Consider the following 56,450-nt stretch of genomic DNA (forward strand, 5'->3'; position numbering starts at 1 on the left):
GTGGTCACACCCGTTCCCATGCCGAACACGGAAGTTAAGCACTTGAACGCCGAAAGTAGTTGGGGGCTTCCCCCTGTGAGGATAGGACGTTGCCAGGCAATTCTTTTTATTTATTCCGCAATAGCTCAGTGGTAGAGCAACCGGCTGTTAACCGGTAGGTCGTAGGTTCAAATCCTACTTGCGGAGCCAATGGCCCGTTGGTCAAGCGGTTAAGACACCGCCCTTTCACGGCGGTATCACGGGTTCGATTCCCGTACGGGTCACCATTTTTATTTTTTTGCCGGTGTAGCTCAGCTGGTAGAGCAACTGACTTGTAATCAGTAGGTCGCGGGTTCGACTCCTGTTGCCGGCACTGTTTTTTTAATTGTATAGTTCCTAGACAAACTGGGGGGGTAGCGAAGTGGCTAAACGCGGCGGACTGTAAATCCGCTCCCTCGGGTTCGGCGGTTCGAATCCGCCCCCCCCCACCATGTCGAGCCATTAGCTCAGTTGGTAGAGCATCTGACTTTTAATCAGAGGGTCGCAGGTTCGAATCCTGCATGGCTCATATTTTGCGGAAGTAGTTCAGTGGTAGAATACGACCTTGCCAAGGTCGGGGTCGCGGGTTCGAATCCCGTCTTCCGCTTTTTATGTTTTTGGGGCCTTAGCTCAGCTGGGAGAGCGCCTGCCTTGCACGCAGGAGGTCAGCGGTTCGATCCCGCTAGGCTCCACCAAATTTTGCTTAAAGATCTTAAGCGAGTTTCGTTCGTCTTAAGTTTTTTTATACTTGAAATGCCTGCAATTCATGTACGTACGCGAAAGCACTGTGAGAAACTCTCACAGTGCTTTTTTGTCGTCTGATCTTGTATAATCATGCGTCATCGTGTTGAGTTGAACCACCGTATTGTTACCGCTTACAATTAAGGCAACTTACTAAGTAAAGGGGAACACGTCGATGAACATTGCATATATCAGCGTACCGTATCGTTATGGTCAAGGAAAACCGGGGACAGAGCAAGGACCAGCTGCTGTTGAACAAGCAGGACTACTCGAAACATTGGCAGTACACGGACAAGAAGCAGTTCGCTATGGGGAAGCGGCTGTTTTGCCTGAAGATGCTGTCCGGGAAGAAGATCCGCAGCTGAAACGTCTGGAAGGCGTTGTCCATACGACAAACGATTTGCACTTACTTGTACGTGAGGCGCTGACAGAGCAACGTTTTCCGTTACTCGTCGGAGGGGATCACAGCATGGCAATCGGAACGATCGCCGGTCTGCGGCAAGTCGTACCGCGTCTCGGTGTCATCTGGTTTGATGCACACGGGGACTTGAATACACCTGAGACTTCTCCATCTGGTAACATTCATGGAATGCCGCTTGCTGTCGCGTTAGGGGAAGGACATCAGCGGTTAACGGAGATCGGCGGCAGTGAGGTCAAACTGCAACCGGAACACCTCGTCTTTATCGGTTTACGCGATGTGGATGCAGGAGAACAGGAATTGATTGACCGTCTTGGTATTCGTGTCTATGATATGGAAGCGATTCGGACACGCGGGATGGATGCCATCATGGAAGAAGCAGTTGCCTATTTAAAAGAAACCACGGATGCGTTTTATCTCAGTTTCGACATGGACGGGCTCGATCCAAGCCTTGTCGAAGGAACCGGGACACGGGTCGCAGACGGAATTATGCTCGACGATGCGCAGACGGTCCTACGTCATTGTGCAGAGCAGGACGAGTTCATCGCGGCAGAATTCGTAGAAGTGAATCCATTGCTCGAAGAAGGAAACGGGACAGCGATTCTTGCAAATGAGTTGATTGGAAACTTGCTCCAGTATATGCGGACCCATCGTTTAGTAAAATAATGGATAGAACTTGAACTCTTTTCGTCAGGGTTCAAGTTTTTTTTGTTACAATTCAAATTGAGATGAAACATTTGTTGGTCGACTCCGTATAAGAGATTGACCGCATAGAGCGGGGGGTATTTAAAGTGGAAGAAACAACACTACGCTTGATTGAGCGAGTGAAGCAGGGAGACCGTGATGCATTCGCGGCACTTGTTGATCTATATAAAGAAGGGGCTTTTTTAGTCGCCTTCCGTGTCTTACGGGATCGAATGGAAGCAGAAGATGCTACACAAGAAGCCTTCATCCGCGTCTTTACAAAAATTGAATCGTATAATGCCCAGTGGAAGTTCCGGACTTGGTTATATCGGATCGTGACGAATGTTTCGATTGACCGGCTCCGTAAGAAACGTCCGGATTATTCCCTTGACGCTGAGATGTCAGGGACTGAAGGACTAACGTTGTATTCCCAGCTCGAAAGCAAGGATCAGTTGCCGGAGGATCAAGTCATTGATTCGGAACAACGACAAGATGTGGGAGAGGCGATCGCCGGCTTGCCGGAAAAATACCGGGTTCCACTTGTTTTGAAATACATTGAAGATCTTTCACTCAAAGAAATCAGTGAGATGATTGATTTACCCGTCGCTACAGTTAAAACCAGAATTCATCGGGGACGCGAAGCGCTGAAAAAGCATTTCGGCAAACGATGAGATGAGAAGGAGGCACTCACCATGACACGAGAAAAAGTGTATGAACGGATACAGGATTATTTAGACCAAAACCAACCTCCAGAAGACTTCAAACGACTTGAAGCGGAGTTACGGGAAGCGAATGCGATGGACGAGTTCGAAGAGTATCGGCTCCTCGATGCAGAGTTACGCGCGCTTTCAGCACCCAAGCTTTCGGCGGATTTTACATCCCGCGTGCTGGCACAATTGCCCGAACAGGTGGACCAACCGAATGTGACTCCGCTTAGGAAAACATCCCGTTTTGGCGGGAAAATGAAGCAGTACCCGTTGCTTGCTGCAGCTTCGATTTTCATGTTACTGTCTGTCGGCAGTCTTGGCGGCTACCTGACACAGGAAGAACATGACTTATCGTATACGAATGTACCGGGAATCGTGGCAGAGAACGGCGAAGTCGTTGTACCGGAAGGCGTTACCGTCAACCAGGATCTTTATGTCGAAGGCGGAAATGTCCGGATTGAAGGCAAGGTCAACGGAGACGTGATGACCGTCGACGGAAAAGCATATACCGCGAGTGCCGGGAACGTCACAGGCGAAATCAAACAAATTGATCAACTCTTTGAACGTGTCTGGTACGGAATTAAACGAATCTTTGAATGAGTCAAGTGGGACGAGTCTAACTCGTCCCTTTGTGCTATAATGAAAGCTGTTTAAATCAGATGAGATAGGGGGCACGGTTGGTGAATTACTTCAACTGGCAACCACTTCAATTTCAATTGTTGAAACTGGGAGAAAACGTACATTGGTACGATTATATTAATGATGTGATTGATATCGCGGTCGTGACATTCGTCATTTACCGTCTGATGATCATTGTCAAAGGCACAAAGGCAGTTCAATTGATCAAAGGGATTTCGGTCATTTTGATCAGCTGGTTCTTAAGCGGATTCTTCGGACTGAAGACGTTACAATTTCTGCTGAACCAAATCATCACGTACGGTCTGCTCGGGATTATCATCATTTTCCAGCCAGAATTACGCCGGGGGCTGGAACATCTCGGTCGAACGAGTAAATTCTTTTCGCGGAGCGCCATCAGTGACGAAGATGAACAAGTCCGGATCGTCGATGCGCTCGTGACATCTGCTCAATACATGTCCAAACGCCGGATTGGAGCACTCGTTACGATTGAGCGGGAAACGGGTCTCAGTGAATATGTTGAGACGGGCATTCCGCTCGGATCACAAATTACGAGCCAGTTATTGATCAATCTTTTTATTCCGAATACACCACTGCATGATGGAGCGGTCATCGTCCAACAAGGGAAACTGGCAGCTGCTGCTTGTTACCTGCCGCTTTCTGAGAGTGCACATATCTCAAAGGATCTCGGGACGCGTCACCGGGCAGCAATCGGTGTCAGCGAAGTGACGGACAGCGTCACACTGGTTGTATCGGAAGAAACAGGTGGTGTTTCCCTTGCCATCAATGGTCGTTTGTACCGGGAGCTTGATGAAGCATCACTCCGGGCGAAGTTACTGGAGACGATTGTCAAAGCCGAACCGACGAATACTTCCTTCTTGAATTGGATGGGGGCGAAAAAATAATGTTCGAAAAATGGTTCAATGAACGCTGGTTTCTCCGCATCGTTGCGGTTTTGCTTGCCGTCATGCTCTACCTGATGGTGGCAGGAACCAATTCGACCGTCAAAAGTGATGCGGCGAGCCTGTTACCGATTGCCGGTCAAGGCTCAGCAAAGTTTGACGTACCGGTATCAGTCAATTATGATGAAACGCAGTGGGTCGCCTATAATATTCCAAAAACCATCGAGACGACGGTTAAAGGACCATCGAGCAGTTTGACGATGCTTCGGCTCGTTAAAGACTTTGGTCTGTCGATTGACTTGACGGGGCTGGATCCAGGGTATCACCGCGTACGACTATCTGCCGACGGGTTTGGTAAAGATGTCGAAGTGACACCAAAACAGGAAACGATTGAAGTGTTCCTTGATAAAAAAGTCACGAAAGAAGTTCCTGTTCAAGTGGCGTTGCTGAACAAAAATAAAATCGCAGAAGGTTATGTTGTCGGTGAAGCACAGCCGACCCGTCAAACGGTCTCCGTGACCGGCGGGGCAGAAAAACTTCAGGCGATCACAGCAATCCAAGTTCCGATCGATGTGACGGGCCGGGCTGAGACGTTTACGGAGTCCTTTAACGTCAAGGCAACGGATGCGAACGGAAATGCCATCAGTGCTACTTATGATCCGGAACAACTGGAAGTCACAGTTCCAGTCTATAAAGAAAGTAAAACCGTTCCGATTAACGTCGAAACCAAAGATACTGTCAAGAAAGGCTACAAAGTCGTCAAGATTGTTCCCGTTACGACAGAAGCCCGATTGTATGGAACAAAAGAAGAGTTGTCGCGGATCGGTTCCGTTTCGACGGAACCCGTTTCCTTAAAAGGATTAACGAAGACGGTCGATCGGACGATCAAACTGATTGAGCCTGACAACGTGACAGCAATGGAACCAACTTCGATTACAGTCAGCATCGTCGTCGAGAAGGAAAATGCCAAAGCGACGACAGAAACTGTCGAGGATCGGGCCGAAAAAACAATTTCCGGTGTCACGGTAACGCTAAACGGATTTGATGAGTCGAAGTATACGATTGATTACGAACAAACGATTGATCTCGTCGTCCGTGGAAGTGAAGCGGATCTTGCATCGATTGATGCAACAGATATTAAAGCGGTCATTGATGTGACCGGCTTAAAAGAAGGTACACACGGCTTACCGATTTCTTATCAGACGTCAAAAGCGTTTGACGTTCTTCGTCCGGATCATATGGATATCACGCTCAAAGCGATTCCCCGGACATCGGTTCAAGCCAATTAAATCAACTTTGTGAAATGAGGAAATAGTATATGGGTAAGTATTTTGGAACTGACGGCGTTCGCGGCGTCGCAAACGTAGAATTGACACCTGAACTGGCATATCGTCTCGGTCGGACAGGCGGGTATGTCTTAACGAAACACGAAAGCACACGTCCGAAAGTATTAATCGGGCGCGATACACGTGTCTCTGGACAAATGCTTGAAAATGCCTTGATTGCCGGACTCCTGTCAATCGGAGCGGAAGTCATGCGTCTTGGTGTCATCTCGACACCGGGTGTCGCATACTTGACGAAGACGATGGATGCGACAGCAGGCGTCATGATTTCGGCGTCACATAATCCGGTCGAAGACAACGGAATCAAATTCTTCGGTTCAGACGGCTTCAAGCTCGATGATGCAACAGAACTTGAAATCGAAGGCTTGCTGGACGAAGCGGAAGATACGTTGCCGCGTCCGTCCGGTAAAGAGCTTGGATTCGTCCACGATTACTATGAAGGCGCACAAAAGTACCTTCACATGTTACGTCAGACATCAGATGAAGATTTCTCTGGTATCCATGTCGCCATCGACGGCGCGCACGGTGCAACATCAAGCCTCGCACCACGTCTGTTCGGTGATCTCGAAGCGGAAGTCTCGACAATCGGAACGACACCAAACGGTTTGAACATCAACGAAGGTGTCGGCTCGACGCACCCTGAACATTTAGCTGACTTCGTCCTTGAAAAAGGCGCAGACGTCGGTCTGTCATTTGACGGCGACGGCGACCGCTTAATCGCGATCGACGAGAACGGTAAAATCGTCGACGGCGATAAAATCATGTTCATCTGTGGGAAATACCTCAACGAGATCGGCCGCTTAAAAGACAACACGATCGTCGCGACCGTCATGAGTAACCTCGGTTTCCACAAGACGGTTGAAGAACACGGTATGACGGCTTTACAGACAGCAGTCGGTGACCGGTATGTCGTTGAAGAAATGCGTAAAAACAACTATACACTCGGCGGCGAACAGTCGGGTCATATCATCTTCATGGATTACTCCACAACAGGCGACGGCATGCTGTCAGGCGTCCAGCTCTTACAAATCATGAAGGCGACAGGCAAAAAGTTGTCGGAACTTGCAGCCGAAATGCCGATCTTCCCGCAACGTCTCGTCAATATCCGTGTTTCGGATAAAAACGGTGCAATGAACGGTCCGGCTGTTCAAGCCATTATTGCGGAAGTCGAAGCGGAAATGGCCGGCAACGGTCGGATCCTCGTCCGCGCATCAGGAACAGAACCACTTGTCCGTGTCATGGCGGAAGCGCCGACGCAAGAAGCGTGTGACATGTACGTTGAGCGGATTGCGAACGTTGTCCGTGAAAATTACGCATTACAAGAAAACTGAGTAAATCGGAGGGGCGGATGAATATCCGCTCCTTTTTTTGTTGGACGGATTGTCAGGGGGGCTCTGTCGAAATGCTTGTTTTCCCGCGCTTTTCTCAGGCGGAACGCAAGCTAGCTGTCGTCTCTCGACAACCGGGTCTTGCCTGTTCCTGGTGGTCCTGTAGAAGTCGCATGAAAAATGCATTCCTGTTTCACATGATAAAGAAGCATCATCAAACGGACACAAGACAAAAAGCAAAAGTAGAGCAAAAAATAAATAAAGAGTTTTTTACAAAATCTAGGTATTAGAGGTATCGTTTAGAAAAATATCGGGAATAGTTACAAATACGTTACCTTTCTTGCTTTTTCTAAATAAAGTTCGTATGATTGTAAAGTCGGACAGAAACGGGGTCGGACAGAAATGAAAGCGCCAGGGCTGACTATGTGATAGGCAGCTGACGAGGTGGAGGTTTATCGAATCATTCGGCGGATGCCTCCCGGTACCATGTCAGTACCGAAAACCCATCTGAAATCGTTTAAGTGATTAGACGGACAAACAGATGCGTCATGACAACTCTCGACAAGAGCCGTTTCCTCTTCAGGGAAATACTTGTAAATGGGAGAGAATGTATTATGTGCGGTATCGTAGGTATGATCGGACAGGTTAACACAAAGGAAATTTTATTAAAGGGACTCGAAAAACTCGAGTACCGCGGTTATGATTCGGCTGGTCTTGCGTTCGTCAACGACGGCGTTCAAGTCCATAAAGAAGTCGGCCGGATTGCTGCGCTACGCGAAGTTGTTCCTGCAGAAGCAGACGGTCTTGTTGGAATTGGTCACACACGTTGGGCGACACACGGTGTCCCAAGTGTACCGAATGCCCACCCACACCAAAGTGCTTCATCACGTTTCACACTCGTGCATAACGGTGTCATCGAAAACGATGAGCAGTTAAAAGCAGAACTCAATGTTGATTTACTCAGCGACACGGATACAGAAGTTATCGTGCAGATGATCGAAAAGAACTTTGCCGCAACAGGTGACGTGACAGAAGCATTCCGTCAAACACTTCGTGTGCTTCACGGTTCGTATGCACTCGCTTTAATCGATGCCGAGAACCCGGATGTCTTGTACGTCGCAAAAAATAAATCACCACTTCTTGTAGGTCTCGGTGACGGTACGTTCAACGTTGTTGCGTCTGACGCAATGGCTATGCTTCAAGTAACGGATCAATTCGTTGAGTTGCATGACGGCGAAATGATCATCTTGACGCGTGACAGTGTCACAATCCAAGATTTAGACGGAAACGTCAAAGAGCGTGACGCGTATACAGCGGAAATCGATGCATCAGATATCGAAAAAGGCACGTACGCGCACTATATGCTCAAAGAAATGGACGAGCAGCCGGCTGTTATCCGGAATATCGTTCAGAAATACCAAAACGAGTCAGGTGAAATCACACTCGATCAGTCAGTCCGTGATTTAGTCCTCGGACGTGATCGTGTCTACATCATCGGTTGCGGAACAAGCTACCATGCAGGATTGATCGGAAAACAATTGATCGAACAAATCGCGGGTATCCCGACAGAAGTCCACATTTCGTCTGAGTTCGGCTACAACATGCCGCTCTTGACTGAGAAACCACTGTTCCTCTTCCTTTCACAATCAGGTGAAACAGCGGACAGCCGTGCAGTTCTCGTCGAAGCGAAAAAACTCGGTCACCCGGCACTGACAATTACGAACGTTGCAGGATCAACGTTATCGCGTGAAGCAAACGCAACGCTCTTGTTGCATGCAGGTCCTGAAATCGCCGTGGCGTCAACAAAAGCGTATACAGCACAAATCGCTGTTCTCGCAGTCCTTGCGTTTGACCTTGCTCAAGCAAAAGGTGTCGACGTGAACTTCGATCTCATGAAAGAACTCGGAAAAATCTCAAGCGCAATGGAGTCCGTCATGTCACAAAAAGAACGGTTCCAGGAAATCGCTTCAGAATACTTGTCTGAATCACGCAATGCGTTCTTCATCGGTCGTGGTCAAGATGCGTATGTCGGAATGGAAGGGGCTCTCAAGCTCAAAGAAATTTCGTACATCCAAGCAGAAGGTTATGCCGGTGGCGAATTGAAACACGGTCCAATCGCTTTGATCGAAGACAACACACCGGTCATCGCCCTCGTGACACAACCACACGTTCACCTCAACAACCGAGGCAACGTCAAGGAAGTCGTCGCACGTGGCGCGAACGCGTGTGTCATCGCAGCAGAAGGTCTCGAATTGCCGACGGATGCATTCGTCATCCCGGCAGTCGAGCCGCTCCTGTCACCACTCTTGTCTGTCTTACCGCTTCAGTTGATCTCGTACTATGCGGCACTTGGCCGTGATTGCGACGTCGACAAGCCACGTAACTTGGCGAAATCGGTAACGGTCGAGTAATTAAATAATTTTTAACCCTTTCAGATCCGAATATCTGAAAGGGTATTTTTTATATGGAACATTTTTTTAACGAAGGAGAAGATGAATAATGTTTAATTTCTGTCTACATACTAAGAAATCAGTATGGGTTCAGGCTTTTCCCGAGTCCTATGCGAAAGACGTTGAGACCGTAATACGGCTTCTACCGCTAAGGTTTTCCAAGCCGGTAAGCTGGGGGACGATTGATGTCACGTTTTTCGAGGAACCATTGATTCTTCCGTCCCGACTGTACTTAAATGAAGTAAAAGAAGAAAAAATTCAAAACCTAACTGATCGTCAACGGTGGATACTGTACTGCATGTACACCCGTCACCATGACGGATACATCCGTGAAAAGTATGTTCGTCGGCTGGAACAGGAACAAGCAAAAACGGACTGGGTACTGCTTTATTTAATTGAACTGACGGGAGAATATGTCTACGAGATTCTCGAACGGATTGAACCGATGTTACAGACTTGGTCCGAAGAACAGCTGAAAACTTTTGCCGCAGCAAACGACCGTTATCTGCAACGAATTGAACGACGCATCATCAGCTATTGGGATATATATCAAAGGACGACCTATCCGGTGTTATGGGATTCGACCTATGTCGGCTTTCGGATTGCTCAGTTCTACCGCACGTATCGTGCTAATTCTTGAAAAAAACTTCCGGTTTGCGGTAGGCTGAACACGTAATCCAGATCAGAAGGGGGATAAACAGATGAGAATTTTAGTAGTTGGGGCAAGTGGAACAATCGGTCAAGCGGTCGTCACGCAATTAGGGGAGCGGCATGAGATTATTCAGGCCGGACGAACAGGTTTGGATGTTCAAGTCGACATCACGTCGGAAGCCAGCATACGTTCAATGTACGAAGCGGTCGGTCCGGTCGATGCCGTCGTCAGTGCGACCGGCGGGGCACACTTTGGACCATTGACGGATTTGACACCGGCGTTAAACCAGATCGGAATCGACAGTAAGTTGAAGGGGCAGGTCAATCTCGTCCTGCTTGGTTTGGAGACGGTTCGGGACGGGGGCAGCTTTACGTTGACGACCGGTATCATGATGGACGATCCGATTCGGCAAGGCGCGTCCGCTGCTCTTGCGAACGGCGGGGTCAAAGCGTTTGTTCATGCCGCGGCGATTGAGATGCCACGGAGGATTCGAATCAACAGTGTCAGTCCAAACGTGTTGATTGAGTCACTCGAGAAGTATGGACCATTTTTCCGTGGTTTCGAAGCGGTTCCGGCATCGCGTGTCGCGACAGCATTTGAGAAAAGCATCGAAGGGTCACAGACCGGGCAAAACTACGAAGTCTATTGAATGAAACAAGACCGTTCACTTGAATCAAGTGGACGGTCTTGTTTTTCAGCTCATCAAAGATTGCAAATAAAAAATATTTATCAGGACCAGTGAAATCAAGAAGCAGATAAAGAGATTATTAAAAAAGACATGTCGTGTCATCTCACGGTTCATGATCATCTTGTCGAGAAACAGATTCACAGCCAAGACGATGATGAATGTCAGAAAAAAGAGCGATAACAATTCCATACATCACATCCTTTCCGTCGTCTTATTCAACGCATCAAGCCGATCAAAAGTTTCGTAAAGACTTGAAATTTCTTATGAAAAACAGGATTTTCCAGTAGGGAAGGGAAAGAAGAAAGTAAAGAAACCAAAAGGAGGTACATTCAGATGCGACAAGCGGTACTCGTCATCGATTTTCAACAGGATCTTGTCGAAGGGACACCCGAAGAGTCCGGTGTTTATGCGAAGGAATCTGTCATCGGAGTCATCAATCAAGTGGTGCAAGAAGCGCGCGATCATGATCATACGATTGTCTTCATCCGGGATCTTGATGTCGCGAATGGAGAAGGAGCCGGCTTTGCGGTGCACTCCTCGATTCAGATTCCGGATCAGGCGGTCACGTTCGACAAAGCCGCAACCAATTCGTTTCATGGCACGCCATTGCTCAGTCATTTGAAAGAGCAACAGGTCGGACATGTCGTCATCCTCGGCTGTAAGACGGAGCACTGTATCGATACGGCTGTCCGCAGTGCAACCGTCAACGGATTTGATGTGACACTCGTTGCTGACGGACATACGACGAACGGTTCCGATGTCTTATCGGCAGAGCAGATGATTGCCCATCACAATCAAGTCTTGCACGGACACTACAATGTCGAACATTTTGCGGTTGTCCGTCTCTCGACGGAGAAGTTGTTTGAACCTATCCACGATCACTATAGAACGTAAAAGGAGCGACCTCATGATTGAACTACGAAAAATGGAAGAAACGGATTATCCCGCCTACGCGACACTCGTCACCGATGAGCGGGTCATGCGCTATATCACAGAACATCCCTTAATCGAAACAGAAGCCAAACGACGGTTCGCGTCGATCATCGAGCAACAGCGGCATGACCGTCTCGGATCATACCTCGTCTATCAGGACGGAACATGGATTGGCATCGGTCATGTCACGCGGGATACACGGCAACCGTTTGAAGCGGAACTCGGCTACATGTTATTGCCGGAACAGTGGGGTCACGGTTACGGATCATTGCTCGCCAAACGGTTGCTCGAACTGGCAACGGAACACGAATTGACCGTCATCACGGCAACGATTGATCCGAATCATCTCGCGTCGCGAAAGATTTTGACGAATCTTGGATTTCACTCGACGTATGTTGGACCGATTGACGGGCTGCCTGGTGAAATTCTCGAAAAACGATTGGGGGAATCCTCATGACGCGGGAAGAGTGGATTCAATCGTTTGATCTCGACGTCGCGGATATCTTTTCCGTCACCGATTCATACAGTTCAGATGTCGACCGGTTAGTACTGAGCGACGGTCGGACCGTCTTTTTGAAACGGCCTTATACCGCTGACAAGTGGTATCGGGAACACGGATGGTTGACGTATTTAGCCGATCGTGTCGCCGTGCCGAAGATTCTTATGGAGGCGCGACCAACCAAACAGACGACGGGTGCGTTTGTACTCGAAGCACTTGCCGGTTCGACGATCGAAACAGTGACACCGGCACTGGCTTCGCAAATCGGACAGTTGCATGCAACACTCCACACGTGTACAAGCGATACTTACGGCGATTTTGCCGAGGATGGCTTCAGCGCGTTTACCTCACAGGACTGGCGTGTCTTCCGAAATGCGAAGATGACCTCATTTGAGCCGGCGATTCAACAGGTGTTGTCACCTGCCCTCTATCAAGCCGCCTTTACAGAATTGAAGCGGCGTGAACGTGAGTTACCGGAGCCCTCTCGACCTGTCGCCGTCCATTTGGACTTCCGGCTGGGTAACTTGCTCGCAGACGGGGGGAACCTCACTGGATTGATTGACTTTGAAACCTCACGTTTCGGAGCGACGGAGATCGACTTCACGAAACTCGATCGCGATGTCTTCCAGAGCGAATCCGGGTTACTTGACGCCTATCAACAAGGGTACGGACAAGTCAGGACACCGGAGCCGATTGAAGTCTACTTGCCGTATTATCGTCTGTTTGAAGCGCTGACGGGAATCGGTTGGTGTGTCCAGCGCGGACTGGAGCATCACCAACAGTTTTTCAATCACAACCATGCCCGTTTGTTGGTGGAACTGGAACGGACGAGCATATTCGAAGAACGTTAAAAGGCGTGGTTTGACAAGCGAACCGCTATACTTGTGGAAATGAAGCAAGTAGAGGGGGAATTTGGATGGAACAACAAAAACGGATTGGGATTATTGGTGGTGGGCTCGCCGGAATTTTTGCGGCACGTCAATTGGTGACGGAAGGTTATGCGGTCGAGGTCATCGAAAAAAGCCAAAGTGTCGGGGGACGGATGGCGACGAGACGGATCGACCAGGGAACAGCGGATCATGGGGCTGTCTTCTTTACGGTCCGGACGGACGAGTTAGCGCAGGAAGTCGACGAATGGCTGGAACAGGGACTAATCCGAAAATGGTTCGGGGATGACTTTCCCCGCTATATTGCGGTCAACGGGATGAATCAGCTGGTCCAATCGATTGCCCGTGGAATTCCGGTGCATCTAAATGAACAGGTCGAACGGATTGTGTCGGATGCACCCGGACTTCAAACCATCGCCTCTGAAGAAACACGGACGTATGATGCCATCCTGCTGACGGCACCGGTGCCACAAGCCTATGACTTACTGGAAGCATCTCCGTTGACGTTAGTTGAATCCGATCACGCCCGTCTCGGGAAAGTGACGTTTGAGCCGACGTTCGTCGGGTTGTTCGAGATTCAGGAAACACTCGAAATTGGTGAGGTCGGTCTACTTGACGAAGGTCTCGCAACCGGGATGTTGAAAATCGTCAACAATGCGCAAAAAGAAGTGTCGGCGACCCCGCTTCTGAGTGTCTATATGGCTGGGGACTGGAGTGAATCGTGGTATGACAAAGGGGAAGACGCGACGCTTGCGGAAATCGAACGGTTGTTGCAGGAGCAGCTCGGACCGGTCACGATTATCTCCCGCCAACTCAAACGTTGGCGGTATGCGCAGGCGCGCGACGTCTTCCGTACGCCTTATCTGAAGCTCGATCAACATCCGCTCTGGCTTGCGGGAGATGCCTTTCTCGATCCGAAAGATACGTCCGGACGGACACGGGTCGAGAGTGCCGTCATTTCCGGTCTGCGTGTTGCAGCGGCAATGGATGCGCACTTCAAAGCGGTCGTAACAGAACAATAAGCCGTGAAAAAGGGTGATTTCCAACAACGGAAGTCGCCCTTTTAAGTATCACGATTTGGATTCGGGTGGAAAATGGCGGTTGCTCCAAGTTGCCATCTGATCGAGGATCGGAAGAAAGCTGTATCCGGTGTCGGTTAAGGAATATTCGACTTTCGGCGGGACTTCCCGGTAGACTTTCCGGTCGATCATTTCGTCCGCTTCCAGTTCCCGTAATTGTCGTGTCAAAATGCCTTTTGAAATCCCCGGCAACAGGTGTTCGAGTTCGTGAAATCGTTTTGTTCCGGTACTGAGATGCCAAAGCAACACGATTTTCCACTTGCCGGCGATGATGTTCTGGGCTCGGGTAACAGGGCACGCCGTCCGCTGGGAAAGAGGGGAGTCAGTTGTCGAAGCTTGATTCATCGGGAATTCCTCCTATAGTTCGGTTTGTATGACCTGGTATCGAAAAAGTGCCTACTTCCTCATAGTGTATCACCTGTAATACAATTGGATACAGGTAGAAACTTATTAAAAAAGGAGCTTACGTCTATGAAATTAATGGTAACCGGGGCAACTGGAAAATTAGGAACCAAAATTGTAGAGCACCTCTTAACGAAAATTGCAGCAGAAGATCTGATTGTCAGCGTCCGCGATCCGAAAAAAGCATCGGATTTAGCATCGCGCGGTGTTGAAGTGCGTCATGGTGATTTTGATAAACCGGATACGCTGCAAGAAACGTTTGCGGGCGTCGACCGGCTCTTGCTCATCTCGACCGACGGCGAAGAAACGACGCGGATCCGTCAACATACGGCGGCTGTCCGGGCAGCTGAAGCAGCTGGAGTCGGCTTGATTGCCTATACGAGTATCGCCAACGCGGAAGCGAGTCAAAATTTCCTGGCCCGCACGCATCAGGTGACGGAACAGTTAATCCGCGATACGGGAATTCCGTTTTTGTTCTTCCGGAATAACTGGTACTTGGAGAACGAACAGTCGACGATCGAGGCGGTCCAAGCCGGACAAGACTGGTTGACGAGTGCCGGGAACGGTACAGTTGGTTGGGCGCTCCAGGAAGATTATGCCGAAGCGATCGCGACGGTCTTGGTTGATCCGAAGCCGACAAAATCAATTTATGAACTGTCAGGTCCTCTCCATACGCAACAAGAGATTGCAGAAGCACTCGGGCAAGTCCTCGGTCGCCCGGTGCATGTGAATCAGGTCGATGCTGTGACCTACACGGCAATCATGCAGCAAGCGGGAGTCCCGGAATTTTTACTGCCGATGTTACAGGCGATTCAAGAAGGGATTGCGGCTGGAACGCTGGCGGTTGAGAGTCAGGATTTTGAACACATTCTCGGTCGGCCACCGGTTTCATTGGAAGACGGCTTACGACAACTTGTTCAAAGATAAGTTCACCTGAACGTTTCTTTCTGAGGTACTTTGGGTAAATATCCCTTATGTACTTAAGTCGAGGGGGATTATCATGGACATCAAAAAATACCGTGTGACACCGGGTGAATCAATTCAGCTATCAGACTATCCGACGTCGGATGAAAACCGGATTGCAGAAGACGAGTTACTGGATCAGCACATTCCCAAAAGTGTCGAGGAATTAAAAGAATTGCATTGGCGTCTGCATGCCCAAGAAAAAAACGGAGTTCTCGTGATTTTACAGGCGATTGATGCCGGCGGAAAAGATGAAGCCATCAGTTACATCTTCTCGAATCTCAACGCCCAAGGGTTACGGACGCTTTCCGTCAAAAAACCTTCCGACACGGAGCAAAAGCATGACTATCTCTGGCGGATTCACGAAGGTTTGCCGGAAAAAGGCGAAGTCGGTATTTTGAACCGGTCGTATTACGAGGAAGTCATCGCACCACGGATTCATGACCTGCTCGAAGAAGAGGAAGTACCGGACGATCAAGATGTTTGGAAGATGCGTTACCGCCAAATCAATGATTTTGAACGGTATCTCGTCGAGAACGGTTTCCGCGTCGTCAAGTTTCTGTTTAACGTCTCAAAAGACGAGCAGAAAAAACGATTGCTTGAACGGATCAAAGATCCGAAGAAAAACTTTGAATTTTCGTTCAGTGATGTCGAAGAACGGGAGCATTGGGATGAGTATCAGGATATCTTTGCCGAGCTCGTTTCGCACACGTCAACGGAACACGCGCCGTGGCATGTCCTGCCGGCCGATGACGAATGGTTCACCCGTTACATCGTGACGGAAGTCATGAATGACGTCCTGCGTGAAATCGATCCGCAGTATCCGAAGCTGACGGACGAGGATCAGGAAAAACTCGATGAAGCGATTAAAAAGTTAGAAAATGAATAAGTGTGTGAACTGACGCAGCAGTCAGTTTTCAGATGACAACGGGAGACAGACTTTAACATCTGTCTCCTTTGTTGTGCGGAAAAACGGCTTTCTTTTGCAGAATCGCTGTTATAATCAAAGGGAAGAATCGATCAAATACTGGAGGAATCAGCATGAATGAATACCCGAACTGTCCGAACTGCGGCTCAGCGTATACATACGAAGACGGCAATGTATTGGTGTGCCCGGAATGTGCCCATGAATGGACGGCCGCCGATATGGCAGCGGCAGAAGAAGCCAACGTCATCCGAGATGCGAACGGTAATGTACTGAGCGACGGTGATACGATCACGGTCATCAAGGACTTAAAAGTGAAGGGCACGTCGCTTGTCGTCAAACAAGGGACACGCGTTAAAGGGATCCGTCTCGTCGACGGGGATCATGACATCGATTGCAAGATTGATGGACTCGGTGCGATGAAGTTGAAGTCGAAGTTCGTGAAGAAAATTTAACCTGTACCGCCTGTCTGACGACGAGGCGGTTTTTTCATGGGAAAAGATATAAGTTTCCTTTCAGGACAAATGTCCTTTATCATTCAGGGAGGCTTCGTTTAAATGGAAGTATGAAAATCAAGAAGAGGAGGGACAATGATGCGTGGCATTCTTTTTGCAATCAGCGGCGGTTTTTTTCTGACACTCCAAAGTGTCGCCAATGCACGAATCAGTAACAGCATCGGGACGTGGCAAGCAGCGACCTTGACTCAGATGACCGGTTTTGTCGTCGCCTTATTGATTACCCTGATCCTGCGTGACCGGACGTTCCGGCAGATGAAAGAGGTTAAGCTACTTTATTTATCCGGAGGAGCATTGGCCGCTGCCGTCTTATTCAGTAATATGACAGCCGTTCATTTGATGGGTGTGACGTTGACGATTTCTTTATTCCTGATTGCCCAGCTCGGCTTGGCATTGGTGATTGATTGGAACGGATGGTTCGGAATGATCAAGCGGCGGTTGCAGCTGCCGCAAGTAATCGGCATTTTAATGATGATCGGCGGCGTGCTGATCTTGAAATGGTAAGGGGGAAAGAACGTGGAACAAGCACAACTGGATGAGTACTTGGCGCGGTTTCAATTGACGGAAGTGTTTGCCGGCGGGTTGCGGGAGCATTTACAACCGGTTGCTTTTCAAGCCGGAGACTGGCTGTGTCGTCAAGGCGACGCGGCGGACCGGATGTACTTGTTGCTCGAGGGGAAGCTGAAGATTACCCATATGTCAGCGACCGGAAAACGGCTCGTCTTATCGTTTAAACATCCGTTTGATCTGGTCGGCGACATCGAATACGTCCGCCGGACCCCGTTGATGAATACGGTCGAAGCAGTCACACCGGTCAAAGCGGTCAGCATTTCCTATGCGGCACTGGAACAAAACGGAGCCGATAATCCGGCACTGCTCCGCTTTTTACTCGAGACGATTACGATGAAGTTTGAGCTGAAGTCGCATTCGATGAGCTTTAACCTGCTGTATCCGGTCGAAGTCCGACTCGCCAGTTACCTCTTGTCGATGACACCGGAAACACCGACGTTACCGGTCAGTGATCTCGTCGATGCGGCGGATTTAATCGGCACGAGTTACCGTCACCTGAACCGTGTCCTGCGACAGTTCAGTCAGGACGGCTTGATTGAACGGACAAACCGGACGATTACGATCGTGGACCGGGACGGCTTGACGGAACGGGTCGGCGAAAGTATCTATGAGTGAGGAGGAAAGAAGATGACACTTGGAATAGTTCTGGCTTTATTCGGCGGAATGATGGTCTGTATTCAGAATACCTTTAATGCCAAGGTCAAGGAACGGGTCGGCGCATGGGCGACGACGACGCTTGTCCTCGGACTCGGGTTTCTGGCCTCGCTGACGATCGGACTGCTTGTTGAAGGCGGCGGTCTTTTCTCAATGAGTGGGATGGAACCATGGTTTTGGTTCAGCGGCATCATCGGAGTCGGCGTCGTTTTGTGCGTAACGCAAGGGGTGCAACAGCTCGGACCGAGTTATGCGATTTCAATCGTCATGGTCTCGCAAATCCTGTTTGCCTTGCTGTGGGATACGCTCGGGTGGTTTGGTCTCGATCAAGTGGCATTTACGTGGACGAAAGCCGTCGGCGTTGTCCTAATTGGCGGCGGTGTTTTATTATTCCAACTCGGCGGCAAGTTAACCGAACGACGGATGTTACGAAAAGGAGCCTGACAGATGAACTACACGACATTGTTATTTGATATCGATCATACATTACTTGATTTTGATGCGACGGAACGCGCGGCCTTGCGGCAACTGTTTGAAGAGGAACAGCTCGAAGGGACGTCCGAACGGGAAGCCCGTTACCGGACAATCAACCGTTCCTTATGGCAGGCACTTGAACGGGGAGAGGTAACACGGCAGGAAGTGATTACGTCACGTTTTGTGGCGTTTTTTGCCGAGCAGGGCCGGACGGTCGACGGCAGTCGAATGGATACGCGTTACCGTGCGTACTTGAGTCAAGGGACGGAATTGATTGCAGGAGCGATCGAGTTGCTCGACGCGCTCAAAGGGAAGTATCAGCTGTATGTCGTGACGAACGGTGTTGCGGCGACGCAACATGCACGACTTAAAGGATCTGGTCTGGCGCCTTATTTTGACGGGATTTTTGTCTCGGAAGAAACCGGCTATCAAAAACCGATGCCGGCCTTTTTTGATTACGTGTTTGACCGGATCCCGGACGCGACGCGCGATCAGACGTTGATCATCGGCGACTCGTTGACGGCAGATATTCAGGGCGGCATCTTGGCAGGAATTGCGACATGTTGGTTTAATCCCGGTCATATCGCGGCATCGGCAGAACTGACGCCGACCTATACGATTGAGCGACTTGATCAGCTTGTGACCGTACTTGAAACAAAGGAGGAAGTCCGATGAGAGTAGCGTTGATCGGTGCCGGGTTCCATGCCCGGACGAACTTATTCCCGGCAATGAAGGAAGCCGATTTTGAGATTGTTGCGGTGACGACACGCCGTCTTGAAAGTGCTGAACGGGCGTTACGTGACATCGGCAGTACCGGCCGCGCCTATATAGACTACACGCAGATGCTTGCAGAGGAACAGATGGATGCAGTCCTCATTTGTCTTCAACCGGCGGATCAAGTCGAGGTCGTCCGGTCGTGTCTGGCAACAGGCTGTGCCGTCCACGTCGAAAAACCGCTCGGCTTATCGGTTGGACAGGCGGAAGAGCTGGCTGAACTCGTCACGGATCAGGTGACAAGCGTCGGCTTCATGAAACGGTATGCACCGGTTTATACGAAACTGAAGCAAGTGCTGGTCCAAAACACATACGGTGATCTTCGTTCGTTCGAATTACGGTTTGCATGTGATGCGTCCGGCTTCTGTCACGACCGAGCCGACTTTCTATCCCTCGCCGCGATTCATCAACTCGATTTGATCCGCTTCTTGGCGGGCGAGGTCGAGCAAATCACCGGTGTGTCGCTTGAAGCAGACGGTGAGTTGCACCTGCAGCTGTCACTTCGGATGACAAGCGGCGCAGTCGGACAGGTGACCTTGATTAACTCTCCGCTCTATACAAGAGAAGTCGAGGAGCTGACGCTGCGCTTTGAACGGGCCGTGTGCCAAGTCGAGGAAATTGAGCATTTGATCATCGAGGAAAAACAAGCACCGACATCCTGGCAGGAGCTCGAAGAACGGCAGATGTATTACCGGTCCCCGATGTCGACGATGTCCGGTGGGATGAAAGATTTGTATTTGCGCGGATTCGTCGGCGAGATGAAACATTTTCAAGCAGCGGTTCAAGGCGATGTCGTATCCCACTCCGATTTTCGGGACAACGTCAAAACGATGCGATTGATTCAAGATATTCTCGATACCGTCCAATAATAGGTAAAAGATCACGAAAGGGGGCGATCATGGTGAACATGACGCAAACAAAACAGGAAACGGGGCGCGACGCGTAACCCGCTTTTCTTAAAAAAACGGGGGAATGGATATGCAGATTGAATTGCGCCCAGTCACGAACGAGAACTGGGAAGCCTGCTGTGCGCTTGAATTGACGGCGGAACAACAGGGATTTTTAGAACCGAACGTCTACTCGATTGCGCAGGCTGGTTTTGAGCCGACGCTCGTCATGCGGGCGATTTATGCAGCGGATGAGTTGGTCGGATTTTTGATGTACAATTCGGAACGGGAAGAACTGGACGGCTACTGGATTTACCGACTGATGGTCGACCAACGCCACCAAGGGGCAGGAGTCGGCCGGGAAGCGATGCGGTTGTTGCTCGGAGAGATGCAACAGCTTCCGGAAGCGACGTGCATCGTCGTCGGTTACCGTCCGGACAATCAAGCAGCACACCGTCTGTATGCACGACTCGGATTTATCGATCACGGTGACCGGTTCGGAAAAGAGATGGCAGTCCGGTACACGTTTTAAGGAGTAAGACCTTAGCCTCGCTAAGGTCTTTTTTGATGGAATGGATATTTCTTGAAACTTTTTGGACGACCGAGTGCTCTAATCAGTAAAAGGAGGGAACGGAATTGGACTTACGAACGGAGCACACGGAGCTTGTCCGGCGTGCCATCAAACAGGACGAGGAAGCATTTGAACAATTGATTCTTCTACATAGTGAACAGCTCTACCGGACGGCCTACGTCTATGTGAAAAACGAGCAGGATGCGCTCGACGTCGTCCAGGAAACGGTCTACAAAGCCTTCATTTCCATCGGACAGGTCAAAGAACCCAAATATTTCGTGACCTGGTTGACGAAAATTCTGATTCGGAACTGTTACCGTGTCCTGAACCAACAGACCGTGGTAGCGGATCTCATTGAACAGATTCCGGTGAAGGAATCTTCGCGGGAAGAACATCTGGACTTGATTGACGCCTTGTCGCACCTGCGAAAAGAATACCGGGATGTTTTGGTACTCTTTTATTTTCACGATGTCCCGATGAAGGAGATTGCTTCTTTTATCGGTATCACCCTGAATACGGTCAAGACGTATCTCAAACGGGGACGGGAAGAATTGAAGAAACAGTTGGGAGGGCTTGATTATGTCGAAGCACAATCTTCAAAATGACTATAACCAGATTCCTGTACCACAGGCCGCCTTACAGGAGCGGATTCGCCAAGGAATGGAGCAGGGAAAGCGGGATCAACAAATCAAACGACCGAAACGTCTGCGACGTCTGGTTGTCTCGACGGGACTGGCGGCATCACTGTTGATCACATCGACATTCGTCGTTCCATCCTTTGCGACGGCGATGGCAAAAGTTCCATTACTCGGTCAGATGTACCGACCGTTCCTCGAACAGGAAAACACCGGTACCGCAATTAGTCAGAAGCAACTCGCAACGAAAATCGATCAAGTCGCAAGTGACAACGGGATCGACATCCAAGTCATCGATGCCTACTACGACGGAGCAACAATCGGTATGAATCTGACAGCGACCGGCGTCCCGGATGTGAAAGCGGAAGCGCGGTCAGGATTATATGAACTGTTCAAAGGGGATAAACGGTTTGCCGGGACAGAGACGAAAGAAGTGGTTCAGTTCAAGCAGGTGAACGGTATTTGGCAAGGACGAATTGAATACACGCTCGGTGAAACCAAATTGCAAGATACGCTCCAGATTCCGATCGTGTTGACGGACGTATTTGGCGTCAATGGAAACTGGGCGTTTAACGTACCGGTTAAGCGGCTTCCTGTCAAAGAACAAGTCTATGGCACAACGGTCAAAAATCCAACCTATCAAACGGAAGTCACATTGGATAAGTTGATTCAGGGCAAAGGCAGCACCTCGTTCGACTATATAACACGCTCGCCGAAAAAAGAACGTGCCCGTGTCGAGCTGACGTTGCTTGATTCATCCGGCAAGGAAATCATCCGCAACTGGACATGGTCGACTCAGTCCGTTAAACGGACGAAAACTGGAACGGAGGCCATCGAGCAGTCACGGTTAATCCTCGGGAACTATGTGATTCCAAAAGGGAGCTATCTGTTGCAGCCTTCTTTACGAATTGATCTAGAGACACAACCGATTCCGTTAACCAAGCCGTTGCCGTACCGCCAACAGTCGGAAACGCACCCGCTCAAGATGACAATCACATCGATTGAGACAACATCCGAGCAAGTCGTCGTTGAATTTTCGACGAATTCCCGTGAGTCTCGATTTGGTATGAAGCTTGATATCCGTAACTCCATGCGGTTGCTTGAAGGAACAGAACCGCCGGACGGTCGGGAAATCAAACCAAAAGTCACCGTGCTCGATGCGGATAAACAAATGTTCCGGTCGACATTCCGCCTGCCGGAACCATCCGAGCACACACGTGAAGAATATTATCTCGAAACCGGCTACAGCAATACCCTCGTCAATACACCACTTGAGTTACAACCGATTACGTTTACGGTCGACTAACAGGAAAACCAGACCGGATGTCGAACTCCAAACGGATAGCGATTGAATAAGGAGTGGAAAAGTATGAATATACGGGCAATGACCGCAACCGATTATCCGGAGGTCGGTCGGATTTACAAACAGGGGATAAAGACGCAGAATGCGACGTTTCGAACGGAAGTAGCATCGTTTGATTACTGGAATGCCCATCATCACCTGCACAGCCGGCTGGTGGCGGAAGAAGACGGGAAGGTGCTCGGTTGGGTCGCCATCAGTCCGTTTTCATCGATTCCCGCCTATCGAGGAGTAGCGGAAGTCAGTCTTTATATTGACGAAGATGCACGCGGCAAAGGAATCGGCACCGCATTGATGCAGGCTCTCATCGAAGCGAGTGAAGCGGCTGGCATCTGGACGCTGCATTCGCAAATCTTTCCGGAAAACACGGCCAGTTTGAAACTTCATCAACGGTTTGGTTTCCGGGAAGTCGGCCGGCGGGAACGGATTGGACAATTGGCAGGAGTTTGGCGGGATACGATTTTACTGGAGCGCAGAAGTCAGATTTAAAACGAAGCGAATTATATGAAAAGGGGAGATGGATGTTAGTGTCCGCCTCCCCTTTGTGTCTTAAAAATTAAAGTCATTCACTTGCTGTTAAAACAAGCGCAAAAATCTGTTCGTCCTTCTTCACATCAATATCCTCAGGACCATGGATATCTTCGAGTGAATGCGTCTCGATTTTACCACTTGTTGATACATGACGAAGCAACAGCACGTCATAATCACTCAGCGTGAAGTTCGAGCTAGGACCCGTAGTACTGAAGGCAACTGGTTTTTGTTTTAACGCTTCATGGGCACGAATACTTCCGCCCTCTAGATTCGCGCCAAAGTGAATGTATTTCGCTGAAGAGGATTGAAGGACTCGGAGTGTCGAATCGTATTTCTTTGGTTCAATTTCCATGGAAAAGAGTGTCCGTTCTTTGTGGTTCGGCAAATATTCGACGCCTTTTAACAGATAGTTTTTGTTCAGCTTACCTTTTAAGTGATAAGCAGCGATATCTTGATCATTGATTTCCGCAAAAACTTTTTCACCGGCTTTTAAATTAATGGAAGATACGGTCAATGTGTCACTTGTTGGTGATGTGCAGCCACTCAATAAGAAGGTAGCCGTCAGTAAAAAGACGCTGTATGTTTTCATGATCAGATCCTCATCTCGTAAGTAGTTATTGGTAATATTCACCAACGGATGAAAATAGACCTTCTTTTGAAGGATGATTTCAATGGAGAACGGGAAAAGACCGACAGCAGGTATTTTCAGGAGGGATAAAGATGGATGATTTTTTTGGAGAAGGTCTTGAGACCAATGATCAGAAACGAAAACGAAAACTGGAGGAAGTGTTTGACCAATCGTTTGAGTCGGAACGTCGCGACTTTAACCAGTCACTCGAACAGGAAGTGACCGTTGCGCTGATCGGGGACGTCAACGCGGGCAAGTCCTCGACATTGAATGCGATCCTTGGTCGGGAAGTCGCGACCGTCGGAGCAAAGCCGGGGGAGACGACACGCATTGATCAAATTCGGCAACATCCGGAAGACAAGGTCGTCTTCGTCGATACGCCGGGACTGAACGATGCAAACAGCCTGAACTCGGACACGACGTGGAAGTTTTATCAAAGTGCCGATGTTATTCTTTATTTCTTAAACGCCGCCGGGACCGTCTTATCGGAAACGGAGACCAAAAACTTCAAGAAGATTTATGCCCATAATAAAAAGATCGTCATCGTCGTCACGAAAATCGATGCGACGAACGACCTCGCGACGATCCTGTCGCATATCGAGTCGAAGTTACCGGGACCAAAAGTCGTTCCGGTCTCAGCGATGGACGGGACGAACATTGACCGTCTGCGTCGTGAGGTGCTCGACATCCTAAAAAAGTTCAACAAGGATAATCTGTTTGTTCGCGAGATCGATCCGGCGTTGCGGGGGAAAATCGCGAACAACTGGATTGTCGGAGCCGGAACGGCCGCCGGGGCAATTGGAGCGGTACCATTTCCGGGAGCTGACATCATTCCGTTGACATCGATTCAAATCGGACTGATGCTGAAACTGTCGAATTTGTACGAACGGAATCTGTCGAAGGAAAGTGCGAAGGAGTTGCTGGTCGTGACGATTGTCGGGAACTCCGGCAAAACAGCGTTCCGCCAACTGGCGAAGATGGTTCCGGGATACGGAGCTGTCATCGGAGCCGGTGTCGCTTCAACGGCAACACTCGCACTCGGATACGGGACGAAATATGCTTATGAGAACAAATTGGAACTGACACCGGAAAGTCTGATGGGTTTTCTTAAGAAATTCCGCAAGAAGCCGGACGGAGCAAAATGACGGACAGATTATGAAGTCCCTGCTATGCTGTAAGACAAACATAAGGAGGGACACGTCATGTCTACATTGCTTGAAGAAATAAAAGCGTATCAAGAACAGTTTCGTCAAAAGGCACCGCAGGAAAAACAACGGTTGATGGCACAAGCGACAAACGAGTTAGCCGCATCAGACGGCGCCAAAGGATTGACCGTCGGAGACGAAGCACCCCGTTTTACGTTACCGAACGCATCTGGTCAATCCGTGTCTCTTGAAAAACTGTTGCAGGACGGTCCCGTCATCGTGACGTTTTACCGCGGCGGTTGGTGCCCGTACTGTAATCTGGAACTTCGGGCTTACCAACGGGAATTGGGAAAAATTGAGGCAAAAGGAGCGACGCTTGTCGCCATCAGTCCGGAAACACCGGATCACTCGCTCTCGACGCAGGAAAAAAACGACCTGGCATTTCCCGTGTTGAGTGATGTCGATAACGTCGTCGCCCGTCAGTTCGACCTTGTGTTCGATATGCCCGACTATTTAATTGACGTGTACAAGGCATCCGGTCTTGACGTTGCCGGCCATAACGGTAACGAGGACTGGCAGTTACCGAAACCGGCGACGTTCATCATTCAGCCGTCCGGACAGATTACTTTTGCGGACGTACCGGACGACTATACGAAACGGACGGACCCTTTGGCTGTCATCGATCTGCTGTAACATCAGATGTGTTGGTACGCAACCAGTCACGAAAAGTCGGTTCAAGATCATGGAGATGTTTTGTGGTCGAGAATTGCTGAGCGGCATAGCGCAACATATGATAGGTGGTCTCGTCGAGCATACAGGAGCGCATTTCTGCGGCCAAAGCACCGGGATGATTGGCTTTAGCCAAATAACCGGTCATGCCATACTGGACAGCGTCACACAGACCGGGGGTGTCATAGACAATCGCCGGTGTGCCGACGCGTGCTGCTTCATAGACAATCATTCCCCAGTTATCTTCATGGGATGGAACGAGTAAGGCTGTGGCCCGGCTGATATGACGGTTGCGCTCGACAGGTTCGATATCGCCGAGGTAGTGAATGCTTTGTTGTATGGCTGCTGGAATCGACGCATCGAATCGGATTGGACAATGTCCGATAATCCAGAGTTGAACCGCTTGAAATTCTTGTTTCGAGGCGATGAAGGCTTGGCAGACATCAAATAATTCTTTTGATTGAGAGGGACGGCTGACGTAAACAAACGTCGGTCGTTTTTCTTTTTCGAGCCAAGTCGACTCAGGGGAAAGCAAATCGAGTCCTTCCGGAAGACGAACTACTTGATGGTACCCTTGTTTGGTTAACGTCATCAGGACGGACGGATGGAAAACAAGACATGGATCAGAAAATGACGATTTTGCCTGACAAGTCGGCATATTGACAAGGATTCGGGCAGATGGGATTGTGCTGCGTCGGCACATAAATTCAAGGAATGGAACATTGAACAGGAGAATCAACGCAATGGGATGGGACTTGATATAGTGCAAGGCATGCCAAGAGAAGCTGAGCGCATTACCGCGCCGGATGTACGTTACACCGTCGATTGATTCGATGTCACGTCCGCCAAAAAATGCAGGAGCCAAGCATGTCACGTTGTATTCATCCGTGATTCGTTTAAAAAGTTCGTGTAAGAGGTGATGTGAAAAGTTAGCGTCAGGATGCTGAATATCAGATGAAGTCAGAAACAGTAAAGATTTACGCATATGACTCGTCTCCTTTACTGAATTTCTTTTGTATGTCTATTCGAGACGGGGGTAAAGAACTCCTCGGAAGAATCAAAAAAAGTTCCTGCCGATTAAGGGAGGAACTTTTGTTTTAGCGGTCCACATGTTGAGTTAATTCATCAACAAGCTGCTCAAGGGAAACGGTCATTGTACTGAGCGATTCCGTCATCGTTTCAAATTCATGTTGGACGGTCGTTTGTTGTTCGAGTGAAACGGCAGTCGATTCAATACCATGGCGGACTTCGAGGGAAGCGGTTCGCGTCGTCTCCATCCGCTGTTCGATGTCGAGCATCTGGACACCGACCCCGTGACGGGCGGTTTGAATCGAGCTGATACTTTGTTCGACTTCCTGTACGAGTTGCGTGATATCAGAAAATGTCTGACGGACACGGCTCGTCATTTCCTGATTTTCAGCCAGTGTTTTCGTATAACCGGCGGCGGTCGTTTTGATTTGATCGGTATCGGCAATCAGGGCCTGCAGGACTTCCGTTACTTCGTTTGCATAACTGCGGGACTGAACAGCGAGATGCCCGACTTCCGTTGCAACGACGGCAAACCCCCGTCCGGCATCCCCGGCACGTGCCGCTTCGATCGCAGCGTTTAATGCCAATAGATTCGTCTGGCCGGCAATGGCTTCCAGACTGGCGAGGATTTTTTGAATCTTATCCGACCGGCTGGCCATTGCCGTGACAGAAGTGTGCAGACCGTTCGTTGATTCGACCATCTCTTCGACGCGGCGGTCCATCAGGTTCATCTCCTCGTTTCCAGTCAACGCGCGTTTCGTCATATGTTCCGTCGTCGTGACGGTTTGTGCCATTTTCGATTGGATCGATGCGATGGACGTATTGACCTGATGCAACTGATCCGTTCCTTGTTGCATCGATTGATGCTGACCGTCAGCGGACTGAACAATCGGTGCAATCGCTGTCGCGATCTGGTTCGTTGCTTCGACGGACTGGACAGCTGCCTGTTGTAAGTGTTTCGTATTCGTTTTTAAATTACCGACAAGTGCTTCGATTTGGTGACTGACATTCGTAATCAGCGTCGTGGCTTCCGTTTCTCGTTTCAAGGAGACGGATCGTTCCTGATTTTGTACGGCAATCTGGATAATCAGAGCCACACTCGTCAAAATCAAGAAAACGGCATGAATCATCAGAATGCTGAACGGATAACCGGTCGTTCCGCAAATCAGGGACGGGGCAAAAAAGAAGCCGGCGAAATGTTGCAAGGCGAAAAGGATGGTGCTGACGAGAATCAAGTTAATCCGGCGGAAATAAGCAATCAACGCCAGGACCATGAAAATTGAAAAATGATACTCGACCAGTCCATTGCCGCCGGCGACGATCGACATACTGGAAAACGTCAGTGTCAACGTCAAGAGAAGCGCAACGATTATACTGTCTGGTCGAATCCGGTAGAGAACGGCAGAAGCAATCCAACAGACAAACGGTAACAAAGCAATCCAGGCAAGTGTCGTGGGTGAAGCGGCTGTTACGTTTCCCCGGATGAGTTGATAACCTTCCGCAAAGTCGGTGAACCGGTGTAAACCATGGACAATGAACGATAAAGTGACGACAAGAAAACTGATCCAAAGCATAAGTTGATTCCGACGTTTCATAAAATAAAATTCCCCCATTTTCTAATAGAAAGTGAAACAAATCACGAGTAAACATGTTAAACGTATACCACTATCGGTCGGGAAAATAAGATTGTTTAGCTTCAAGATACTTAAAACAAAATTAAATTTTAAAATAGAAATTCATGCCTAAACAGACAAGATATGGGGTATAGAAGGGCATTGAGACTTGTAGGAGGAACCGTGTATGAAATGGAAGGGCAGAGAAAGAAGTTCGAACGTCGAAGATCGACGGGGCATGGGTGGAAAAGGAGTCGCCGGGATCGGAGGCGGACTCGGGATCATCATTTTAATCGTCGTCACGTTGATGGGCGGGAATCCGGCCGACATCCTCGGAGGATTGTCCGATTCACAAGGCGACAGTCAAGGCGAGTACCAGGAAACGGCCAAAGAAAAAGAAGCGGCTGATTTTGTATCCGTTGTCTTAGCGGATACGGAAAAAGTCTGGACAAAGGAATTTAAACAGGACGGTATGACATATAAAGAACCGACGCTCGTTTTATATACCGATCAGGTCAGTTCAGCGTGTGGACAAGCCGGAAAGTCAGTCGGACCGTTTTATTGTCCGGGGGATCAGAAATTATACATTGATCTAAGTTTTTATGATGAGTTACAAAATAAATACGGGGCACCGGGAGACTTCGCGATGGCGTATGTCATTGCCCACGAAGTTGGGCACCATGTTCAGACGTTGCTTGGGACATCAGACGAAATCATGCCGCTTCGTCAAAAGATGAGCGAAGAGAAGTTCAACAAATACCTGGTCCGCTTTGAATTGCAGGCGGATTACTATGCGGGTGTCTGGGCCAACCATGCACAAGGACAAAATCTGCTTGAAGAAGGCGATTTGGAAGAGGCACTTGGAGCGGCGAATGCTGTCGGAGATGATACATTGCAGAAAAAAGGGCAAGGATATGTCGTACCGGAAAGCTTTACACACGGTACATCGGCTCAACGCGAACGATGGTTCCAAAAAGGATTTGATAACGGAACGATTGAAGGCGGCGATACCTTCAAAGCGAAGAATTTATAAGCATAATCAACAGGCACCACTTCATAACGAAGTGATGCCTGTTTTCGATTAATCGTTGTATTGGTTAAACATCGCCGTATCATCGGGAACGTTGGCGAGATAGACAATCTTTCCATCCGCATTGAGCCGGGCGATGTCGGTTCCATCCTGGGTGAAGACAGAGCCGTCCGCGCGTTTCCCGCAAACAGCCCAGCGTGTTTCCATCGTATCTCCTGTTTCTGATGGAACCCATCCGGCATACATGTGTTTAATATCCTGATTCGCCGTAAAGACCATCCGGACGAACTGTTTCCAGGCATCGATACCGTGCTGTTCCTGTCCGTTCAGGACGAATGTGATTTCGTCCGAGAACAGGGAAATCAAGTCATCAAAAGCTTTTTCATCGGTCCGGGAAGCATCAAATAAATCAAAATAGCGGTCAAGTGTAGTGGTGTTCATCATATATTCTCCTTTTAGTTACGAATCATTTTTTCTTCAATTAAACTCTGCAGTTTTGTCAGATGATCGGGCGGACAGTTCAAATAAATTTCACGGCGGATCGAGTCGATCGTCTCGCGTTTGAGTATCGATTGCCACGACTGTTCCGCTTCTGCCATCAGGTCGGACAATAAGCAGATGTTCTGATCCTGGATACCCATCAAGTCTTCGAAAACACCGCTTGAGGCATATAAGGATTGTTTGCCCTCGATTGCTTCATAGATATCAAACACACGAATCGTCTCCGGTGACGCTTTGAGCCGGAAGCCGCCTTTTGCACCGGGAACAGAAATCAGCAGATCCGCACTCACGAGCTTCCGGAGCAACTTTTGAAAGTAGGTTGGCGAAGCGCCAAGTTGCTGACTGATGAATTCGCCCGGCAACACACCTTTCTCCGGTAAAAACGTCAATAAGAGCATTGCATACACCGATTGTTCAACACCTGTCTTCATTTGCATGAAACATTCTCCTTTCTGTATAACGTGGATAACTATTGTCTATAATACATCCGGATAAATCAATTGTCCAACAAAAGGTCCCTCACAAAACCGTCACACCTTTTCGACAGCATACCCGTGGCATCAACAGAATGGATTCGGTATACTGAATGTACGATATGTGAAAATATTCACTAAAAGTCGTTCACACTTAGTGAAAGGACGTTTTCTTATGAATCCACTCAAAGGAATTATTACGATTCCGCGTACGATTTTTATACAACTGATGCTGGCCGCCGTCCTGATGGGAGTCGCCGTCATCGGACAATCCTATCTGATTGTCATCATCGTTGACCGGATTTTTCTGCAAGGGGATCCGTTCGCGGCAGTCATTCCGTTGCTCGGTGTCCTATTGGGGATGCTTGTCCTGCGCGTCGGCGTCACGTACTGGAACGGGCGCCTCGGAACGAGTCTTGCGGCACGCGTCAAACAAGATCTGCGTCAGGCGCTCGTCGCGAAATACACACGAAACTCTGTCGAGTCGATGCTTGAAGGACAATCCGGACAAAAGGTCAGTATCCTGATGGATTCCGTCGATGAGATGGACAGCTATTACAGCCAGTACCTGCCGAAGGTCATTCAGACATCGATTGTTCCGTTGATGGTCTTGATTGCCGCCTTCAGCTATGACTGGGTCACGGGACTGGTCATGATGATTACCGCCCCGTTCATTCCGTTGTTTTACATCGTCATCGGGATCATGACGCAAAAGCGGGCCGATACGCAGCTTGAGAAGATGAATGCCTTTTCTGGTACGTTCCTCGATACGTTACAAGGATTGACGACGCTCAAGTTATTCGGGCGGGCGAAAGCTCAGCAGGACGTGATTGAACGAAGCAGTCTCGAATTTCGGGATGCGACGTTAACCGTCTTAAAACTCGCGTTCCTGTCGTCGTTGATGCTCGAATTCATCTCGATGCTCAGTATGGGGATGATTGCGCTTGAAGTCAGCTTACGGTTGATTTTGTTCCAAAGCATCACCTTTGTGCCGGCCTTCTTGATGTTGGTTCTGGCACCGGAATACTATCTGGCGTTAAAAGAGATGGGAGCTGCTTTCCATACCGGACGGGGCAGTGTCGCCGCCGCGAAACAGATTGCGGCCGAACTGACGGACGACGACCGGAATGTCGCTTTCGGACGAACGGAACTGCCGGCAGCCCGTCCGCCGCGAATTGAACTGAAAGACGTCGCGTTTTCGTACCGCGATGCCCGGTTTGCGATGGAACAGTTGAATTTGACGATTGAACCGTATCAAAAGGTTGCCTTGATCGGCCGCAGCGGTGCCGGAAAATCGACGGTCCTCCAATTGCTGGCTGGCCTTGCCGATCCGCAGGACGGACAGCTGTTGCTTGACGGTCAAGATCGTCAGACCATCACGGAATCCAGTTGGTTCAGCCAGCTCAGCTACATCTCGCAGCATCCGTATCTCTATGCCGGGACGCTGGCGGATAATATCGCCATCGGTGAATTGCGCGAAGCATCGCGGGCTGCGATTGAACAGGCGGCATCGGACGCCGGTCTGACCGAATTGATCGGACAGTTGCCGAACGGACTCGACATGATAATCGGAGAAGGCGGACGCGGCTTATCCGGCGGCGAAAAGCAGCGCGTTGCGTTAGCACGTGCCTTCCTGAAACGCCCGAATGTCATCTTGTTTGATGAACCGACGACCGGTCTTGACGTGAAGACGGAACGGTTGTTGCAGGAAGCGATGACTGTTCTCGGACGTGAAGCGACCGTCATCACGGTCGCCCACCGTCTGCATACGATTGAACGGTCGGATCAAATCGTCGTGCTGGAAGCCGGACGGATTGTCGACCGGGGGACACATGAAGAATTACTTGGACGTAAATCGGAATATGCGATGATGCGTGCCGTTCAACGGGGGGAGGAGACACGATGAAAGAGTTAATGGGAATTTTTCGTTTGATGCTGCACCAGAAACGGGACATCGTGCTCTCGATCGTCTTCGGTGTTTTGGCCGGAATCACGGCAGTCGGCTTGTTCGCAGCAAGCGGTTTTTTGATTTCAAAAGCCGCCCTGTTGCCGCCGATTCAGACACTTGCCGTTTTGATTGCCTTACAGAAAATCTCCAGTCTGACGCGGGCTGTCAGCCGGTACGCCGAACGGTATTACTCACACCGGGCGACGTTTACGATCCTCAGTGACTTGCGGACGACGTTTTATAAACGGCTGGAACCACTCGCACCGGGTATCTTTGCCAAGTACCGGAGCGGGGATTTGCTCGCCCGGATTGTCGGGGACGTCGAAAGTCTGCAAAATACGTTTTTGCGCGTCGTCTATCCACCGATCATTTTAGTGCTCGTCTTTCTGTGTACAATCTTTTTCGTCAGTTTCTTTTCACTCAGTGTCGCGCTTGTCCTCGTGTTTGGTCTGATCTTGACGGGATTCGTCATTCCCGGCTGGTTTGCCTACCGGGAACAACGGTTTGCCCGGTCTGTCCGGGCCCGACGCGGGGAACTGTCGACGGAAGTGACGGAACTGTTCCAAGGTTATCGTGACTTAAAGATCTATCAGCAACTCGGGAACAAGGAAGCGGAGCTGAATGCCGTTGCCGCACGGTACGTGGCGGAAGAAAAACGCAACGGACTGCATGCGGTCTCGAACCTTGCATTGAATACACTGGCGACGTTGGTTATTTCCTGGATTGTCCTCGGACTCGGGGCATATCTGGTCGCTGACGGACAACTCGACGGCGTTTTCCTCGCATTGCTGGTCATGACCTCGTTGACGGTGTTTGAAAATGCCGCACCGATGGCGATTTTACCCGGATTTTTTGAAGACAGCCGTCATGCGGCACGTCGTCTTGATGACGTCGTCGAAGCCACAACGACACCGGAATACCGTCCGTTTGAATTGACGCAGGCTCCGGAACTGAGCACGGAACACGTCACTTTCACGTTTCCGGGTCAGGATCGTCCTGTCTTACGGGACGTCAGCGTGACGTTCCCTGCCGGCAGTAAAACGGCGATTGTCGGAGCGAGCGGTTCCGGAAAATCGACGCTGTTGCAACTGTTGTTGCGGATGTATCCGGTCGACGGGATCCGGATCGAAGGAACATCCGGTCAAGAAATTGATCCGGAAGCATTATGGCGACAGACGAATGTCGTCCTGCAACAAAATCATTTCTTTTACGGCACGATTCGTGACAATCTGAAGCTGGCAAGCGGGGAAGCGACGGATAAGCAGATGATGGAAGCACTCAAACACGTCGGTCTTTCTTTACTTGAACTCGACGACAGGGTGCTTGAAAAAGGGGAAAACCTGTCCGGCGGTGAAAAACAACGGCTTGCGATTGGCCGGATCTTCTTGCGTCAGACACCACTCTATCTGCTGGATGAGCCGACCTCATCGGTCGATGCGTTGACGGAACAGATGATTTTACGCCACCTGTTTTCCCGTGCAGAGGATTCAACGCTGTTGCTTGTCAGCCACCGGCTGGCTGGTCTTGAGACGATGGACCAAATCGTCGTCATGGAACAGGGCCAAATCATCGAAGTCGGCACGTATGCTGATTTGATGGCCAACCAAGGTGCTTTTTATGCTTTAAAACAAGTCGAACAGTCGGTCTTTGCACCGGATCAACTGGTCCGCTGAACCAACAGCCACATCCACGCTAACAGAGTGTCGGATGTGGCTTTTTTTGAGGAATCACAAATTTTTAAACGGTGGTCTTAAGCTCCGATGACAAGGAAATGGAATTTTAATGGACGGTTTCGTTATCGGATGGTAAAGTAAGGAAAAAATAAAGGGGGAGCATTGATGGAGATTCGCCGTTGTCAGGTACAACTGGACGATCAAACGATTGCCTATAATCACTATTATTCCGAGTCAGATGAGGTCTGCTTTATGTTGTCCGGCGCAGGTTATGCGTATGACCATCCATACTTTTACTTTAGTCGGATGATGTTATTGAAGCGGGGCGTGAACGTGATTGAGATTCAGTATGTCTCGGACGACTTGTTCAGCTTGCCGGACGAACAGGGAGATGCGGAGGTGAGCAGGCGGATTGAAGCGGTCATCGAGGACGTGTTACATTCACGTACATATAAAACGATTCACTTTATTGCCAAATCGCTTGGAACGGTACCGCTTGTATCGATGATGCACCGCGGACTGTTTCCGGAAGCGCGTGTTGTCCTTCTGACGCCACTCTTAAAAGTTCCGGCGATTGTCGAAGCGATTGCGAACAGTCAGCATCATGGATTACTCGTCATCGGTGACCACGATCGTCAGTTCAGTCCGGAAGCGTTGGAACGGTGCGGCAGCTCGAACCTCGTACTGGAACAAATAAAAGGGGCTAATCATTCCCTTGATCTCGATTTTGAGGTCGGTCCGTCCCTGCAAGTACTCGGACAGATCATGCAACGGACGGAAGAAGTGTTGTTCCCCGTACCGGTTAAGGAAAACTGAAAAAAACCGACAGAAAACTCTTGGAAGAGCGTTCTGTCGGTTTTTTTTAATACGGTCGCATCAGTGCGCGGACGGGACTGCCGTCACCGTCGACGAGTGGAAGCGGAACAGCATTGAGATGATAATCACCCGGAGTGATCGTATCGAGGACTAACCCTTCGAGTATGTGAACTCCATGAGCGGCGAGCGCATGATGGGCCGCCATCTCTTTACTGTCGATCGCGTCAACAGACGGTAAATCGAGTCCGATTAATTCAATCCCGAGTGCTCCAAGGCGTTCGGCAAGACTCGGCGTCAGGACCGGAATCGTTTCCGGGAAAATCGACTTATCGACCCAACCGTCTGTTTTGATGATCAGCCGGCGCACATCGGTTAAATCAAATGCATCAAGGTCGCTTGCGACGAGTTCGGTCCGGCCGGGCAGATAAATGACGCGGACATGACCGATATAGAGATCCGGATCAAGATCGATGACTTTTTGACCGGCATCGTCAAAATGAAACGGAGCATCGATATGAGTACCGGTATGCAGACTCATCGTCACCTGGCCGACGTTGACGGAGCCGGTGTCGGCTTTACTCCAGTTGATCGTGTAGTTAAATTTCGTATCACCCGGCCATGTCGTAACAGACGAGGTTAACGGTTGTGAGACATCTATCCAACGGTTCATATCAGGTTCCCCCTCAAAGTTTTGTCCGGACCGACCAGAGTTCCGGGAAGAACCGGTGGTCGAGCACACGGCGCAGATAACTGACACCGGACGAACCGCCCGTTCCCGGTTTTTGACCGATGATCCGTTCGACGGTGCTCATATGGTTAAAGCGCCACATTTGTTGCTGGCTGCCGATATCGAGTAACTTTTCACCGAGCTCATATAAATCCCAGTACTGTTCGACATCCTGATAGACAGTCGCCCAAGCGGCTTCGACACTCGCGTTCGCTTCCCAGTCCTGGGTGACGTCCCGGTTGAGAATGGTCTCATCAATCTGTAAGCCACGTCGATGCATCGCCCGGACAGTCTCGTCATAGATACTCGGTGTTTTTAAATCATCGTTCAATTGAGCGTACAACGCCGTTTCGTGTTCGTAGACCCGAAGCATTTGGGCGTTCTTGAAGCCGAGCGCAAACTCGATTTGCCGGTTTTGGTAGGATTGGAATCCGGACGAATGCCCAAGCGAGTCACGGAATTCAAGATACTCAGCCGGTGTCAGTGTCGAGAGGACACTCCATGACTGAATCAACTGTTGTTGGATTTTTGAGATACGGGCCAGCATCTTGAACGACCGTTCGAGCTGATCGTCGGCGACTGCCTGAATGGCAGCGGTCATCTCATGTAAAATCAATTTCATCCACAGTTCGCTTGTCTGATGAATGACGATGAACAGCATTTCGTCATGATGATTCGACAACCGTTGCTGGCTTGTCAAAAGGGAGTCGAGCTGTAAATAATCTCCGTAAGACATGTCTTTTTTAAAGTCGGTTTGAATCGTTTCCTCAATCTTCGTCGCATCCGTCTGTTTCATTCCAATCGTTCCCCTTTACGTTAAAGTGATTGTGAACGTTTTGTCTGATCCGCTTGCGGCGGGTTGTTGCGTTTCCAGAACACATAGGCAATCGTCAGGAAAATCAACCACGGAATACCAAACTTCAAGACGATCTGGAAATCGGTAAACCAGGTCGTGATGACCAGTGCAAATAACAAGAGGGCACCGAGCGCCGTCAAATACGGATAGCCCATCATCCGGACCGGCAGTTTCCGTCCACCGTCCCGTTCCCAGGCTTTCCGGAAATAGAGATGGGAGATGAAAATCATGAACCAGGTGAAGATGGCCCCGAACATCGAAATTCCCATCATGAACGGATAGGAGACACTCGATTGACTGCTGATGACGGCAGCAAGGAATATGCCGAGTGTCGACACAGCGAGTGCAAAGAGCGGCACACCTTTCGCATTCAGACGACTGAAGATCCGGGGGGCGTAAGTTGCTTTCGACAATGAATACATCATTCGCGTTGAAGCGTACAACTGACTGTTCATCGCCGATAACGCAGCTGTCAGGATGATGAAGTTCATGATGCCGGCCGCACCGGGAATCGACAACATTTCCATGACCTTAACGAACGGACTTTCATCGACACCGCCGGCCTGTTGCCACGGAACGATCATGAGCATCAAAGCAATCGTGATGACGTAAAACGTCGACAGCCGGAAGACCGTTGCCTTCAGTGCTTTCGGCACGGCAACATCCGGATCCTTTGCTTCGCCGGCTGTGACGGCGATTAATTCTGTTCCGAGGAAACTGAACAGCGAGATGAAGACGGCAATCCAAAGACCGGAAAAACCGAACGGCATGAAGCCGCCGTCATTCGTGAAGTTTTGGGGACCAATCTCAGGTGAATTGCTTCCGAAGACCAGGTACGCACCGAGAATCATGAACATCAGGATGGCACTGATTTTAATGACAGAAAACCAGTATTCGAACGTCGCAAACGTATTGACGGTCGTGGCATTGATATAAATCAACGCCGCTGCGAAGACGAAAATCCAGATGTAACCGGGGACGTCCGGGAACCAATATTTCATGTAGATGGCGATGGCACTGACTTCGACGCCGATGGCCAAGACATTGGCGACCCAGTAAGAATATCGGACAAGGAAACCGGCATAGGGACTGATGTACATTTCAGCAATCGTGCCGAATGAGCCGGAGGTCGGATGGGCGACGGTCATTTCCGCAAGACAGCCCATCAACAGCAGGACGATGAAAGCGCCGATTGCATAGCTGACGAGAACACTCGGTCCGGCAAGACTGATCGCGAGACCGCTTCCGAGGAAAAGACCGGTTCCGATCGCACAGCCCATCGCAATCATCGTCAGTTGGCGTGTTTTTAAGTCACGCCGTAATTCAGTAGGATGTTCTTTCATAAAGCCTCCTTACGCGACGACTTCGCGTTCGTTCTTAAATTGTTCGTACTGTTTTTCGTCCATGATCGTTTTCAAAATCGAAACGACCTCATAGACGTCTTCAAAACTATTATACAAGGCAACAGGGGCCAGGCGGACAATATTCGGTGCCCGGAAATCAGGAATGACCTGATGGGCTTTCAGCGCTTTACAAATCCGTGCCGCTTCCGGATGTTCGAGACTCAGGTGAGCGCCGCGTCGTGTGTCGTCACGCGGATTTCCGATTACAAAGCCGTACGGCGTCAATTCCTGATCGACGAGCGCCATCATGTAGTCGGTCAGTGCCAGTGATTTTGTCCGAACGGCATCGATGCCGACTTCTGCAAACAATTCGAGCGCACCGATTTGCGGGGCGAGGCTTAAAACGTGTGGTGTGCCGATTTGGAAGGCAGCGGCGTTTTCGGCAGGTGTCATCGTATGATTCATATCAAATTGTTTGTCTTTACGGGAACCGAACCAACCGGTCAGACCGGGCAATGTTCCGAAATGACGTTCATGGACGAATAATCCACCGACCGTACCGGGACCGCCATTCAAATGTTTGTAGTTGCACCAGTACGCAAAGTCGACGCCCCAGTCATGAAAGGCATGGGGAATCGCGCCGACGGAATGACAGCCGTCAAAGCCGATCAGGATCCCGCGGGCATGGGCTTCGCGGGTCAGCCGTTCCATATCTAAAATTTGTCCGCTCCGGTAAAGAACGGTCGGCAGAACGATCAAGGCAATGTCATCAGTCATTGCGGCGATGATGTCCGCTTCATCAAGAAACCGTCCGTCGCGGCTTTCGACCTGAACGAGGTGTTCCGCCGGATCGAGTCCGCGCAACCGGAGCTGGCTTTGCAGCGCATAAATATCAGACGGGAACGTCAAACTGTCGGCTAAAACTTTCGTCCGTCGTCCGGACGGAGCAAAGAAGGTCGCGACCAGCTGGTGCAGATTGACCGTCGTCGAACCGGTCACCATGACTTCATCCGCACGTCCACCGACAAGCGGTGCGTTCAAGGCAGCCAGTTTTTCCGACAAGTCAAACCAGGGGTGCCGACCTTTCATCCATCCGTCAATCCCGAGTTCCCGCCAATCGGCGAGCGATTCGAGTAACGTGGCTTCCGCCCGTTTCGACAACAGGCCAAGCGAGTTGCCATCCATATAAATCGAACCTTCCTGCAGATAAAATTCGTTCCGGTAAGGGGCCAGTCGATCCTGTTCGTCTCGTTCGATTGCTTCTTCACGCTTAGCGGTCAATGCCATGTCCGTTCCTCCTTAAATGAATCAGTAATCAATTTTGACAAAAGCGTAGCAAACAAATTGACACTGTGTCAATATTATCGGATAGAGAATCAGGAGAGGTAGTTGATTATGATGAAATCAAATGAATCCAAAATGGACAAACGGCATTTGCGGACAGTCCGGACCCGGGAAAAACTGCTTGTCGCAGCCCGGGCTGTCTTTCTTGAAAATGACTTTCAGACAACGACGATTTCACAAATCATCAAACGGGCCGGTGTCGGCTATGGAACCGCATACGTTCATTTTGAAGGGAAGGATGAACTGCTGATTGTCCTGATGGAAGACGTCATGGATCGTTTCCATCAAGTAGCGGAACAGCCGTTTGAGCCCAGAACAGCTGAAGAGGCCAAAAAGCAAATCGAGCAGCAGGCAACGGCGTTTTTACAGCTTGCTGAACAGGAACGGGAGATGCTCCGGGTCGTCGAGCAGGCAATCGGGGTATCCTATGTCATCCGGACGAAGTGGAAACAGATTCGCGAGCGGTTCATTGAACGGATCAGTCGTGATATTCACTATGCGCAAGCGGCGGGACTGGCGCGTCCGGACTTGAATCCGACACTCGTCGCACGCGGCTGGTTTTTCGCCAATGAAATGTATTTGTTCGAAGTCGTCCGGGAAGAGACGACGGCATCGATTGCGGAAATCGCTAAAACCTTAACCGCTGTGTATACGACCGGACTGTATCCACACGATTAAAGCCGGACGTTCCCGGGAATCTTTCAATAGAAGGAGGCGGTGAAAATGGCATTTGATTACGATTTGGACTTCAAGACGACGGATTTTCGGAAGGAACCGGAAAAATACCGGGTCGGGCGGGGCGAACAGGGTGTGTTGCTCGTCGAACCGTATAAAGGGGAAATCCTACCGCACTGGCGGTTCAAGACGCCGGAAATTGCCAAAGAATCTTCCGAAAAGATTTATCAGATGTACCTCGACTATAAAGAGGCCGGAGATTTCGTCGGAATGGACATGGCACGAAAGTTCATCCAAATGGGGCATACGCGGGCACGCCGTTATACGAATTACAAAGGCGGACGCAAATACAAAAATAAAGAGACCGGTGAATTAAACGAACGGGAAATTGATCCGGAAAAAGCAAAATCCGCGGAAATCTTTCAAGAAAAATGGGATTTGATCCGGGCGGATGAAGAGTACTTAAAATTAAAGAAAGCTCATCAAAAACAGTACGGATAAAAGGATTTTCAGTTTTCCGTTCGCCTGTTTCGAGATACTGAAAATCGAGGGTTCAGAATTTGCTATGATGTGATCAATAGGGAGGAACATCTATGCGATACACGTACTGGGTAGCTTTGATCGGATTGATTATAAGTATGTATCTGCTAGTCGATTATACAACGGAAACCGTCCCTGTCAGCATCTTGGTCGGCCTGTTGGTATACAGTATCGGACTCAGTATCGTCACGACGTTCGAGGTATCTTCAATTGAGCTGACACGACGTGTCTTCGTGACGACGCTCCTGTTAGGACTAGTCCTGAATCATGTCCTTGATTTACGATTCACGGCATTTTTACTTGTATTGCTCGTCGTCGAAACGTTTGTCAAAACCCTCCGCTTCCTGCAGGCGCTTTGGTGGGACCGGACGACGTTGCATGGCTGATGTTTCCATACCATATGAAAAAAGCAGGAGGTTCTCCGACAATCCAATCGGACGACCTCCTGCTTTTGTTATGACATCTGAATCAAGATGTCTGTTCAATCTTTTTAATCAAACGGGACTGACGGCGTTGCCAAATGACAGATCCGATCAGTGTCACGGCCAGGAAGACAAGTCCAAGCATGAACGGGTAAAGAATGTTGACATCATATAACAGTCCGGCCAGTGTCGGACCGAGGACGTTTCCGATGCTCATGTAGGCGTTGTTCATCCCCATCGCAAATCCTTGTTCGTTTCCGGCCAGTTTTGAAATCATCGTGTTCAAAACAGGACGCAGGATCGACGTCGCAAGGAAGATGACGAGTGTGACGGCGAAGAAGCCGCCGTAACTTGCTGTCAGGAGTGACAACAAGAAGCCAAGCGTCGCGATCAACAGGAAGATGTTCAGGACTTTGCCTTCCCCGAGACTGCGTGATAACTTATCGACGACGAAAATCTGAGCGATGACGCTGATGATGCCGGTCGACGTCACCATGATGGCGATGTCTTTTGGAGAGGCGCCAAACTGGTTGTCGACGAACAGGCCGAGGACTGATTCATAGGCCATCAATCCGAAACTCATGACGAGTGTGATGACGAGCGGAACGAAGTACGGCTTATGGAACGATGCGCCAAGCTTTTTCCACATGGAGCCTTCGTCGGGCGCCATCGCCGTCGCGTCATGGACGTCACTTTCTTGAAGAAGAATGACACTGAATAAGACGGCTAGAAGTGAGACGAGTGCCGAAACAAGTAACGGCAACTTCAGATCGAACTCGGCGAGGAAGCCGCCAATCCCGGGACCGATGACGATCCCGAGTGACATCGCAGCAGAGACGAAGCTGTTGCCTTTCGCGCGCTGATCCATCGTCGTGATATCCGCAACATAGGCAAAGATTGCCGGAATCAGAAGCGCCGCACCGACACCGCCGATGGCCCGGGAGATGTAAAGAATCGTAACCGAGTTCGAGAAATAAAAGACGAACATCGATAACGTCAGTCCAATCAAACCGTAGATGATCATCTTGCGGCGACCGTATTGATCGGCCCATTTCCCGGCGACCGGGGACATGACGAGCTGGGCACCGGCAAAAATCGCGATCATCAGACCGGCAGCTGTACCGCCTTGACCGATTGAAGCTAAGTAAGCGGGCAGAATCGGAATGATGATCCCGAAGCTCCCGACGGCGATGAACATGTTGATCATCAGGACCGTTAATTTTTTACGTTGATCCGCTTGCAAGGGGATCCCTTCTTTCTGCACGCTTGTGTAAGCGTTTATTATAGCAACCTCTACTATCTTAGTTTCAAGGCAAAGATCCTGTCAATTTTATCGTACCGATACAAAAAGGACCAAATCTCAAGAAGCGAGATCTGGTCCTGGCATCAGGTGCTTTTTTTGAAGAAAAGTTTACGATGTTTTCTTGAACAGCCAGTTGACATTTGGTGACAATAACGGTCGAAACAGTCGAACAACCGGACGACTCGATAAAATCCAAACGAAGAACAGGGCGAGCAAGAAGGATGAACCGATCAGGAGCACCGGCGACTCGGCAATCCATGGTGGAACCGAATCCCGAAACAGCCGGACGATGAACGAGTGTAACAGATAGATCGCCAACGTCTGAATCCCGATTTGATCAAACCGACCACCGAAGGAACGGTGTGGAATCATCATTAATACAGAAAAAATCATTACGGTACTGACCGCGTACAAAAAGAGCTGAATTAATGCGCCTTTGAGTACCGGGACATCAAATTCACCGTACGTGTCCCGGTAGAACAACCAGACCGTATCGAATCCGTTTTTTGTCCAAATGGTCATAGCGATGGCGATGGAAACAGAAACGAGTAATCCGGTCAAACGACCGAGGGGGGACGTCATCCGGTCACGAATCCGTCCGTCCGCGAGCCATCCCCGTTCTTTGACGAGATATCCCATCAAGAAGAACGGATAAAAACTGATGACCTTTTGTAAGGACAGGAAGTTCGTGATCGAACCCGGATTAGCATTAATCAGCAGAGCAAACGCAATGCTGATCAACAACGGATAACGTAAGGTCAGGAATCCCGGTGTCACGATTTGCCAAATAATGATTCCGAGCAGGTACCAGAGTGTCCAGCTCGGAACGAGCGGATGCAGGAGACCATCCACTAATCCATCGACTGTCTTTTCATTAACATAAGCGAGATAGACTTCATGAATCGATTGCCAGATGAAATAAAGGACGACAAACGAAAAGATTCGTTTTGGTCTGACTTCCTTGAAAAAATATCCGCTCATGAAGATGAAGGCCGGCATGTGCAGTAAATAAATGATGTTGTAGACGATTTGGACCGGATCGTTTCCATCAAGATTACGGAACGTTTCAATCAGGTGTCCGAACACGACCATGAAAATCAGTAGCACTTTGTAGTTCCCGAGCCAATGATCATAGGAAAAGGTCATTGGTTTTGGTGTTGGATTCATTTGTTTTCTCCAAGGATGATTTGATCGACGAAACGCTGGCTCGACTTTCCGTCCTGATGCTCGAAGAAGTATTCCGCGAAGGCTTTGACGTTTTGCATCTCGAAATCTTCGTTCTTAATCCGTTCAATCAACTCTTCCGAGGTACGGACGATTGGTCCCGGAACGAATTCTTCAAAGTCATAATAGAAGTCACGTTTTGAGATGTAATCTTCCAAATCATAGGCGAAGAATAACATCGGGCGGTCGAGCAGTGAAAATTCAAAACACGTCGATGAATAATCGGTAATCAAAATATCAGAGACGAACAGTAATTCGTTGATTTCCCGATGATCCGTCAAGTCGAGGAAGAAGTCAGCATAGACTTCCGGAATCTCCATCCGGCGGCGGACAAATGGATGCATCTTCAAAACGAAGACATAGTCTTCATGGAAAGCTTCATACAAAGCATCCAAATCGAGTTGACTGAAATCATAATGGGCACTTTTCGCGCCGTTCCCACGGAAAGTCGGTGCGAACATGATGACTTTTTTTGTTTTAAAGACAGGATATTCTTCGTAAATCCGTTCTTTTGCATCGGCGATGTAGGTTTGGTCAAAGAACATATCTGTCCGGGGAATTCCGGTTGCGATGACCTGATCCTCCCGTAATCCGAATCCTTCCGCATAGTGACGGGCGACGTTATGCGAACTGACGATGGCTTTCGTGTAGTTCCGGTGGCTGAGCGAGTTGGCACTTGGACCACCCGGCTTGCCAAGACGGCTGTATCCGAATGTCTTGAAGGCTCCGACTGCGTGCCAGACTTGAACAAGGTCGCTTCCTTTCCGGATGCTGAGCGGATAAATCATCGGATAAAAATCATCAACTAAAATCGTTTTGGCCGTCGCGAGATGATACGGCAATGTAAATTTGTCACGCCAATCGCGACGGGACTGCAAATTAGGTTTGAAGAACGTTTTAACGTCAAGGTTCAAATCCCGGCGTTCGATTTCGTTTAAGATATAGGCAAAATTCCCGCTGACATCACTTCGGGAATCCGAAGCAAATACCACTTTGTTGTCTTGGATCGGTTGCGTCCATTTCGTGACATTGTAAATACTCTTGAATGTAAAGCGACGGAATTTAAACGCGCGTTTCCGCCAATTCTTCTTCGCTTTGTTGAATTTTTCAATCAAGCGGATAAAACGTTTCGTCTCTCCTTGCTTAAGGGAATGAAAACCTAGGGTATTGCTGTATTCTGAATACTGGACGACCAGTTCATATTCGAGTTTGAGCAAGACATTACTATGTTTTGTTTCAACACGGTAAATGATCGGAATCAAGGAACGTGTATCACCGAATGGAGCTTCATGTAAAATTGATTTTCCTTGGACGATTCCGAAGAACGCATCGAAATAACCCATCGGCAACGGGCGCCCGGTCGGGGTCAGGTGATTGAGATCAAGCTCTCCGCTGAATGTTTCTTCTGTCCAGTCACCTTCAAACGGGAAACGAAGAATGAATGTCCGTTTATTTCGTTTGTTACGGAAAATGATAGCCCGTTCTAAAGGGATCGGTTCCGCCGGCGCCTCGGACTGGATGTATTCATCTTCCGGTTGTGTTTCTTCTGTGACTTCAGGGACAGCAGGATTCTCAAAAAGCAGCTGTTCGGCCTGAAGGAAATCAGTTAATCCGAAAAGACGAGCCTCGAAGCGGAATTTTGTTCCCGCCAGTTCTAGATAGTTAACGTGTGCCTGTAATATCGGCATCTGTGTTTCTTCTGCCAAAACAATCTCTCCTCGCTTAAATGATTACAATGCATTTACACAACAATGACAGATTTTTAAAATCATCACGAACATAGTATAGTGATATTAGAAATCACCCATCATTATATCGTGATGAAGCAAAAAAAATAGAACTTTATCTATTTTTTTTGCTTTAGGTGGATAGAATCGTCGAAAGAAGACATATTGTGAGACATACCCACATCGCTGGTAAGTGGAAACAACAAAAAAACTTTTTTTACAAGGGAGGGAAGCGAAGTGACCCATGGCAGCGCCATTGTCTATTGGGTGGGTCCTTTGCGATACAAGATGATTTATGCAGCAATCTTAGCTGGCGGAAAAGGAACAAGAATGGGGAATGTCGATCGTCCTAAACAATTCCTGTCAATCGGAGAACGTCCGATCCTCGTGCATACCGTGGAAAAATTTCTGTTACACGAAGATTTTGATCAAATCATCATTGTGACTCCAACGGCGTGGATCAACTATACACGCGATATCTTGGAGAAATACATTGGGACCGATGAGCGGATCGTCATCACGGCAGGCGGAAGTGACCGCAACGAGTCCATCATGGCAGCTATCAACTGGATTGAAAATAAAAACGGTTTGTCAGACGAGGATGTCATCGTCACACATGATGCAGTCCGTCCGTTCTTGACACACCGGATCATTAAAGAAAACATTTCGACAGCACTCGAATACGGAGCGTGTGACACCGTCATCTCAGCCATTGATACGATTGTCGCTTCGACGGACGGAAAAACGATTTCCGATATTCCGGTCCGTGATCAAATGTATCAGGGACAAACGCCGCAAAGTTTCCAAATTACGAAACTGAAAAATCATTACGAAGCATTATCAACCGATGAGCGGGCAATTTTGACAGACGCATGTAAGATTCTCTTGCTTAAAGGTGAAGCGGTCGCTCTCGTCACAGGTGAATTGTTCAACATTAAAGTAACGACACCGTACGATCTCCGCATCGCCAATGCTATTCTGAAGGAGCGGATTCACCAATGATTAACCAAGTCTATCAACTCGTGGCACCACGCCAAATCGAGGTGACGTATGACGAACGGTCACTCAATTCAGACCGGGTCGTCGTTCGTCCGACTTTCCTATCGATTTGTCACGCGGATCAACGTTACTTCACGGGTAGCCGCAGTGCTGAAGTGTTAGCGAAAAAGTTACCGATGGCGATGATTCATGAAGGCATCGGTAAAGTAGTGCATGATCCGTCAGGCACGTTTAAGATCGGTACGTTGGTCGCGATGGTTCCGAACACACCGTCGGAAACGGATGACATTATCGGAGAAAACTACTTGCGGACAAGCCGTTTCCGCTCGAGCGGTTATGACGGCTACATGCAGGATTATGTCTTCATCAAACCGGATCGTCTCGTCGAAGTGCCGGCTGATCTCGATCCGGAAGTCGCGGCTTTCACGGAGCTTGTCAGTGTCTCCGTTCATGCCATGACACGCTTCGATCAGATTGCTCACAGCCGCCGTGAAACATTTGGCGTCTGGGGAGATGGAAATCTCGGATTCATCACAGCCTTGATGTTACGTAAATTGTATCCGGAAGCAAAATTGCTCGTTTTCGGAAAAACACAATCGAAGTTGGATTATTTCTCGTTTGCGGATGAAACGTATCATATCGATCAAATTCCGGATGATGTCTCGTTTAATCACGGATTCGAATGTGTGGGTGGAATCGGCAGTCAATATGCGATCAATCAGATGATTGATTACATTATTCCTGAAGGAACGATGGCATTGCTTGGCGTTTCGGAAGAACCGGTCGCCGTCAACACGCGGATGATTCTTGAAAAGGGATTACGTGTCTATGGATCAAGTCGGAGTACACCGGCTGATTTCGCACGGACGATGGAATTGTATCAGCAGTATCCAGATATTCCAGCTTATTTGTCCAACCTGGTTTCCGGTGTATTCCAGATTCGACAAATCGAAGATATCCATCAAGCATTTGAAAGTGATTTGACGAACCGTTTCGGTAAAACCGTCATGGAATGGTGCATGTAAGAATGAAAGTGGAAAGAGAAGGGATCTTATGAAACAGAAACTGCGTTTGATTCAGCGACGAACGGTCCATTATTTGCTTGTGGTGACGTATTGGATCTCGAAGTTCTTTCCGGTACAGACAAAAAAAGTCGTCTTCGCGACGTATCGTTCGGATAAGCTCGTCGATAACTTCCGCGCTGTTTATGATGAACTTGAAAGTCGTGAACTCGGATTTCAGTATGTGTTTTTATTGAAACGTTTCCCGCAAAATGTAGTGGGACAAACCAAGTACGTCTTCCACATGATGCGTGCGACATACGAACTGGCGACGGCCCGCTACTTCATTATTGATGACTATTATTATCCCGTCTATGTCTCGACGTTACGTAAAGGAACAGAAGTCATCCAGCTGTGGCACGCCTGTGGGGCATTCAAGAAATTTGGTTACAGTGTCCTCGATAAGTCCTATTCGCCGGATGACGATTATTTGAAAATGGTGGATATACACCGGAACTATTCGAAAGTCTATGTTTCGGGAGAGGCTTGCATCGCACCGTTTGCTGAAGCTTTTGGTATGGATTCAACCCGAATTCATCCGTTTGGCGTTCCCCGGACGGATCAGTTGTTAAACCGGGAGCGGCAAGTGCAGATTGAGCATAAACTGTATGATCAGTATCCCGAATGGCGGTCGAAAAAGCTGATTTTACTGGCGCCGACGTTCCGTGGAAATGGACAAACAACTGCGCATTACGATCAGGAACTCGATTTCCAGCAATTTCGTGAACAACTGGGACCGGATCATATTCTATTGTTACGGATGCATCCGTTTGTCTTGAACCGACCGGTCGTGCCGACAGAGTTTTCGAATCAAATCATCGATATGACGGATTATCCGGACATCAATGACTTGATGCAGGTGGCGGATATTTTAGTGACCGATTATTCTTCCGTTATTTTTGAATTTGCTTTACTGAAAAAACCAATCATCTTCCTCGTGAACGATTTGAACTCGTATAAGGAAGAACGTGATTTTTACTTTCCGTACGAATCATTTGTACCGGGACCGATTGTCTCGTCATTCAATGACGTCATTTCCTGGATCAAGGCGAATCAGTTTGAACCCGAACAGATTGAAAAGTTCGCGGGCCGGTTCTTCACATATCAAGATGGACAGGCGACGAAACGGATCGTCAATCATATTTTGACGGGAGCGCTCCCGGATGCATCGATGCGTCCGGAAGAACTGAAGACCGTTTGATTTATTGAATCGAAACAGATGAAACAGAACAGAGGTGGTGGATACTAAATCCGCCACCTTTATTTGTCGTTCAGAATCAGACATCAAAAAAAGCGTCCATCTTTCACGATTCCGTTTGGGGAGGGAATGAAAAGATGAACGCTTTAACTATTATGATGGGGCTTGATTGGCGCGAGCAGGGGTAGCTCGCAGAATGCGCACCGATTTAGAAGTGCGTTAACTTGTCACGTGCAGCCGTTCGTTTTTTCAGTGGTGGAATCAAGGCAGGCCAGCCGAATTGAATGACTCCTGCGACACGTTCGCTTTCTGAAGCACCGATCATTTCAGCATATTCCTCCGTGAACCAATGTTTTCCGCTTTTCCAACAACAGCCTAAACCCAGTTCAGTCGCGAGGAGTTGAACGTTTTGAATCATGGCGGCGGTCGCGAGCAAATCTTCCATCTGCTGATCTTCTGTTCCTTTTACTTCATACAAAACAGTCAAGTAAACGGGGACCTCAGCAAATTTTTGACGCATCATCTGACGCTGTTCATCTGTTTTTTGATCCAATTGCCCCCGCTGGGCAAGCAAACGCATCAATTGATCGACATACCGGACTTGGCTTTCTTCATTCGCAAGGACAAATCGCCAAGGTTCACGCAATTTATGAGTCGGGGCGTAGATGGCAGCCTCGAGAATTTCTTCAATCATTTCATTTGGAATCGGTTGATCGGTATAAGCACGGACGGACCGTCGTTCTAAAATCAGTTGTCGAGCGTTCATATTGATCATCTCCTGACGTAAGTACTCTTAGAATATAATTGATAACGATTATCATTGTCAACGGTTAATTAAAAAAACGCTGGTTTGAATCAGCGTTTTTCAGATGAAGAAGCTATTTTTTTCTTGAGTTGGCGAATCCGGAATAAAGCAAACAAGTAATGTGCAAAATAGAGTGTGAAGCCGAAGAAAACGGCCATCATCACGTTAATCTGTACGCCGGGTACGACTGTCAAATTCACGTACAGGAACACACCCATCGAGCATGTATAAAGGGCGGCTTCCAGTAATTGCGGCATCATCCGGTTTTTTTTCAGGAAGAACGAACGGATAATCGGCAGGATGACGAAGCTGACGAGCCGATCGAGCAGACCGATGACAAGTATGCTGATGATGATGGACAAAGGTCCGGCGAAGTATAATAAGTTCGGAAATAAGACGTAAGAAACAAGCAATAACGGTCCAATTAACAGGAAGATGGACACGGACGCCCGGAAAAAGATAAATAGACTATTGATACTGATTAAAAAGGCACGTGTGACCTTTTGAGACCAGGATGAAGGGCGTCCGACTTGCCAGGCAAAACAGCAGGCAAAGATGAACGCATAAAATTGCAGAAAGGCAACCATACAGCATCTCCTTTTAGATATGAAACTCAATGACCCTAGTGTAGCGATTTTAGGAAAGAAGTGCAAAGGCAAACAACTAAAAACCCGTTGACGATGTGCCGTCAACGGGTCCTGGAAAAGTCTTAATCGAGATTCGGTTCTTTTTTTCCATGCATGAAAAGCGACAAAATCAGGGCAACAGCAGATAAGACGGTAGCCACCCAAAAGGCATCCGTGATTCCACTGATTGTGGCTTGTTTCGTCAACTGCGTCATCCAGCTGACAGATGCTGCTTGCGGACTACCGAGCTGTTGTCCAAGCTCATTCAAATGCTGTGAAAGAGTTGGATCAAGTGTCGTAAACTGATTGGCATCATCTGCGAGATGAGCCGTTGTTTGCCGCGTCATGACTGTGACGAGAATCGCTGTCCCGATTGACCCGGCAACCTGGCGCAACGTATTTTGTGTTGCATTCCCATGTGGAATCATCTTCATCGGCAAGGCGTTCATACCGGCGGTCATGATCGGCATCATGATGAAAGCCATTCCGAACGACCTAAGCATATAAATGCCCATGATCGAATTGTAAGAGGTATTCATATCGAGTTGTGTCAATTCCCACGTTCCGTAGGTCATTAACGTCAATCCGAAAATAGCGAGCGGTCGGATGCCGAACCGGTCAAATAGTCGACCGGCAATCGGACCCGTGATTCCCATGATCAATGATCCGGGTAATAACAGGAGACCGGAATCAACCGGTGAGAAACCGCGAATACTTTGCAAGTAAATCGGAAGCAGAAGCATCCCGCCGAACAACGCCATCGTGACGATGATATTGATGAATAGCGTGAACGAAAACTCCGGTACTTTCAACACACGGATATTCAACATCGGATCATCCATTGAAAGTTCGCGAAGGGCGAACGCTGCGATTCCTAAGATACCGATCAGAATCGTGCTGATGACAAGCGGGCTGTCCCACCCGTCATTACCGGCTTCACTGAAGCCGTACAATAGACTTCCAAAACCAATCGTGCTGAAGACAACACCAAGTGCATCGAATTTCGGTTTGGATAAAGGCTGAACGAGTTTAAACCAAGCGACACCCAGTAAGAGTGTCAGAAGACCGAAAAAGGCCATTCCGTAAAACATGACATGCCAATCGTAATTCTGAATGACATAGCCGGTAATCGTCGGACCGATTGCGGGAGCAAGAATCATCGCGATTCCGAGCATGCCCATCGCTGCTCCACGTTTATGCGGCGGAAACAGCGTCATGAAGACGTTTGAGCCGAGTGGCATCAAAATACCGGCACCGGCTGCTTGTACGACTCGTCCGATCATCATGACCGGAAAGTTCATCGCCATCGAACAAATGATGGAGCCGAAGAAGAACAATGTCATCGAAACGAGGAACAGTTGACGAAACGTATAACTTCGCATCAAAAAGGCACTGATTGGAATCAAGATACCATTGACGAGCATGAATCCGGTCGTCAACCATTGTGCCGTCGAGGTCGAGACGTTAAAATCATTGATTAAGACAGGTAAAGCGACATTGATCAACGTTTGATTCAAAATCGCGATGAACATCCCGATCAAGAGAACCGTCAAGACTTTTGGAATACTGATATCTGCGGTCGCTAACGGCGTCCGCTCTTGCACTTGCGGTGCAGGCGTTACAGGAACGTTATCGAGATGGTCGGGCACGGGAACATCACCGGCCACGGCTGGACGTGCACGCCGGACAATCAGGTTGACACCGATGATCGTGACAACCATAAAGGCAATGTATCCAAAGAGGAAGGTCGTAGACATAGACGTCCCTCCTTAATCCTTATGAATGCGGACGGTCACATTCATACCAGGTCGAATGTCGAGTGATTTTTCTTGTGAAAGCGAAACTTTTACAGGAATGACTTGCGCAACTTTTGTATAGTTGGCCGTTCCGTTTGAAGACGGCATCATCGAAAATGTTCCAGCCGTCGTCATACCGATTTGTTCGACTTCACCGGATAACGTCGTGTCTGGATAGCTGTCCACGTAAACATCGACGGTTTGTCCGACTTTAACTTCATCGATCTCTGTTTCTTCGACGTTTGCTGTTACCCAAAGCTCATTTAAGTTAAAACCATAAGCAAGTGGTGTTCCTGCACCAACGACGCCGTTTTCTGTCGCCATCGACTGAACGACCGTTGCTTTAGTTGGCATAGAGACAGCCGTGCTGACCGGTTTTTGACCAGCTTGTGCCATCATGACGTGACCTAACGTTGTGTCACTGTCGAGCGTTTGACCTGTTTTTGCTGTCCAGTCCATCAGTTTACCGGCACCGGGACTTGCGATTGTAATCATTTTTCCGTCGATCTTGGCATTGTCTGTTTTCACATAACTTGTCGCCTGATCGTAGTAGTAATAGCCGATCGCGCCTCCACCGATTAAAACAACCAGTGTCAAAATGTTAATCAATAATACTTTTTTCATGTTCATGATATGAAATGCATCCTTTCTTTCGTGTACTCTGAGTTCCCCAGTCGTAACATAAAAACTACTCCTCTGGGGGAGGAGTAGTTAATATAGTTAATTATATGGAGAAGGAATCAACATACAACCGACAATTTCCGACAAAGTGTTGGAAAAGTCGATGAGAACGGATACAATATCAAAAAAAGGTGGTTCCAGTAGATGAATCCAGGGCAAGATCCACGACCAAAGCGGTCACGTGACCGTATTACAAAAGAATTGTTTCGTTTGCTTGACCATCATCCTTTTTCAACGATCACAGTCAAGATGTTGACGGATGGGGCGGCTGTCAATCGATCGACGTTCTATGCACACTTTACAGATAAATATGATTTGATGAATCAGATTGTAGACGATCATATGCGGCTTCTTGTGGAAGCGATCCGGATTCAAGGAATCACATCACCGGACTATCCATCGCTCGAACGGGTCAGCCGCTATTTCGAACGGCTTTTCATCCATATTGAGCAACATGAACAATTTTACCGGACGATGTTGTTGAATGGTCCGGTAAAAACGTTCATTTCGCGCTTTTTGGATACGTTAAAAGAAAACTATCAACGTGTGTTTGAAGCACATGCCGTCAATGAAACCCAATTGGTTGATCGTGATTTATTATTGAACTACGTGATCGGTGGACAGCTCGGACTATTGATTTCCTGGTTACGAAACGGTCGTCCTTATTCAGCGGCCTATATGGCGGACCAGCTCAGCCGGATGATTGTTTTCGGAACAGTCAAAAGTATCGGTTTTCCGGAACAATCGGCTGGAACAGTAGAAAAGAATACCTAAAAAAGACTGCCCTTTCACCGAGTGACGGGAAAGGGCAGTGATCAGGCTTGTTCGAGTTCCAGTTTTTTGGTGTAATTCGTACTCCGATTCCGTCCGCTGTCTTTCGAATGATACAATGCCTTATCCGCCTGCTGTAAAGCCTCAAGAGACGTATGCGAGCTGCTGGAATGTGCAATACCCAGCGAAATCGTAATCTGTAAGTCAGGGACCGCCGTCGTCGGGAACAGATTTCGTGCGACCGTCGTCCGGGCAAGCTCAGCAATGTTTTTCGCATCGACGAGTGATGTATTCGGGAGAATGATTAAAAATTCTTCGCCCCCGTAACGCCCGACTAAATCATCCGGCCGTGCCAGTGATGCTAATGTCGTACCGAGTTGCCGTAAAACATCGTCTCCGGCATCATGACCGTACGTATCGTTGACGTGCTTAAAGAAATCAATATCAATCAAGACAAGCGAATACCCGTCTTCTGCTGAACCGACAAGGGACAAGGAATCATCCAGCCGGCGCCGGTTAGCGAGGCCCGTCAAGGCATCCGTCATGGCGAGCTTTTGTTGATACTGGATGTTTTCAAAGTGGCGTCGCAACTCTGTCAACAGGTGATAGGTCACAAAACCGGCAATCAGGTTAAAAAATATGTAAGTCAGTGATATTTCGATGAAGGTCGTCCAACTGCTCGTCAATAGATAGATGGCCGGCAACGAATAGAGAATACCGATCCCGATCATCAGTTCGAAGTTCCAGAAGGTCATCCGGATGTAGCGCCGGACGATGGCAATCGTCAGGATGAACAGTGCGATGACGATTGTTGACAGGATGGCAGCATCGATTTGTTCGACAGGCGTCAGGGCAAAACGTGTTGCGATAATCATGGTGCCGGTGACGAGTGCACTAGGTAAGCCGCCGAACATCATGGCAATGACGATGGGGACAATTCGTAAATCAATCCGGGCGACATCGATCTGGATGCTGTTGAACATCAAGAGTACAGAAATCAATCCGGCGATGAAGCCTAACACGAGTCGGATGTTCAGATTCGTGTTCGGTGTAATCCGCGGGTGATTTCGAAAAGGTAGAAACAAAAGAGTGATCGTTGTAAACAGTAGACAAAAATTGATGATGAAATTATTCATGATGGACAACAAATCCTCCCAGCTCCTCGTAAACGCATTTCCAATAAGATAGTTCTAGTATACCCATTTTAATAACGGCAAGAAATGGAAAAATGTTTAGGGAAACATGGCAAGTCGAAAAAAAAGACAAAGTACACAGTCAAGTGAACTTTGTCAGCGAAAAAAATAAATATTTTTTTAAAACAATTTTTAGGAAGAAACAGCCTCTTCATCCATCGTTAAAAGGATCTTATCGAAGACCTGGACCATCGCATGAAGCTCTTCTTCGGTGAGTGTACCAAAACGGTCTTGGAGATATTTCCGGCGGACGATTTCAAGTTCGCGGAAAGCGGCTTCACCTTCGGCCGTCAATGCTAAAACAATCGATCTTCTGTCGTCCGTCGAACGCGTCCGCGTGACGAATCCGGCTTTATACAGACGATCAGTCAAAGCCGTTACCTGACTTGTCGCAAGCTCAAACTGTTCTGCGAGTAGAGTCGGACGTTGGGGACCATTTTCGGACAGGCTGCGCAAAATGAAAAATTCACTCCGCGTCGCGGTTCCTTCAAACAGTCGGTTGAGTTCGCGGCGTAATGTCCGGAGAATGACCCGCATTTGTTCCTCTAATCGATAGGTCAGTTGATCACGTTCTTGTGGCATTCAAGCAACATCCTTTCTCTCGGTTAACTTCTATAATTTAGTGTACTAAAAATTACGGAATTTTACCACGGATAGCGGGAATTTCAAAAAAAGAATTGACAATTTGAAGACGTTTTGTGTAACATGACGAAGTAATAACGAAATTATAACTAACTTAATTAGTTCTCACTCAACCAGTGGGATGGAGGTTGCAGTTCTTATAAGTACAGTCACGGATGTCGTCAAGCGGCAGATGAGGTGACTGAAAAGGAAGAATTGCCGAAATCAATCATCGCTTTGAAGATGATCGATTGGGATTAGATCGAACAGGTCTAATACTGTCACAGGTCAGATCTGACTTGTGGGGAGCTATCTTTCACGACGGTAGAATGGGGCGCATCCTTTTTACTATGTTGCGTTCTCATCTTCCTTCTGGAAGGTGAGGGCGCTTTTTGTTTTTTTTCGATTCAAAAAGTGTCCTCTCAAAAATTTAAAAAAGAGAGAAGCGAATAAGATGAATACTTTACAACCCCAAAGAAAACTCGATTCAACTGAAGAAGGATTAAAACGCGGTCTGCAAGCCCGTCACATGTCGATGATTGCGATTGGCGGAGCCATCGGAACCGGTTTATTCATTGCCTCCGGTGCGTCCGTTGCAGCTGCCGGTCCGGGCGGTGCCCTGTTATCGTATGCGGTCGTCGGATTGATGGTGTACTTTTTAATGACGAGCCTTGGTGAGATGGCCGCTTACATGCCGGTCGCCGGTTCCTTCTCGACCTACGGTGCGAAGTTCGTTGATCCATCGTTTGGTTTTGCACTCGGTTGGAACTACTGGTACAACTGGGCAGTCACGATTGCCGTTGAACTCGTTGCGGCCCAAATCGTCATGACATACTGGTTCCCGGATGTTCCAGGTTTTTATTTCAGTGCCATCTTCTTGTTACTGATGATTGGTTTAAATTACTTCTCCGTTAAAGGATTCGGTGAAGCCGAATACTGGTTCGCGATGATCAAGGTCGTCACAGTCATCATCTTCTTGATTGTCGGAGTCGCGATGATTTTTGGTGTCTTCACATCAGAAGCGCCGGTCGGCTTTAAAAACTTTGCATTAGGTGATGCACCATTCGTCGGAGGCATTCCAGCCGTTATCGGTATCATCTTGGTCGCCGGTTTCAGCTTCCAGGGAACCGAACTTGTCGGAATCGCGGCAGGCGAATCCGAAGATCCGGAAAAAAACGTCCCGAAAGCTGTTAAACAAGTCTTTTGGCGGATTCTTCTCTTTTATGTATTTGCGATTTTTGTCATCGGCATGTTGATTCCGTATACAAGTCCGAACCTGGTTTCAAACGATATTACCGATGTAGCAGTCAGTCCGTTCACACTTGTTTTTGAAAAAGCCGGTCTCGCGTTCTCGGCAGCATTGATGAACGCCGTCATCCTGACGTCTGTTTTATCAGCCGGGAACTCCGGGATGTACGCATCGACACGGATGCTGTACACATTGGCACGCCAAGGTGACGCGCCGAAAATGTTCGCACAAGTCTCGAAAAACGGTGTTCCCCGTAATGCCTTGCTCGCAACTGGGGCAATCGGCGCACTTTGCTTCCTGACATCGATGTTTGGCGGACAGGTCTACCTCTGGTTGTTGAATGCTTCCGGGATGACCGGTTTCATCGCATGGCTCGGTATCGCGATCAGCCATTACCGTTTCCGTAAAGGATTCCTTGCGCAAGGTCATTCACTCAGTGACTTGCCGTACGTTGCACCTGCTTTCCCGTTTGGACCGC

The 56,450-nt window shown here is 48.8% G+C and carries 59 protein-coding genes, 7 tRNA genes, 1 rRNA gene and 1 riboswitch (1 of these 68 running past the window's edge); of the genes, 47 read left to right on the top strand and 20 right to left on the bottom strand.

Translation table 11 applies throughout. From position 1 onward, the window contains the following. From rrf to KNP93_RS13160, 17 genes are all read left to right on the top strand, one after another. Window positions 1-98, top strand: a 5S ribosomal RNA gene (rrf, locus tag KNP93_RS13080); the annotation flags it as partial. Between the two features lie 16 nt (window positions 99-114). Beyond that, window positions 115-189 (top strand) — tRNA-Asn (locus KNP93_RS13085). Between the two features lie 2 nt (window positions 190-191). Continuing rightward, window positions 192-266: transfer RNA gene (locus tag KNP93_RS13090), tRNA-Glu, on the top strand. A 13-nt stretch (window positions 267-279) separates the two neighbouring features. Continuing rightward, window positions 280-352: transfer RNA gene (locus KNP93_RS13095), tRNA-Thr, on the top strand. A gap of 34 nt (window positions 353-386) precedes the next feature. Further along, a tRNA-Tyr gene (locus tag KNP93_RS13100) sits at window positions 387-470 on the top strand. Window positions 471-474: 4 nt separating this feature from the next. Continuing rightward, window positions 475-547 (top strand) — tRNA-Lys (locus KNP93_RS13105). Between the two features lie 6 nt (window positions 548-553). Further along, window positions 554-625, top strand: a tRNA-Gly gene (locus KNP93_RS13110). 12 nt (window positions 626-637) lie between these two features. Next, window positions 638-713 (top strand) — tRNA-Ala (locus KNP93_RS13115). Window positions 714-934: 221 nt separating this feature from the next. After that, window positions 935-1,843 carry an arginase gene (rocF, locus tag KNP93_RS13120; RefSeq protein ID WP_214855681.1) on the top strand — a complete coding sequence of 303 codons (909 nt, stop codon included), beginning with the start codon at window positions 935-937 and terminating at the stop codon, window positions 1,841-1,843. Window positions 1,844-1,968: 125 nt separating this feature from the next. Next, window positions 1,969-2,532: an RNA polymerase sigma factor SigW gene (sigW, locus tag KNP93_RS13125; RefSeq protein WP_026829608.1), complete on the top strand. Its 564-nt coding sequence runs from the start codon at window positions 1,969-1,971 to the stop codon at window positions 2,530-2,532. Window positions 2,533-2,553: 21 nt separating this feature from the next. Continuing rightward, window positions 2,554-3,168 carry an anti-sigma factor gene (locus KNP93_RS13130; RefSeq protein WP_114597232.1) on the top strand — a complete coding sequence of 205 codons (615 nt, stop codon included), beginning with the start codon at window positions 2,554-2,556 and terminating at the stop codon, window positions 3,166-3,168. An 80-nt stretch (window positions 3,169-3,248) separates the two neighbouring features. After that, complete coding sequence (gene cdaA, locus KNP93_RS13135) at window positions 3,249-4,109, top strand: diadenylate cyclase CdaA (protein ID WP_371819932.1); 861 nt, start codon at window positions 3,249-3,251, stop codon at window positions 4,107-4,109. Beyond that, window positions 4,109-5,395 carry a CdaR family protein gene (locus KNP93_RS13140; RefSeq protein ID WP_214855683.1) on the top strand — a complete coding sequence of 429 codons (1,287 nt, stop codon included), beginning with the start codon at window positions 4,109-4,111 and terminating at the stop codon, window positions 5,393-5,395. The genes cdaA and KNP93_RS13140 overlap by 1 nt, the downstream gene beginning before the upstream one ends. Before the next feature lie 29 nt (window positions 5,396-5,424). Then, a complete protein-coding gene (gene glmM / locus KNP93_RS13145; RefSeq protein ID WP_214855685.1) occupies window positions 5,425-6,780 on the top strand; it encodes a phosphoglucosamine mutase in 1,356 nt (451 codons plus the stop codon). A 611-nt stretch (window positions 6,781-7,391) separates the two neighbouring features. Then, window positions 7,392-9,188, top strand: a complete 1,797-nt coding sequence (glmS, locus tag KNP93_RS13150; protein WP_214721797.1) for a glutamine--fructose-6-phosphate transaminase (isomerizing) — start codon at window positions 7,392-7,394, stop codon at window positions 9,186-9,188. A gap of 337 nt (window positions 9,189-9,525) precedes the next feature. Further along, complete coding sequence (locus tag KNP93_RS15715; protein ID WP_235188900.1) at window positions 9,526-9,867, top strand: hypothetical protein; 342 nt, start codon at window positions 9,526-9,528, stop codon at window positions 9,865-9,867. 61 nt (window positions 9,868-9,928) lie between these two features. Next, a complete protein-coding gene (locus tag KNP93_RS13160) occupies window positions 9,929-10,528 on the top strand; it encodes a short chain dehydrogenase (protein WP_214855687.1) in 600 nt (199 codons plus the stop codon). 45 nt (window positions 10,529-10,573) lie between these two features. On the opposite strand, the gene KNP93_RS13165 is transcribed toward KNP93_RS13160, so the two are convergent. After that, on the bottom strand, window positions 10,574-10,756 hold the full coding sequence (locus tag KNP93_RS13165) for a hypothetical protein (protein WP_214855688.1): 183 nt from the start codon (window positions 10,754-10,756) through the stop codon (window positions 10,574-10,576). Window positions 10,757-10,900: 144 nt separating this feature from the next. Between KNP93_RS13165 and KNP93_RS13170 the strand changes: the two genes are divergently transcribed. The 4 genes from KNP93_RS13170 (at window position 10,901) to KNP93_RS13185 (ending at window position 13,908) form a co-directional block, all read left to right on the top strand. After that, complete coding sequence (locus KNP93_RS13170) at window positions 10,901-11,461, top strand: isochorismatase family protein (protein WP_214855690.1); 561 nt, start codon at window positions 10,901-10,903, stop codon at window positions 11,459-11,461. A gap of 13 nt (window positions 11,462-11,474) precedes the next feature. Then, on the top strand, window positions 11,475-11,957 hold the full coding sequence (locus KNP93_RS13175) for a GNAT family N-acetyltransferase (RefSeq protein WP_251138824.1): 483 nt from the start codon (window positions 11,475-11,477) through the stop codon (window positions 11,955-11,957). Continuing rightward, a complete protein-coding gene (locus KNP93_RS13180; protein ID WP_214855692.1) occupies window positions 11,954-12,850 on the top strand; it encodes a phosphotransferase enzyme family protein in 897 nt (298 codons plus the stop codon). The genes KNP93_RS13175 and KNP93_RS13180 overlap by 4 nt, the downstream gene beginning before the upstream one ends. 65 nt (window positions 12,851-12,915) lie before the next feature. After that, window positions 12,916-13,908, top strand: coding sequence for an NAD(P)/FAD-dependent oxidoreductase (locus KNP93_RS13185; protein ID WP_026829596.1), 993 nt, complete (start codon window positions 12,916-12,918; stop codon window positions 13,906-13,908). A gap of 48 nt (window positions 13,909-13,956) precedes the next feature. Here the strand turns inward: KNP93_RS13185 and KNP93_RS13190 are convergent, their stop codons facing one another. Beyond that, window positions 13,957-14,310 carry a winged helix-turn-helix transcriptional regulator gene (locus KNP93_RS13190; RefSeq protein WP_214855695.1) on the bottom strand — a complete coding sequence of 118 codons (354 nt, stop codon included), beginning with the start codon at window positions 14,308-14,310 and terminating at the stop codon, window positions 13,957-13,959. Window positions 14,311-14,436: 126 nt separating this feature from the next. On the opposite strand from KNP93_RS13190, the gene KNP93_RS13195 reads away from it, so the two are divergent. From KNP93_RS13195 to KNP93_RS13250, 12 genes are all read left to right on the top strand, one after another. Next, window positions 14,437-15,294: an SDR family oxidoreductase gene (locus KNP93_RS13195; protein WP_214855698.1), complete on the top strand. Its 858-nt coding sequence runs from the start codon at window positions 14,437-14,439 to the stop codon at window positions 15,292-15,294. Between the two features lie 73 nt (window positions 15,295-15,367). After that, the gene (locus KNP93_RS13200) at window positions 15,368-16,219 is read left to right on the top strand and encodes a PPK2 family polyphosphate kinase (protein WP_214855701.1); all 852 of its coding nucleotides are present in this window, start codon (window positions 15,368-15,370) and stop codon (window positions 16,217-16,219) included. Window positions 16,220-16,371: 152 nt separating this feature from the next. Continuing rightward, on the top strand, window positions 16,372-16,710 hold the full coding sequence (locus tag KNP93_RS13205; RefSeq protein ID WP_214855704.1) for a zinc ribbon domain-containing protein YjdM: 339 nt from the start codon (window positions 16,372-16,374) through the stop codon (window positions 16,708-16,710). A gap of 138 nt (window positions 16,711-16,848) precedes the next feature. Further along, the gene (locus KNP93_RS13210) at window positions 16,849-17,274 is read left to right on the top strand and encodes a DMT family transporter (RefSeq protein WP_026829591.1); all 426 of its coding nucleotides are present in this window, start codon (window positions 16,849-16,851) and stop codon (window positions 17,272-17,274) included. A gap of 12 nt (window positions 17,275-17,286) precedes the next feature. Beyond that, window positions 17,287-17,955 carry a Crp/Fnr family transcriptional regulator gene (locus KNP93_RS13215; RefSeq protein WP_026834263.1) on the top strand — a complete coding sequence of 223 codons (669 nt, stop codon included), beginning with the start codon at window positions 17,287-17,289 and terminating at the stop codon, window positions 17,953-17,955. 12 nt (window positions 17,956-17,967) lie between these two features. Further along, window positions 17,968-18,438 carry a DMT family transporter gene (locus tag KNP93_RS13220; protein WP_119923827.1) on the top strand — a complete coding sequence of 157 codons (471 nt, stop codon included), beginning with the start codon at window positions 17,968-17,970 and terminating at the stop codon, window positions 18,436-18,438. A 3-nt stretch (window positions 18,439-18,441) separates the two neighbouring features. Then, window positions 18,442-19,143 carry a YjjG family noncanonical pyrimidine nucleotidase gene (locus tag KNP93_RS13225; protein ID WP_214855706.1) on the top strand — a complete coding sequence of 234 codons (702 nt, stop codon included), beginning with the start codon at window positions 18,442-18,444 and terminating at the stop codon, window positions 19,141-19,143. Further along, window positions 19,140-20,111 carry a Gfo/Idh/MocA family protein gene (locus KNP93_RS13230; protein ID WP_214855708.1) on the top strand — a complete coding sequence of 324 codons (972 nt, stop codon included), beginning with the start codon at window positions 19,140-19,142 and terminating at the stop codon, window positions 20,109-20,111. Before KNP93_RS13225 ends, KNP93_RS13230 begins: the two co-directional genes overlap by 4 nt. 109 nt (window positions 20,112-20,220) lie before the next feature. Then, complete coding sequence (locus KNP93_RS13235; protein ID WP_131503204.1) at window positions 20,221-20,661, top strand: GNAT family N-acetyltransferase; 441 nt, start codon at window positions 20,221-20,223, stop codon at window positions 20,659-20,661. Between the two features lie 104 nt (window positions 20,662-20,765). Beyond that, window positions 20,766-21,305 (top strand): sigma-70 family RNA polymerase sigma factor, encoded by a 540-nt coding sequence (locus tag KNP93_RS13240; RefSeq protein ID WP_214855710.1) that lies wholly within the window; start codon window positions 20,766-20,768, stop codon window positions 21,303-21,305. Then, window positions 21,280-22,641 (top strand): DUF4179 domain-containing protein, encoded by a 1,362-nt coding sequence (locus KNP93_RS13245; RefSeq protein WP_214855712.1) that lies wholly within the window; start codon window positions 21,280-21,282, stop codon window positions 22,639-22,641. The genes KNP93_RS13240 and KNP93_RS13245 overlap by 26 nt, the downstream gene beginning before the upstream one ends. Window positions 22,642-22,704: 63 nt before the next feature. Then, window positions 22,705-23,184, top strand: coding sequence for a GNAT family N-acetyltransferase (locus KNP93_RS13250; protein WP_214855714.1), 480 nt, complete (start codon window positions 22,705-22,707; stop codon window positions 23,182-23,184). Between the two features lie 73 nt (window positions 23,185-23,257). On the opposite strand, the gene KNP93_RS13255 is transcribed toward KNP93_RS13250, so the two are convergent. Next, complete coding sequence (locus KNP93_RS13255; RefSeq protein ID WP_131503208.1) at window positions 23,258-23,815, bottom strand: putative periplasmic lipoprotein; 558 nt, start codon at window positions 23,813-23,815, stop codon at window positions 23,258-23,260. A 131-nt stretch (window positions 23,816-23,946) separates the two neighbouring features. Between KNP93_RS13255 and KNP93_RS13260 the strand changes: the two genes are divergently transcribed. Together KNP93_RS13260 and KNP93_RS13265 are read left to right on the top strand one after the other, a co-directional pair. Then, a complete protein-coding gene (locus KNP93_RS13260; protein ID WP_214855717.1) occupies window positions 23,947-24,999 on the top strand; it encodes a YcjF family protein in 1,053 nt (350 codons plus the stop codon). Between the two features lie 57 nt (window positions 25,000-25,056). After that, window positions 25,057-25,692, top strand: a complete 636-nt coding sequence (locus KNP93_RS13265; RefSeq protein WP_131503210.1) for a peroxiredoxin-like family protein — start codon at window positions 25,057-25,059, stop codon at window positions 25,690-25,692. Here the strand turns inward: KNP93_RS13265 and KNP93_RS13270 are convergent. Together KNP93_RS13270 and KNP93_RS13275 are read right to left on the bottom strand one after the other, a co-directional pair. Then, entirely contained in the window at window positions 25,676-26,713 is a 1,038-nt protein-coding gene (locus KNP93_RS13270) for a glycosyltransferase family 4 protein (RefSeq protein WP_131503211.1), read from the bottom strand. The genes KNP93_RS13265 and KNP93_RS13270 overlap by 17 nt on opposite strands. A 112-nt stretch (window positions 26,714-26,825) precedes the next feature. Then, the gene (locus KNP93_RS13275; protein ID WP_165871675.1) at window positions 26,826-28,352 is read right to left on the bottom strand and encodes a methyl-accepting chemotaxis protein; all 1,527 of its coding nucleotides are present in this window, start codon (window positions 28,350-28,352) and stop codon (window positions 26,826-26,828) included. Window positions 28,353-28,557: 205 nt separating this feature from the next. Here KNP93_RS13275 and ypfJ point away from each other — a divergent pair, with 205 nt between their 5' ends. Continuing rightward, window positions 28,558-29,403 (top strand): KPN_02809 family neutral zinc metallopeptidase, encoded by an 846-nt coding sequence (gene ypfJ, locus KNP93_RS13280; RefSeq protein ID WP_012369084.1) that lies wholly within the window; start codon window positions 28,558-28,560, stop codon window positions 29,401-29,403. Window positions 29,404-29,451: 48 nt separating this feature from the next. Here ypfJ and KNP93_RS13285 read toward each other — a convergent pair whose 3' ends face one another. Continuing rightward, window positions 29,452-29,844 carry a nuclear transport factor 2 family protein gene (locus tag KNP93_RS13285; protein ID WP_131503213.1) on the bottom strand — a complete coding sequence of 131 codons (393 nt, stop codon included), beginning with the start codon at window positions 29,842-29,844 and terminating at the stop codon, window positions 29,452-29,454. Window positions 29,845-29,855: 11 nt separating this feature from the next. Beyond that, window positions 29,856-30,338: an RrF2 family transcriptional regulator gene (locus KNP93_RS13290; RefSeq protein WP_012369086.1), complete on the bottom strand. Its 483-nt coding sequence runs from the start codon at window positions 30,336-30,338 to the stop codon at window positions 29,856-29,858. 211 nt (window positions 30,339-30,549) lie between these two features. Between KNP93_RS13290 and cydD the strand changes: the two genes are divergently transcribed. The 3 genes from cydD (at window position 30,550) to KNP93_RS13305 (ending at window position 34,811) form a co-directional block, all read left to right on the top strand. Then, complete coding sequence (gene cydD, locus KNP93_RS13295) at window positions 30,550-32,280, top strand: thiol reductant ABC exporter subunit CydD (RefSeq protein ID WP_214855720.1); 1,731 nt, start codon at window positions 30,550-30,552, stop codon at window positions 32,278-32,280. Further along, the gene (cydC, locus tag KNP93_RS13300; RefSeq protein WP_214855723.1) at window positions 32,277-33,995 is read left to right on the top strand and encodes a thiol reductant ABC exporter subunit CydC; all 1,719 of its coding nucleotides are present in this window, start codon (window positions 32,277-32,279) and stop codon (window positions 33,993-33,995) included. Before cydD ends, cydC begins: the two co-directional genes overlap by 4 nt. A gap of 165 nt (window positions 33,996-34,160) precedes the next feature. Further along, entirely contained in the window at window positions 34,161-34,811 is a 651-nt protein-coding gene (locus tag KNP93_RS13305; RefSeq protein WP_214855726.1) for a cyclase, read from the top strand. A gap of 46 nt (window positions 34,812-34,857) precedes the next feature. Here the strand turns inward: KNP93_RS13305 and kynB are convergent, their stop codons facing one another. From kynB to kynU, 4 genes are read right to left on the bottom strand one after another with little or no spacing between them, the layout of a single operon-like run. Further along, a complete protein-coding gene (gene kynB / locus KNP93_RS13310) occupies window positions 34,858-35,481 on the bottom strand; it encodes an arylformamidase (RefSeq protein WP_131503217.1) in 624 nt (207 codons plus the stop codon). Between the two features lie 13 nt (window positions 35,482-35,494). Continuing rightward, the gene (gene kynA / locus KNP93_RS13315) at window positions 35,495-36,334 is read right to left on the bottom strand and encodes a tryptophan 2,3-dioxygenase (protein WP_188005005.1); all 840 of its coding nucleotides are present in this window, start codon (window positions 36,332-36,334) and stop codon (window positions 35,495-35,497) included. Between the two features lie 20 nt (window positions 36,335-36,354). Further along, complete coding sequence (locus KNP93_RS13320; RefSeq protein ID WP_131503219.1) at window positions 36,355-37,737, bottom strand: amino acid permease; 1,383 nt, start codon at window positions 37,735-37,737, stop codon at window positions 36,355-36,357. A 9-nt stretch (window positions 37,738-37,746) separates the two neighbouring features. Continuing rightward, window positions 37,747-39,024, bottom strand: a complete 1,278-nt coding sequence (gene kynU, locus KNP93_RS13325; RefSeq protein ID WP_131503220.1) for a kynureninase — start codon at window positions 39,022-39,024, stop codon at window positions 37,747-37,749. A 111-nt stretch (window positions 39,025-39,135) separates the two neighbouring features. On the opposite strand from kynU, the gene KNP93_RS13330 reads away from it, so the two are divergent. The 3 genes from KNP93_RS13330 to KNP93_RS13340 all read left to right on the top strand — a co-directional run bounded on the left by KNP93_RS13330 (window position 39,136) and on the right by KNP93_RS13340 (window position 40,682). Then, window positions 39,136-39,759: a TetR/AcrR family transcriptional regulator gene (locus KNP93_RS13330; RefSeq protein WP_214855805.1), complete on the top strand. Its 624-nt coding sequence runs from the start codon at window positions 39,136-39,138 to the stop codon at window positions 39,757-39,759. Between the two features lie 45 nt (window positions 39,760-39,804). Next, window positions 39,805-40,257 carry a DUF4385 domain-containing protein gene (locus KNP93_RS13335; protein ID WP_131503221.1) on the top strand — a complete coding sequence of 151 codons (453 nt, stop codon included), beginning with the start codon at window positions 39,805-39,807 and terminating at the stop codon, window positions 40,255-40,257. 92 nt (window positions 40,258-40,349) lie between these two features. Further along, window positions 40,350-40,682: a hypothetical protein gene (locus tag KNP93_RS13340; protein WP_131503222.1), complete on the top strand. Its 333-nt coding sequence runs from the start codon at window positions 40,350-40,352 to the stop codon at window positions 40,680-40,682. Between the two features lie 82 nt (window positions 40,683-40,764). Here the strand turns inward: KNP93_RS13340 and KNP93_RS13345 are convergent, their stop codons facing one another. The 3 genes from KNP93_RS13345 to KNP93_RS13355 all read right to left on the bottom strand — a co-directional run bounded on the left by KNP93_RS13345 (window position 40,765) and on the right by KNP93_RS13355 (window position 44,933). Further along, the gene (locus tag KNP93_RS13345; protein ID WP_131973428.1) at window positions 40,765-41,961 is read right to left on the bottom strand and encodes an MFS transporter; all 1,197 of its coding nucleotides are present in this window, start codon (window positions 41,959-41,961) and stop codon (window positions 40,765-40,767) included. A gap of 168 nt (window positions 41,962-42,129) precedes the next feature. After that, entirely contained in the window at window positions 42,130-43,188 is a 1,059-nt protein-coding gene (locus KNP93_RS13350; RefSeq protein ID WP_214855729.1) for an acyltransferase family protein, read from the bottom strand. After that, window positions 43,185-44,933: a CDP-glycerol glycerophosphotransferase family protein gene (locus KNP93_RS13355; protein ID WP_131503435.1), complete on the bottom strand. Its 1,749-nt coding sequence runs from the start codon at window positions 44,931-44,933 to the stop codon at window positions 43,185-43,187. Before KNP93_RS13355 ends, KNP93_RS13350 begins: the two co-directional genes overlap by 4 nt. A 327-nt stretch (window positions 44,934-45,260) precedes the next feature. On the opposite strand from KNP93_RS13355, the gene KNP93_RS13360 reads away from it, so the two are divergent. Genes KNP93_RS13360 through KNP93_RS13370 form a run of 3 tightly spaced genes read left to right on the top strand, consistent with a single transcriptional unit; the run spans window position 45,261 to window position 48,233 of the window. Next, the gene (locus tag KNP93_RS13360; protein WP_026829555.1) at window positions 45,261-45,974 is read left to right on the top strand and encodes an IspD/TarI family cytidylyltransferase; all 714 of its coding nucleotides are present in this window, start codon (window positions 45,261-45,263) and stop codon (window positions 45,972-45,974) included. Next, window positions 45,971-46,996 (top strand): ribitol-5-phosphate dehydrogenase, encoded by a 1,026-nt coding sequence (locus KNP93_RS13365; protein ID WP_131503225.1) that lies wholly within the window; start codon window positions 45,971-45,973, stop codon window positions 46,994-46,996. The genes KNP93_RS13360 and KNP93_RS13365 overlap by 4 nt, the downstream gene beginning before the upstream one ends. A 28-nt stretch (window positions 46,997-47,024) precedes the next feature. Further along, entirely contained in the window at window positions 47,025-48,233 is a 1,209-nt protein-coding gene (locus KNP93_RS13370; RefSeq protein WP_131973425.1) for a CDP-glycerol glycerophosphotransferase family protein, read from the top strand. Between the two features lie 205 nt (window positions 48,234-48,438). Here the strand turns inward: KNP93_RS13370 and KNP93_RS13375 are convergent, their stop codons facing one another. From KNP93_RS13375 to KNP93_RS13390, 4 genes are all read right to left on the bottom strand, one after another. After that, window positions 48,439-48,996 (bottom strand): nitroreductase family protein, encoded by a 558-nt coding sequence (locus KNP93_RS13375; RefSeq protein WP_131503227.1) that lies wholly within the window; start codon window positions 48,994-48,996, stop codon window positions 48,439-48,441. A gap of 89 nt (window positions 48,997-49,085) precedes the next feature. Then, window positions 49,086-49,622 carry a hypothetical protein gene (locus tag KNP93_RS13380; RefSeq protein ID WP_214855732.1) on the bottom strand — a complete coding sequence of 179 codons (537 nt, stop codon included), beginning with the start codon at window positions 49,620-49,622 and terminating at the stop codon, window positions 49,086-49,088. A 122-nt stretch (window positions 49,623-49,744) separates the two neighbouring features. Continuing rightward, on the bottom strand, window positions 49,745-51,418 hold the full coding sequence (locus tag KNP93_RS13385) for a DHA2 family efflux MFS transporter permease subunit (protein ID WP_214855735.1): 1,674 nt from the start codon (window positions 51,416-51,418) through the stop codon (window positions 49,745-49,747). Between the two features lie 12 nt (window positions 51,419-51,430). After that, window positions 51,431-52,087, bottom strand: coding sequence for an HlyD family secretion protein (locus KNP93_RS13390; RefSeq protein ID WP_214855738.1), 657 nt, complete (start codon window positions 52,085-52,087; stop codon window positions 51,431-51,433). A 195-nt stretch (window positions 52,088-52,282) separates the two neighbouring features. Here KNP93_RS13390 and KNP93_RS13395 point away from each other — a divergent pair, with 195 nt between their 5' ends. Beyond that, window positions 52,283-52,912: a TetR/AcrR family transcriptional regulator gene (locus KNP93_RS13395; RefSeq protein WP_131503231.1), complete on the top strand. Its 630-nt coding sequence runs from the start codon at window positions 52,283-52,285 to the stop codon at window positions 52,910-52,912. A 41-nt stretch (window positions 52,913-52,953) separates the two neighbouring features. On the opposite strand, the gene KNP93_RS13400 is transcribed toward KNP93_RS13395, so the two are convergent. After that, entirely contained in the window at window positions 52,954-54,045 is a 1,092-nt protein-coding gene (locus tag KNP93_RS13400) for a GGDEF domain-containing protein (RefSeq protein ID WP_251138826.1), read from the bottom strand. A 189-nt stretch (window positions 54,046-54,234) separates the two neighbouring features. Continuing rightward, a complete protein-coding gene (locus KNP93_RS13405; RefSeq protein ID WP_131503233.1) occupies window positions 54,235-54,684 on the bottom strand; it encodes a MarR family winged helix-turn-helix transcriptional regulator in 450 nt (149 codons plus the stop codon). A 174-nt stretch (window positions 54,685-54,858) separates the two neighbouring features. Continuing rightward, window positions 54,859-55,043: riboswitch (Lysine riboswitch) on the top strand. 134 nt (window positions 55,044-55,177) lie between these two features. Between KNP93_RS13405 and KNP93_RS13410 the strand changes: the two genes are divergently transcribed. Then, window positions 55,178-56,450 carry the 5' portion of an amino acid permease gene (locus tag KNP93_RS13410; RefSeq protein WP_131503234.1) on the top strand. It continues 206 nt past the right edge of the window, so the window shows 1,273 of its 1,479 coding nt (coding positions 1-1,273); the start codon lies at window positions 55,178-55,180; its stop codon lies off the right edge, out of view.

Origin of the sequence: Exiguobacterium sp. s166, from assembly GCF_018618855.1 — a bacterium.
GTDB lineage: Bacteria > Bacillota > Bacilli > Exiguobacteriales > Exiguobacteriaceae > Exiguobacterium_A.

Excerpts from the sequence above, each read along its gene's own strand:
- rocF (WP_214855681.1), top strand. The coding sequence starts at position 935 with ATGAACATTGCATATATCAGCGTACCGTATCGTTATGGTCAAGGAAAA.
- KNP93_RS13130 (WP_114597232.1), top strand. The coding sequence starts at position 2,554 with ATGACACGAGAAAAAGTGTATGAACGGATACAGGATTATTTAGACCAA.
- KNP93_RS13140 (WP_214855683.1), top strand. The coding sequence starts at position 4,109 with ATGTTCGAAAAATGGTTCAATGAACGCTGGTTTCTCCGCATCGTTGCG.
- glmM (WP_214855685.1), top strand. The coding sequence starts at position 5,425 with ATGGGTAAGTATTTTGGAACTGACGGCGTTCGCGGCGTCGCAAACGTA.
- glmS (WP_214721797.1), top strand. The coding sequence starts at position 7,392 with ATGTGCGGTATCGTAGGTATGATCGGACAGGTTAACACAAAGGAAATT.
- KNP93_RS15715 (WP_235188900.1), top strand. The coding sequence starts at position 9,526 with ATGTACACCCGTCACCATGACGGATACATCCGTGAAAAGTATGTTCGT.
- KNP93_RS13160 (WP_214855687.1), top strand. The coding sequence starts at position 9,929 with ATGAGAATTTTAGTAGTTGGGGCAAGTGGAACAATCGGTCAAGCGGTC.
- KNP93_RS13165 (WP_214855688.1), bottom strand. The coding sequence starts at position 10,756 with ATGGAATTGTTATCGCTCTTTTTTCTGACATTCATCATCGTCTTGGCT.
- KNP93_RS13170 (WP_214855690.1), top strand. The coding sequence starts at position 10,901 with ATGCGACAAGCGGTACTCGTCATCGATTTTCAACAGGATCTTGTCGAA.
- KNP93_RS13175 (WP_251138824.1), top strand. The coding sequence starts at position 11,475 with ATGATTGAACTACGAAAAATGGAAGAAACGGATTATCCCGCCTACGCG.
- KNP93_RS13180 (WP_214855692.1), top strand. The coding sequence starts at position 11,954 with ATGACGCGGGAAGAGTGGATTCAATCGTTTGATCTCGACGTCGCGGAT.
- KNP93_RS13185 (WP_026829596.1), top strand. The coding sequence starts at position 12,916 with ATGGAACAACAAAAACGGATTGGGATTATTGGTGGTGGGCTCGCCGGA.
- KNP93_RS13190 (WP_214855695.1), bottom strand. The coding sequence starts at position 14,310 with ATGAATCAAGCTTCGACAACTGACTCCCCTCTTTCCCAGCGGACGGCG.
- KNP93_RS13195 (WP_214855698.1), top strand. The coding sequence starts at position 14,437 with ATGAAATTAATGGTAACCGGGGCAACTGGAAAATTAGGAACCAAAATT.
- KNP93_RS13200 (WP_214855701.1), top strand. The coding sequence starts at position 15,368 with ATGGACATCAAAAAATACCGTGTGACACCGGGTGAATCAATTCAGCTA.
- KNP93_RS13205 (WP_214855704.1), top strand. The coding sequence starts at position 16,372 with ATGAATGAATACCCGAACTGTCCGAACTGCGGCTCAGCGTATACATAC.
- KNP93_RS13210 (WP_026829591.1), top strand. The coding sequence starts at position 16,849 with ATGCGTGGCATTCTTTTTGCAATCAGCGGCGGTTTTTTTCTGACACTC.
- KNP93_RS13220 (WP_119923827.1), top strand. The coding sequence starts at position 17,968 with ATGACACTTGGAATAGTTCTGGCTTTATTCGGCGGAATGATGGTCTGT.
- KNP93_RS13225 (WP_214855706.1), top strand. The coding sequence starts at position 18,442 with ATGAACTACACGACATTGTTATTTGATATCGATCATACATTACTTGAT.
- KNP93_RS13230 (WP_214855708.1), top strand. The coding sequence starts at position 19,140 with ATGAGAGTAGCGTTGATCGGTGCCGGGTTCCATGCCCGGACGAACTTA.
- KNP93_RS13235 (WP_131503204.1), top strand. The coding sequence starts at position 20,221 with ATGCAGATTGAATTGCGCCCAGTCACGAACGAGAACTGGGAAGCCTGC.
- KNP93_RS13245 (WP_214855712.1), top strand. The coding sequence starts at position 21,280 with ATGTCGAAGCACAATCTTCAAAATGACTATAACCAGATTCCTGTACCA.
- KNP93_RS13250 (WP_214855714.1), top strand. The coding sequence starts at position 22,705 with ATGAATATACGGGCAATGACCGCAACCGATTATCCGGAGGTCGGTCGG.
- KNP93_RS13255 (WP_131503208.1), bottom strand. The coding sequence starts at position 23,815 with ATGAAAACATACAGCGTCTTTTTACTGACGGCTACCTTCTTATTGAGT.
- KNP93_RS13260 (WP_214855717.1), top strand. The coding sequence starts at position 23,947 with ATGGATGATTTTTTTGGAGAAGGTCTTGAGACCAATGATCAGAAACGA.
- KNP93_RS13265 (WP_131503210.1), top strand. The coding sequence starts at position 25,057 with ATGTCTACATTGCTTGAAGAAATAAAAGCGTATCAAGAACAGTTTCGT.
- KNP93_RS13270 (WP_131503211.1), bottom strand. The coding sequence starts at position 26,713 with ATGCGTAAATCTTTACTGTTTCTGACTTCATCTGATATTCAGCATCCT.
- KNP93_RS13275 (WP_165871675.1), bottom strand. The coding sequence starts at position 28,352 with ATGAAACGTCGGAATCAACTTATGCTTTGGATCAGTTTTCTTGTCGTC.
- ypfJ (WP_012369084.1), top strand. The coding sequence starts at position 28,558 with ATGAAATGGAAGGGCAGAGAAAGAAGTTCGAACGTCGAAGATCGACGG.
- KNP93_RS13285 (WP_131503213.1), bottom strand. The coding sequence starts at position 29,844 with ATGATGAACACCACTACACTTGACCGCTATTTTGATTTATTTGATGCT.
- KNP93_RS13290 (WP_012369086.1), bottom strand. The coding sequence starts at position 30,338 with ATGCAAATGAAGACAGGTGTTGAACAATCGGTGTATGCAATGCTCTTA.
- cydD (WP_214855720.1), top strand. The coding sequence starts at position 30,550 with ATGAATCCACTCAAAGGAATTATTACGATTCCGCGTACGATTTTTATA.
- cydC (WP_214855723.1), top strand. The coding sequence starts at position 32,277 with ATGAAAGAGTTAATGGGAATTTTTCGTTTGATGCTGCACCAGAAACGG.
- KNP93_RS13305 (WP_214855726.1), top strand. The coding sequence starts at position 34,161 with ATGGAGATTCGCCGTTGTCAGGTACAACTGGACGATCAAACGATTGCC.
- kynB (WP_131503217.1), bottom strand. The coding sequence starts at position 35,481 with ATGAACCGTTGGATAGATGTCTCACAACCGTTAACCTCGTCTGTTACG.
- kynA (WP_188005005.1), bottom strand. The coding sequence starts at position 36,334 with ATGAAACAGACGGATGCGACGAAGATTGAGGAAACGATTCAAACCGAC.
- KNP93_RS13320 (WP_131503219.1), bottom strand. The coding sequence starts at position 37,737 with ATGAAAGAACATCCTACTGAATTACGGCGTGACTTAAAAACACGCCAA.
- kynU (WP_131503220.1), bottom strand. The coding sequence starts at position 39,024 with ATGGCATTGACCGCTAAGCGTGAAGAAGCAATCGAACGAGACGAACAG.
- KNP93_RS13330 (WP_214855805.1), top strand. The coding sequence starts at position 39,136 with ATGAAATCAAATGAATCCAAAATGGACAAACGGCATTTGCGGACAGTC.
- KNP93_RS13335 (WP_131503221.1), top strand. The coding sequence starts at position 39,805 with ATGGCATTTGATTACGATTTGGACTTCAAGACGACGGATTTTCGGAAG.
- KNP93_RS13340 (WP_131503222.1), top strand. The coding sequence starts at position 40,350 with ATGCGATACACGTACTGGGTAGCTTTGATCGGATTGATTATAAGTATG.
- KNP93_RS13350 (WP_214855729.1), bottom strand. The coding sequence starts at position 43,188 with ATGAATCCAACACCAAAACCAATGACCTTTTCCTATGATCATTGGCTC.
- KNP93_RS13355 (WP_131503435.1), bottom strand. The coding sequence starts at position 44,933 with ATGCCGATATTACAGGCACACGTTAACTATCTAGAACTGGCGGGAACA.
- KNP93_RS13360 (WP_026829555.1), top strand. The coding sequence starts at position 45,261 with ATGATTTATGCAGCAATCTTAGCTGGCGGAAAAGGAACAAGAATGGGG.
- KNP93_RS13365 (WP_131503225.1), top strand. The coding sequence starts at position 45,971 with ATGATTAACCAAGTCTATCAACTCGTGGCACCACGCCAAATCGAGGTG.
- KNP93_RS13370 (WP_131973425.1), top strand. The coding sequence starts at position 47,025 with ATGAAACAGAAACTGCGTTTGATTCAGCGACGAACGGTCCATTATTTG.
- KNP93_RS13375 (WP_131503227.1), bottom strand. The coding sequence starts at position 48,996 with ATGAACGCTCGACAACTGATTTTAGAACGACGGTCCGTCCGTGCTTAT.
- KNP93_RS13380 (WP_214855732.1), bottom strand. The coding sequence starts at position 49,622 with ATGGTTGCCTTTCTGCAATTTTATGCGTTCATCTTTGCCTGCTGTTTT.
- KNP93_RS13385 (WP_214855735.1), bottom strand. The coding sequence starts at position 51,418 with ATGTCTACGACCTTCCTCTTTGGATACATTGCCTTTATGGTTGTCACG.
- KNP93_RS13390 (WP_214855738.1), bottom strand. The coding sequence starts at position 52,087 with ATGAACATGAAAAAAGTATTATTGATTAACATTTTGACACTGGTTGTT.
- KNP93_RS13395 (WP_131503231.1), top strand. The coding sequence starts at position 52,283 with ATGAATCCAGGGCAAGATCCACGACCAAAGCGGTCACGTGACCGTATT.
- KNP93_RS13400 (WP_251138826.1), bottom strand. The coding sequence starts at position 54,045 with ATGAATAATTTCATCATCAATTTTTGTCTACTGTTTACAACGATCACT.
- KNP93_RS13405 (WP_131503233.1), bottom strand. The coding sequence starts at position 54,684 with ATGCCACAAGAACGTGATCAACTGACCTATCGATTAGAGGAACAAATG.